This window comes from Nitratireductor lacus, assembly GCF_056431025.1.
Window position 1 is genome coordinate 1 of sequence record NZ_JBWKMB010000001.1, and the last position, 56064, is coordinate 56064.

At 60.7% G+C, this 56064-nt stretch carries 59 protein-coding genes and 1 tRNA gene; 35 read left to right on the forward strand and 25 right to left on the reverse strand.

All coding sequences use genetic code 11. From position 1 onward, the window contains the following. The 7 genes from AC07E3_RS00005 to AC07E3_RS00035 form a co-directional block, all read left to right on the forward strand. Positions 1–245 (forward strand): 2-oxo acid dehydrogenase subunit E2 (locus AC07E3_RS00005; protein WP_478359949.1); only part of this gene is annotated, 245 nt, incomplete at its 5' end. Between the two features lie 31 nt (positions 246–276). Further along, a complete protein-coding gene (locus AC07E3_RS00010) occupies positions 277–915 on the forward strand; it encodes an SGNH/GDSL hydrolase family protein (protein ID WP_336071412.1) in 639 nt (212 codons plus the stop codon). Positions 916–931: 16 nt separating this feature from the next. Further along, positions 932–1483, forward strand: coding sequence for an HdeD family acid-resistance protein (locus AC07E3_RS00015; RefSeq protein ID WP_223004091.1), 552 nt, complete (start codon positions 932–934; stop codon positions 1481–1483). Between the two features lie 70 nt (positions 1484–1553). Beyond that, positions 1554–2999: a dihydrolipoyl dehydrogenase gene (gene lpdA / locus AC07E3_RS00020; RefSeq protein ID WP_478359950.1), complete on the forward strand. Its 1446-nt coding sequence runs from the start codon at positions 1554–1556 to the stop codon at positions 2997–2999. Between the two features lie 75 nt (positions 3000–3074). Next, complete coding sequence (locus tag AC07E3_RS00025; protein WP_336071414.1) at positions 3075–3359, forward strand: GlsB/YeaQ/YmgE family stress response membrane protein; 285 nt, start codon at positions 3075–3077, stop codon at positions 3357–3359. Positions 3360–3366: 7 nt separating this feature from the next. After that, positions 3367–4344, forward strand: coding sequence for a lipoyl synthase (gene lipA, locus AC07E3_RS00030; RefSeq protein WP_007007443.1), 978 nt, complete (start codon positions 3367–3369; stop codon positions 4342–4344). Next, positions 4344–4799, forward strand: a complete 456-nt coding sequence (locus AC07E3_RS00035) for a type II toxin-antitoxin system RatA family toxin (protein ID WP_336071416.1) — start codon at positions 4344–4346, stop codon at positions 4797–4799. The genes lipA and AC07E3_RS00035 overlap by 1 nt, the downstream gene beginning before the upstream one ends. A 2-nt stretch (positions 4800–4801) precedes the next feature. Here AC07E3_RS00035 and AC07E3_RS00040 read toward each other — a convergent pair whose 3' ends face one another. Together AC07E3_RS00040 and AC07E3_RS00045 are read right to left on the reverse strand one after the other, a co-directional pair. Further along, the gene (locus tag AC07E3_RS00040) at positions 4802–5293 is read right to left on the reverse strand and encodes a CinA family protein (protein ID WP_478359951.1); all 492 of its coding nucleotides are present in this window, start codon (positions 5291–5293) and stop codon (positions 4802–4804) included. Next, the gene (locus AC07E3_RS00045) at positions 5290–6531 is read right to left on the reverse strand and encodes a bifunctional 2-C-methyl-D-erythritol 4-phosphate cytidylyltransferase/2-C-methyl-D-erythritol 2,4-cyclodiphosphate synthase (protein ID WP_478359952.1); all 1242 of its coding nucleotides are present in this window, start codon (positions 6529–6531) and stop codon (positions 5290–5292) included. Before AC07E3_RS00045 ends, AC07E3_RS00040 begins: the two co-directional genes overlap by 4 nt. 145 nt (positions 6532–6676) lie before the next feature. On the opposite strand from AC07E3_RS00045, the gene dusB reads away from it, so the two are divergent. The 9 genes from dusB (at position 6677) to hflX (ending at position 18268) form a co-directional block, all read left to right on the forward strand. Next, complete coding sequence (dusB, locus tag AC07E3_RS00050) at positions 6677–7675, forward strand: tRNA dihydrouridine synthase DusB (RefSeq protein WP_478359953.1); 999 nt, start codon at positions 6677–6679, stop codon at positions 7673–7675. After that, positions 7672–8820, forward strand: coding sequence for a two-component system sensor histidine kinase NtrB (locus AC07E3_RS00055; RefSeq protein WP_336071419.1), 1149 nt, complete (start codon positions 7672–7674; stop codon positions 8818–8820). The genes dusB and AC07E3_RS00055 overlap by 4 nt, the downstream gene beginning before the upstream one ends. Further along, positions 8817–10259: a nitrogen regulation protein NR(I) gene (ntrC, locus tag AC07E3_RS00060; RefSeq protein ID WP_478359954.1), complete on the forward strand. Its 1443-nt coding sequence runs from the start codon at positions 8817–8819 to the stop codon at positions 10257–10259. Before AC07E3_RS00055 ends, ntrC begins: the two co-directional genes overlap by 4 nt. A 171-nt stretch (positions 10260–10430) precedes the next feature. After that, positions 10431–12683, forward strand: a complete 2253-nt coding sequence (locus tag AC07E3_RS00065) for a sensor histidine kinase NtrY-like (RefSeq protein WP_336071420.1) — start codon at positions 10431–10433, stop codon at positions 12681–12683. Positions 12684–12686: 3 nt separating this feature from the next. Then, entirely contained in the window at positions 12687–14048 is a 1362-nt protein-coding gene (ntrX, locus tag AC07E3_RS00070; RefSeq protein WP_336071421.1) for a nitrogen assimilation response regulator NtrX, read from the forward strand. A 109-nt stretch (positions 14049–14157) separates the two neighbouring features. Beyond that, entirely contained in the window at positions 14158–15534 is a 1377-nt protein-coding gene (trkA, locus tag AC07E3_RS00075) for a Trk system potassium transporter TrkA (RefSeq protein WP_007007452.1), read from the forward strand. A 96-nt stretch (positions 15535–15630) separates the two neighbouring features. Further along, positions 15631–16497: a D-amino-acid transaminase gene (locus tag AC07E3_RS00080; RefSeq protein WP_007007453.1), complete on the forward strand. Its 867-nt coding sequence runs from the start codon at positions 15631–15633 to the stop codon at positions 16495–16497. 148 nt (positions 16498–16645) lie between these two features. Then, positions 16646–16894 carry an RNA chaperone Hfq gene (hfq, locus tag AC07E3_RS00085; RefSeq protein ID WP_007007454.1) on the forward strand — a complete coding sequence of 83 codons (249 nt, stop codon included), beginning with the start codon at positions 16646–16648 and terminating at the stop codon, positions 16892–16894. Between the two features lie 48 nt (positions 16895–16942). Continuing rightward, positions 16943–18268 (forward strand): GTPase HflX, encoded by a 1326-nt coding sequence (gene hflX / locus AC07E3_RS00090; protein WP_478360126.1) that lies wholly within the window; start codon positions 16943–16945, stop codon positions 18266–18268. Positions 18269–18316: 48 nt separating this feature from the next. On the opposite strand, the gene mazG is transcribed toward hflX, so the two are convergent. The 3 genes from mazG to AC07E3_RS00105 form a co-directional block, all read right to left on the reverse strand. Beyond that, positions 18317–19138 carry a nucleoside triphosphate pyrophosphohydrolase gene (gene mazG, locus AC07E3_RS00095; protein ID WP_065817455.1) on the reverse strand — a complete coding sequence of 274 codons (822 nt, stop codon included), beginning with the start codon at positions 19136–19138 and terminating at the stop codon, positions 18317–18319. Between the two features lie 134 nt (positions 19139–19272). Beyond that, positions 19273–20319 carry a dipeptidase gene (locus AC07E3_RS00100; RefSeq protein WP_478359955.1) on the reverse strand — a complete coding sequence of 349 codons (1047 nt, stop codon included), beginning with the start codon at positions 20317–20319 and terminating at the stop codon, positions 19273–19275. Positions 20320–20436: 117 nt separating this feature from the next. Next, positions 20437–20799, reverse strand: coding sequence for a hypothetical protein (locus AC07E3_RS00105; RefSeq protein WP_478359956.1), 363 nt, complete (start codon positions 20797–20799; stop codon positions 20437–20439). A gap of 386 nt (positions 20800–21185) precedes the next feature. Here AC07E3_RS00105 and AC07E3_RS00110 point away from each other — a divergent pair, with 386 nt between their 5' ends. The 3 genes from AC07E3_RS00110 (at position 21186) to AC07E3_RS00120 (ending at position 22010) form a co-directional block, all read left to right on the forward strand. Continuing rightward, the gene (locus tag AC07E3_RS00110; RefSeq protein WP_478359957.1) at positions 21186–21449 is read left to right on the forward strand and encodes a hypothetical protein; all 264 of its coding nucleotides are present in this window, start codon (positions 21186–21188) and stop codon (positions 21447–21449) included. Further along, positions 21446–21679 (forward strand): hypothetical protein, encoded by a 234-nt coding sequence (locus AC07E3_RS00115; RefSeq protein ID WP_478359958.1) that lies wholly within the window; start codon positions 21446–21448, stop codon positions 21677–21679. Before AC07E3_RS00110 ends, AC07E3_RS00115 begins: the two co-directional genes overlap by 4 nt. A gap of 70 nt (positions 21680–21749) precedes the next feature. Next, positions 21750–22010 carry a DUF1488 family protein gene (locus tag AC07E3_RS00120; RefSeq protein WP_478359959.1) on the forward strand — a complete coding sequence of 87 codons (261 nt, stop codon included), beginning with the start codon at positions 21750–21752 and terminating at the stop codon, positions 22008–22010. Between the two features lie 395 nt (positions 22011–22405). Here the strand turns inward: AC07E3_RS00120 and AC07E3_RS00125 are convergent, their stop codons facing one another. Further along, on the reverse strand, positions 22406–22681 hold the full coding sequence (locus AC07E3_RS00125) for a hypothetical protein (protein ID WP_336071428.1): 276 nt from the start codon (positions 22679–22681) through the stop codon (positions 22406–22408). Between the two features lie 597 nt (positions 22682–23278). Further along, the gene (locus AC07E3_RS00130) at positions 23279–23695 is read right to left on the reverse strand and encodes a hypothetical protein (RefSeq protein ID WP_478359960.1); all 417 of its coding nucleotides are present in this window, start codon (positions 23693–23695) and stop codon (positions 23279–23281) included. 249 nt (positions 23696–23944) lie between these two features. Here AC07E3_RS00130 and AC07E3_RS00135 point away from each other — a divergent pair, with 249 nt between their 5' ends. Further along, complete coding sequence (locus AC07E3_RS00135) at positions 23945–24151, forward strand: cold-shock protein (RefSeq protein ID WP_292895611.1); 207 nt, start codon at positions 23945–23947, stop codon at positions 24149–24151. Between the two features lie 596 nt (positions 24152–24747). Beyond that, a tRNA-Ser gene (locus tag AC07E3_RS00140) sits at positions 24748–24837 on the forward strand. Between the two features lie 167 nt (positions 24838–25004). On the opposite strand, the gene AC07E3_RS00145 is transcribed toward AC07E3_RS00140, so the two are convergent. Both AC07E3_RS00145 and AC07E3_RS00150 read right to left on the reverse strand, forming a co-directional pair. Next, a complete protein-coding gene (locus AC07E3_RS00145) occupies positions 25005–25517 on the reverse strand; it encodes an N-acetyltransferase family protein (protein WP_478359961.1) in 513 nt (170 codons plus the stop codon). 218 nt (positions 25518–25735) lie between these two features. After that, the gene (locus AC07E3_RS00150; RefSeq protein WP_478359962.1) at positions 25736–26593 is read right to left on the reverse strand and encodes a LysR family transcriptional regulator; all 858 of its coding nucleotides are present in this window, start codon (positions 26591–26593) and stop codon (positions 25736–25738) included. A gap of 94 nt (positions 26594–26687) precedes the next feature. On the opposite strand from AC07E3_RS00150, the gene AC07E3_RS00155 reads away from it, so the two are divergent. Further along, a complete protein-coding gene (locus AC07E3_RS00155) occupies positions 26688–27065 on the forward strand; it encodes a tautomerase family protein (RefSeq protein ID WP_336071432.1) in 378 nt (125 codons plus the stop codon). 72 nt (positions 27066–27137) lie between these two features. Here AC07E3_RS00155 and AC07E3_RS00160 read toward each other — a convergent pair whose 3' ends face one another. After that, the gene (locus tag AC07E3_RS00160) at positions 27138–27776 is read right to left on the reverse strand and encodes a class I SAM-dependent methyltransferase (RefSeq protein ID WP_478359963.1); all 639 of its coding nucleotides are present in this window, start codon (positions 27774–27776) and stop codon (positions 27138–27140) included. A gap of 88 nt (positions 27777–27864) precedes the next feature. On the opposite strand from AC07E3_RS00160, the gene AC07E3_RS00165 reads away from it, so the two are divergent. From AC07E3_RS00165 to AC07E3_RS00205, 9 genes are all read left to right on the forward strand, one after another. Beyond that, a complete protein-coding gene (locus AC07E3_RS00165; protein WP_478359964.1) occupies positions 27865–28743 on the forward strand; it encodes a LysR family transcriptional regulator in 879 nt (292 codons plus the stop codon). Between the two features lie 270 nt (positions 28744–29013). Continuing rightward, the gene (locus AC07E3_RS00170) at positions 29014–30252 is read left to right on the forward strand and encodes a septal ring lytic transglycosylase RlpA family protein (RefSeq protein ID WP_336071435.1); all 1239 of its coding nucleotides are present in this window, start codon (positions 29014–29016) and stop codon (positions 30250–30252) included. A 156-nt stretch (positions 30253–30408) separates the two neighbouring features. Beyond that, a complete protein-coding gene (locus AC07E3_RS00175; RefSeq protein WP_478359965.1) occupies positions 30409–31512 on the forward strand; it encodes a D-alanyl-D-alanine carboxypeptidase family protein in 1104 nt (367 codons plus the stop codon). Positions 31513–31845: 333 nt separating this feature from the next. Further along, positions 31846–32511, forward strand: coding sequence for a dTMP kinase (gene tmk, locus AC07E3_RS00180; protein ID WP_478359966.1), 666 nt, complete (start codon positions 31846–31848; stop codon positions 32509–32511). Next, positions 32511–33554 (forward strand): DNA polymerase III subunit delta', encoded by a 1044-nt coding sequence (locus tag AC07E3_RS00185; protein WP_478359967.1) that lies wholly within the window; start codon positions 32511–32513, stop codon positions 33552–33554. Before tmk ends, AC07E3_RS00185 begins: the two co-directional genes overlap by 1 nt. An 83-nt stretch (positions 33555–33637) precedes the next feature. Continuing rightward, positions 33638–35197, forward strand: a complete 1560-nt coding sequence (gene metG / locus AC07E3_RS00190) for a methionine--tRNA ligase (RefSeq protein ID WP_478360127.1) — start codon at positions 33638–33640, stop codon at positions 35195–35197. 5 nt (positions 35198–35202) lie between these two features. Then, positions 35203–35991, forward strand: coding sequence for a TatD family hydrolase (locus tag AC07E3_RS00195; protein WP_478359968.1), 789 nt, complete (start codon positions 35203–35205; stop codon positions 35989–35991). Further along, complete coding sequence (locus AC07E3_RS00200; protein ID WP_336071440.1) at positions 35988–36812, forward strand: MBL fold metallo-hydrolase; 825 nt, start codon at positions 35988–35990, stop codon at positions 36810–36812. Before AC07E3_RS00195 ends, AC07E3_RS00200 begins: the two co-directional genes overlap by 4 nt. Further along, positions 36809–37279 (forward strand): YbaK/EbsC family protein, encoded by a 471-nt coding sequence (locus AC07E3_RS00205; RefSeq protein WP_025029416.1) that lies wholly within the window; start codon positions 36809–36811, stop codon positions 37277–37279. Before AC07E3_RS00200 ends, AC07E3_RS00205 begins: the two co-directional genes overlap by 4 nt. A gap of 287 nt (positions 37280–37566) precedes the next feature. Here AC07E3_RS00205 and AC07E3_RS00210 read toward each other — a convergent pair whose 3' ends face one another. From AC07E3_RS00210 to AC07E3_RS00235, 6 genes are all read right to left on the reverse strand, one after another. After that, complete coding sequence (locus tag AC07E3_RS00210) at positions 37567–38445, reverse strand: aldose 1-epimerase (protein WP_478359969.1); 879 nt, start codon at positions 38443–38445, stop codon at positions 37567–37569. Between the two features lie 97 nt (positions 38446–38542). Further along, positions 38543–39865 (reverse strand): HlyD family type I secretion periplasmic adaptor subunit, encoded by a 1323-nt coding sequence (locus AC07E3_RS00215; RefSeq protein ID WP_478359970.1) that lies wholly within the window; start codon positions 39863–39865, stop codon positions 38543–38545. Beyond that, complete coding sequence (locus AC07E3_RS00220) at positions 39852–41534, reverse strand: peptidase domain-containing ABC transporter (protein ID WP_478359971.1); 1683 nt, start codon at positions 41532–41534, stop codon at positions 39852–39854. Before AC07E3_RS00220 ends, AC07E3_RS00215 begins: the two co-directional genes overlap by 14 nt. Before the next feature lie 115 nt (positions 41535–41649). Continuing rightward, positions 41650–42093: a hypothetical protein gene (locus AC07E3_RS00225; RefSeq protein ID WP_478359972.1), complete on the reverse strand. Its 444-nt coding sequence runs from the start codon at positions 42091–42093 to the stop codon at positions 41650–41652. Then, positions 42050–42472, reverse strand: a complete 423-nt coding sequence (locus tag AC07E3_RS00230) for a toxin-activating lysine-acyltransferase (RefSeq protein ID WP_336071445.1) — start codon at positions 42470–42472, stop codon at positions 42050–42052. The genes AC07E3_RS00225 and AC07E3_RS00230 overlap by 44 nt, the downstream gene beginning before the upstream one ends. Continuing rightward, a complete protein-coding gene (locus AC07E3_RS00235) occupies positions 42469–43611 on the reverse strand; it encodes a hypothetical protein (RefSeq protein ID WP_478359973.1) in 1143 nt (380 codons plus the stop codon). The genes AC07E3_RS00230 and AC07E3_RS00235 overlap by 4 nt, the downstream gene beginning before the upstream one ends. Positions 43612–43926: 315 nt before the next feature. Between AC07E3_RS00235 and speD the strand changes: the two genes are divergently transcribed. Beyond that, positions 43927–44406: an adenosylmethionine decarboxylase gene (gene speD, locus AC07E3_RS00240; protein ID WP_336071447.1), complete on the forward strand. Its 480-nt coding sequence runs from the start codon at positions 43927–43929 to the stop codon at positions 44404–44406. Then, positions 44403–45266, forward strand: a complete 864-nt coding sequence (gene speE / locus AC07E3_RS00245; protein WP_478359974.1) for a polyamine aminopropyltransferase — start codon at positions 44403–44405, stop codon at positions 45264–45266. The genes speD and speE overlap by 4 nt, the downstream gene beginning before the upstream one ends. A 43-nt stretch (positions 45267–45309) precedes the next feature. Here speE and AC07E3_RS00250 read toward each other — a convergent pair whose 3' ends face one another. From AC07E3_RS00250 to AC07E3_RS00285, 8 genes are all read right to left on the reverse strand, one after another. Then, entirely contained in the window at positions 45310–45945 is a 636-nt protein-coding gene (locus tag AC07E3_RS00250) for a glutathione S-transferase family protein (protein ID WP_336071449.1), read from the reverse strand. 138 nt (positions 45946–46083) lie between these two features. Beyond that, complete coding sequence (locus tag AC07E3_RS00255) at positions 46084–47160, reverse strand: BMP family ABC transporter substrate-binding protein (RefSeq protein WP_349366993.1); 1077 nt, start codon at positions 47158–47160, stop codon at positions 46084–46086. Between the two features lie 34 nt (positions 47161–47194). Continuing rightward, a complete protein-coding gene (locus AC07E3_RS00260; protein ID WP_007009877.1) occupies positions 47195–48109 on the reverse strand; it encodes an ABC transporter permease in 915 nt (304 codons plus the stop codon). Then, the gene (locus AC07E3_RS00265) at positions 48102–49199 is read right to left on the reverse strand and encodes an ABC transporter permease (RefSeq protein ID WP_478359975.1); all 1098 of its coding nucleotides are present in this window, start codon (positions 49197–49199) and stop codon (positions 48102–48104) included. Before AC07E3_RS00265 ends, AC07E3_RS00260 begins: the two co-directional genes overlap by 8 nt. Continuing rightward, positions 49199–50785, reverse strand: a complete 1587-nt coding sequence (locus AC07E3_RS00270; RefSeq protein WP_478360128.1) for an ABC transporter ATP-binding protein — start codon at positions 50783–50785, stop codon at positions 49199–49201. The genes AC07E3_RS00265 and AC07E3_RS00270 overlap by 1 nt, the downstream gene beginning before the upstream one ends. A 101-nt stretch (positions 50786–50886) precedes the next feature. Beyond that, positions 50887–51612, reverse strand: a complete 726-nt coding sequence (pcsA, locus tag AC07E3_RS00275; RefSeq protein WP_336071453.1) for a phosphatidylcholine synthase — start codon at positions 51610–51612, stop codon at positions 50887–50889. Positions 51613–51735: 123 nt separating this feature from the next. Then, positions 51736–52350, reverse strand: a complete 615-nt coding sequence (locus AC07E3_RS00280; RefSeq protein WP_478359976.1) for a DUF1326 domain-containing protein — start codon at positions 52348–52350, stop codon at positions 51736–51738. Between the two features lie 16 nt (positions 52351–52366). Continuing rightward, positions 52367–53257 carry a DUF2182 domain-containing protein gene (locus AC07E3_RS00285; protein ID WP_478359977.1) on the reverse strand — a complete coding sequence of 297 codons (891 nt, stop codon included), beginning with the start codon at positions 53255–53257 and terminating at the stop codon, positions 52367–52369. 126 nt (positions 53258–53383) lie between these two features. On the opposite strand from AC07E3_RS00285, the gene AC07E3_RS00290 reads away from it, so the two are divergent. Then, positions 53384–54604: a UbiH/UbiF family hydroxylase gene (locus AC07E3_RS00290; RefSeq protein WP_478359978.1), complete on the forward strand. Its 1221-nt coding sequence runs from the start codon at positions 53384–53386 to the stop codon at positions 54602–54604. Here the strand turns inward: AC07E3_RS00290 and AC07E3_RS00295 are convergent. Beyond that, the gene (locus AC07E3_RS00295; protein WP_336071457.1) at positions 54567–55529 is read right to left on the reverse strand and encodes an AEC family transporter; all 963 of its coding nucleotides are present in this window, start codon (positions 55527–55529) and stop codon (positions 54567–54569) included. The two genes, AC07E3_RS00290 and AC07E3_RS00295, sit on opposite strands and share 38 nt — an antisense overlap. Positions 55530–55692: 163 nt before the next feature. Here AC07E3_RS00295 and hspQ point away from each other — a divergent pair, with 163 nt between their 5' ends. Further along, positions 55693–56025, forward strand: a complete 333-nt coding sequence (hspQ, locus tag AC07E3_RS00300) for a heat shock protein HspQ (protein WP_083212857.1) — start codon at positions 55693–55695, stop codon at positions 56023–56025. Positions 56026–56064 lie beyond the last annotated feature (39 nt).

Here is a 56064-nt window from a genome sequence, read left to right on the forward strand (position 1 = left end):
TTTCCAATCTCGGCATGTTCGGCATCAAGGACTTCGCCGCCGTCATCAACCCGCCGCATGCGACGATCCTCGCGGTTGGCGCGGGCGAGCAGCGGGCTGTGGTGAAGGATGGCGAGGTGAAGGTGGCAACGGTGATGTCGGTGACGCTTTCGACCGACCACCGTGCGGTGGACGGCGCGCTTGGCGCCGAACTCCTCGCCGCCTTCAAGAAGGTCATCGAAAACCCGCTCACCATGCTGATCTAGGCGATATGGACCTGCTTTCCGGGGACAAACGATGAAGACCATCCTGTGCTTTGGCGATTCGCTGACATGGGGGTATGACCCCGCCGGCCCCGGACGGCATTCCTTCGATGATCGGTGGCCGAGCGTGCTTCAGGCGGAACTGGGCGGTGGTGCGCGTGTGATCGCCGAGGGGCTGAACGGCCGCACCACGGTGTTTGACGATTTCGCATCCGGTGCCGACCGCAACGGCGCACGCGTCTTGCCAACGCTTCTGACCAGTCATGCGCCGCTCGATCTGGTCGTCATCATGCTCGGCACGAACGACATGAAACCCTTCATCTGTGGCCGCGCTTTCGGCGCGAAGCAGGGCATGCAGCGTCTGATCGACATCGTGCGCGGGCATGATTATCCGATGGGCGAGCCGGCACCGAAGGTGCTCATCATGTCGCCGCCGGCCGCCTGCGAAACGCCCGAACCGGACTTTGCAGCCCTGTTTGAAAGCGCCCGAGTGGAATCTGCCAGGCTGGCCGGTCTTTATGCTGCGCTGGCGGATGAGACGGGTGCGGGCTTCTTCGATGCGGGAAGCGTGGCTCAGACGAGCCCGCTTGACGGCGTTCATCTGGACGCCGAAAACACAGGCTCCATTGGCCGGGGGCTCGCCCCGGTCGTGAGAGACATGCTTGGACTTTGACAAAGGAGGGATAAGCATGGCCAACACTGTGGAAAATGAAAGCGTACATGCTTCGTGGGGCTGGCTGGCCCTGCTGGGAGCAATTTCACTGGTCGGCGGCATTCTGGCAATTGCCAATCCGTTCGCAGCCACCATGACTGCGGCGATACTGGCAGCCTGGACATTCGTGCTGTTCGGTGTGCTTCAGATCGTGCAGGCCTTTCGCGTTCGCGGCTGGGGCGGGTTTCTCTGGGCCCTGCTGCTGGGACTGCTGACGCTTGCCGTCGGCATTTCGATCATTGCCAAACCGGCTGCCGGGATCATTTCGCTGACCATTCTCGTGGCCATCATGTTTCTGGTGCTCGGTGTGGTGAAGGTCATGTATGCCTTCGCATTCCGGCCGCTTTCCGGCTGGGGGTGGGTGCTCTTCTCGGGCATCGTCTCGCTTCTGCTCGGCGTCATGATCCTTGCGGACATGCCATGGGCCGCGGCAACAATTCTGGGCATTCTTCTCGCCGTCGAACTGCTTTCAAACGGCGTGTTTCTTTTGCTCATCGCTTTTGGCCTGCGCGGGGCGCAGCGGGCCTGAAAAACTCTCGGGGCGCGGCGGTGTGAAAGCCGCGCCCGGACAATGATACGACGACAAGGAGAAACCAGCTGTGGCTGAGAATTACGACGTTATCATCATCGGATCGGGACCCGGCGGCTATGTCACCGCCGTCCGCGCGGCACAGCTTGGTTTAAAAACGGCAATCGTGGAGCGCGAGCATCTGGGCGGCATCTGCCTCAACTGGGGCTGTATCCCGACAAAGGCGCTGCTGCGTTCGGCCGAGATCAAGCATTATGCCGAGAACGGCAAGGATTACGGCCTGACCATCGACGGCAAGATTTCTGCGGATGTGAATGCTGTTGTCGACCGCTCACGCAAGGTCTCCCAGCGGCTGAATGGCGGCGTCGGCTTCCTGATGAAGAAGAACAAGATCGACGTGATCTGGGGCGAGGCGAAGCTTTCCAAGCCGGGCGAGGTGGTCGTTTCCGAGCCCTCCAAAAAGGCGATGCAGCCGCAGCCGCCCATGCCGAAGAACACCAAGGGTGCCGGCACCTATAAGGCGAAGCACATCGTTGTTGCGACGGGTGCGCGTCCGCGCGTTCTGCCGGGCATCGAGCCGGATGGCGATAAGATCTGGACCTATTTCGAGGCGATGGTTCCCAAGACCATGCCAAAGTCACTGGTCGTGATGGGCTCCGGCGCCATCGGCATGGAGTTCGCCTCCTTCTACCGCACCATGGGAGCGGATGTGACGGTTGTAGAGCTGATGCCGCAGATCCTGCCGGTCGAGGATGCGGAAGTCTCCAAATTCGCAAAGCGCCAGTTCGAGAAACAGGGCATCAAGTTCAAGCTTGAGGCCAAGGTTGCCAAGGTTGAGAAGACCAAGGACGGGATCACCGCCCATATCGAGACCAAGGACGGCAAGGTTGAGAAGATTTCGGCCGAGAAACTGATCTCCGCCGTTGGCGTGCAGGGCAATATCGAAAATCTCGGCCTCGAATCGCTTGGCGTGAAGACGGATCGCGGCTGTGTGGCAGTCGACGGATACGGTCGCACCAATGTTGAGGGCATCTACGCAATTGGCGACGTGGCGGGCCCGCCCATGCTGGCGCACAAGGCCGAGCATGAGGGCGTTATCTGCATCGAGAAGATCGCCGGCGTGCCGGGTGTCCATGCGCTCGACAAGGGGCTGATCCCGGGCTGCACCTATTGCCATCCGCAGGTTGCCTCCGTCGGGATGACGGAAGCGAAAGCCAAGGAAGCCGGCCGCGACATCCGTGTTGGTCGCTATCAGTTTGCCGCCAACGGCAAGGCGATTGCGCTCGGCGAAGACCAGGGTTTCGTCAAGACGATCTTCGACAAGAAGACGGGCGAGCTTCTCGGCGCGCACATGATCGGCGCCGAGGTTACCGAGCTCATTCAGGGCTTCGTCGTTGCGATGAATCTTGAGACGACCGAGGAAGAACTGATGCACACGGTCTTCCCGCATCCGACCCTGTCGGAGATGATGAAGGAGAGCGTGCTCGATGCCTATGGGCGTACGCTCAACGCGTAAAATGGGCTGAAGGGCCCTGTTTCCCCCGCGCCAACTGGACTATATGCGGGGGAACATCGAACGAGGAACAGGATGATGGAAGAGAGCTACGGTCTTCTGGGGATGCCCGGCGTCGGCTTTTTCGGCCTGCTCGTGATCGGCTTTCTGGCCGGTTACGTGGCCGAGAAAACGATGAACCGCGATCATGGTTTTCTGACCAACATCCTTGTTGGCATCGCCGGTTCCTTCGTCGGCGGAACGCTTGCCGGTCTGGTCGGCATCTCGTTCTACGGTTTTCTGGGCAATCTGGTGATCGCCATTCTCGGCGCGATCCTGATCCTCTGGGTATTCGGACGCTCGTCTTCCAGCCGGGCGCGATAGGACAAACATGGTCACGATTCTCGATACTGTCACCGCCAAGCCGCGCCCGCGGCACCCTGAAAAGGCGCACCGGCCCGATCAGGAAGTGCTGCGCAAGCCCAAATGGATCCGGGTCAAGGCGCCGACCTCGCAGGGCTATCTGGAAACCCGCGAGATCGTGAAATCCAACAAGCTTGTGACCGTGTGCGAAGAGGCGGGCTGCCCGAACATCGGCGAATGCTGGGACAAGAAGCACGCGACCTTCATGATCCTTGGCGAAATCTGCACGCGCGCCTGTGCCTTCTGTAACGTTGCCACGGGCATTCCCGGTCCGGTGGACATGAACGAGCCTGAAAATGTCGCCAAGGCGGTGCGCGAGATGGGGCTGAAGCATGTCGTGATCACTTCGGTCGACCGCGACGACCTGGCCGATGGCGGCGCGCAGCATTTTGCCGATGTGATCGGCGCGATCCGTGCCGCGTCACCCGAAACGACCATCGAGATCCTGACGCCCGATTTCCTGCGCAAGGATGGCGCGCTGGAAGTGGTGGTTGCGGCAAAACCCGATGTCTTCAATCACAACCTGGAGACGGTTCCGGGCAATTATCTGAAGGTGCGCCCCGGCGCGCGCTATTTCCATTCGCTGCGCCTGCTCCAGCAGGTCAAGGAGCTCGATCCGACCATGTTCACCAAATCCGGGATCATGGTGGGGCTTGGCGAAGAGCGCAACGAAGTGCTTCAGCTCATGGACGATCTGCGCTCGGCCAATGTGGATTTCATGACCATCGGCCAGTATCTGCAGCCGACGCGCAAGCACCATCCGGTGAAGAAATTCGTGACGCCCGAAGAATTCAAGTCCTATGAGACCGTGGCTTACACGAAGGGCTTCCTCATGGTGTCGTCGAGCCCGCTGACGCGCTCCTCGCATCACGCAGGCGAGGACTTCGCAAAGCTGAAGGCGGCGCGCGACGCCCGCCTCGAAGGCGCAGGCGCTGCCGCGAACTGATGCCGAAATTCGAGACCGTGCGCCGCGTGGCGCACACGCCCGAGAACATGTTCGCGCTGGTCGCGGATGTGGAGAAATATCCCGAATTCGTGCCCATGTGCGAGGCGCTCAGCGTGCGCACACGCAGGGAGCGCGACGGCGTAATCCTGCTCGTGGCGGACATGACCGTGGGTTACAAGGCGCTGCGCGAGACCTTTACCAGCCAGGTGACGCTGAAACCGGACGATGCGGCCATCGATGTGCGCTATGTGGATGGGCCGTTCCGCTTCCTGAAGAACGAATGGCGCTTTGAGCCGGCCGGTGAGGCGGAGTGCGATATTCACTTCTTCATCGAGTACGAGTTCAAGAGCCGCATGCTCGGCGCTGTCATGGGCGCGATGTTCGACCGCGCGTTCCGCATGTTTTCCGAAGCCTTCGAGCGCCGGGCGGACGTGGTCTATGGCGTGAGCGCTTGAATTCAACCGTCCTTTAGCGCCGCCAGAACCATGTCGAGCGCGGCCTTGACGGTCGCCGCGCGCACGCCGGCGCGGTCGTGGTCTGCAAAGACGAGGGATTGCGCCAGGGGCGCGCGGCCCTTCAATGCAAGGCCGAACCAGACGAGACCGACAGGCTTTTCCGCTGAGCCGCCATCGGGGCCGGCAATGCCGGTGACGGCAACGGCCACGCCGGCGCGTGAGCGGGCGAGCGCACCGGCCGCCATTTCCAGCGCCGTTTCCTGCGATACAGCACCATGGGCGGCGAGCGTTTCGGACGAGACGCCGAGCATCTCCATCTTGGCTTCATTCGAATAGGTGACGAAACCGCGATCGACGACGGACGACGAACCGGCGATGTCCGTCAGGGCCGCGGCGATCATACCGCCGGTGCAGGATTCGGCCGTGGCCAGCATGATGCCGCGTGTTTCGCAGGCCGAAAGAACGGCGCGGGCCTGTGTCTTGAAATTGCTCATGCCGGTACCTCGCCGGGATAGATCACGCTGGCTGTGGCAATGGCAGCAATGCCTTCCTCGCGGCCGATGAACCCCATCTTTTCGTTTGTCGTCGCCTTGATGGAAATGCGATGCGGCGCGATGCCGAGCATGGTGGATAGCGCAGCGGTCATTGCCTCGCGGTGCGGGCCGACTTTCGGCGCCTCGCAGATGATCGTGACATCGGCATTGGCGATGCGGCCTCCGGCCTCGCGCACGATCCGGGCCGCGTGCTCGAGGAAGATGTGCGAGGCAGCACCCTTCCACTGAGGATCCGATGGCGGGAAATGTGTGCCGATGTCGCCGGCACCGCAGGTGGCAAGCAGAGCGTCGGTGAGCGCGTGAAGGCCGACATCGGCATCCGAATGGCCGGAAAGGCGCTTTGTGTGCGGTATGCTCACGCCGCACAGAATGACGGCGTCGCCATCGGTGAAGGTGTGAACGTCGTAACCGTTTCCGGTGCGCACATCCGGGAAGGCGCTCGGCCGGTTCAGGCGCTCGTCGGCGAGCGCAATGTCGCGCGCCCAGGTAAGCTTGATGTTGTCCACGGCACCGGCAACGAGGCGAACGGGTATCTTTGCCCATTCGGCGATCGAGGCATCGTCGGTAAAATCCTCGCGGCCAAGTTTGTGTGCGCGGTCGTGGGCAGCGGCAATGAGTGCGAAAGGAAAGCCCTGCGGTGTCTGTGCAGCGTGCAGATCGTGGCGCGGCACGGTTTCGGCGATGAAGCCTGCGGGACCGGCGCGCTTGACCGTGTCGGCGACGGGAAGGGCGGGCAGGGCGCCACGGCCCTCTTCCACCGCACCGATGATGCGGTCGATCAGTTCACGGTCGATGAAGGGGCGCACGCCATCGTGGATAAGCACGGTCTGGGGTTCGGGATCGTAGAGCGCAAGCAGGGCGAGCCGGGTGGAGGCCTGTCGGGAATGACCGCCATGGATCGCCCGGACACGCGGATCGCAAAGGCCGGCCGTGGCCTCGGCAAAGAGCGCCTCGTCATCGGGATGGATTGCGACCACGATGCGGCCGATGCGGGGATCGGCAAGGAAGGTCTCGAGCGTATGGCGCAGAACCGGCTTGCCGCCGATCAGGCGATACTGCTTCGGCCCCTCGGTGGATTGCCCCGCCCGCTCGCCGCGCCCGGCGGCGACAATCACGGCAGCGACCTCTCCCATCCGGCGGGGAGCCGGGGTTTCGGCAGGGGCTTCGGATTGAGTCATCTGCTTGTCCATAGGGCAGACGCATAATAAGACACGCCCCGAAAGGCCAGCCGAATTTGCATGAGGCGTATCCCGTGCCAATTCTCTGTTGCAGGCGCTGTCTGAAATGGCTAAATATTAAGCACAATATAAAGGTGCTTCAAATTTGTGCATCTCATCCACTGAGTTTCTCTCGACCCCATTGTCGGTCGGGGATGCCACAATCCGCAACAGGGTGTTTCTGGCGCCCATGTCCGGCGTGACCGATCTAGCCTTTCGTGCGCGCGCCCATGCGCACGGGGCGGGGCTTGTGGTGTCGGAAATGGTGGCGAGCGGCGAACTTGCGCGCGGCAAGGCGGAATCGGCACGCCGCCTGCGCCGGCCGGACGTGGACGTGCACATGGTGCAGCTTGCCGGGCGCGAGGCGCACTGGATGGCCGAAGGCGCGCGCATCGCGGAAGCGCACGGCGCCGACATCATCGACATCAACATGGGCTGCCCGGCCAAGAAGGTGACGGGCGGTTATTCGGGGTCTGCGCTGATGCGCGAGCCCGACCATGCGCTAAGCCTGATCGAGGCTGTCGTGGCGGCGGTGCGGGTGCCCGTAACGGTCAAGATGCGGCTTGGGTGGGACGAGAATGCGCTCAATGCGCCGGAAATCGCCAGCCGCGCGGAGAATGCCGGTGTCGCGATGGTGACGGTGCACGGGCGAACGCGCTGCCAGTTTTACAAGGGCAGGGCGGACTGGCAGGCGATTTCGGCAGTCAAGGCGGCTGTCGGCATTCCGGTCGTGGCCAATGGCGACGTGACCACGGCAGACGATGCCGCCGGCATTCTTGAGGCTTCCGGTGCGGATGCGGTGATGATCGGCCGGGCGCATTACGGCGCGCCGTGGATTGCGGGTGCCGTGGCCTCGAATACCGAGCGCCGGCCGGAAAACCTCGCTGACTACGTGATCGACCATTATGAGGCGATGCTCGTGCTTTACGGCACGGAGCACGGCACGCGGCATGCCCGCAAACATCTCGGCTGGTATATGGAACGCCATATCGACAAGGTCGATGCCGAAACCAGAAAGGCGATTATGACGGGCACCGATCACCGCGAGATCTCGCGCCTTCTGCGCGACCTGTTTCGCAGGCAAGAGGAGCGTCTGGCCGCATGAACCGACCGGGTGAGCGCACACGCATGGACACCGGCCCCGCCAGTCTGCTCCTGAACACGCTGCGGCACCCTGTGGTGATGATCGATCAGGAAGGCTTCATGATCGAGGTCAATGCCGAGGCGGAGGATTTCTTCCGCTCGGGCGCAGCCATTCTTGCGCGCAGCCGGCTGGCCGATTTCGTGCCGTTTGGCAGCCCGCTGATCGCCCTTGTCGAACAGGTCCGCGAGCAGCGCGTGGCCATCAACGAATATCGTGTCGACATCTCTTCGCCGCGGCTCGGAGCGGAGCGCATGGTGGACATTCATGCAGCACCGGTTTCCGAAGTGCCGGGCGCTGTCGCGCTCCTTCTCCAGGAGCGCTCCATGGCCGACAAGATCGACCGGCAGATGGTGCACCGGGGTGCTGCCCGCTCGGTAACGGGGCTTGCGGCCATGCTGGCGCACGAGATCAAGAACCCGCTTTCGGGCATTCGCGGCGCGGCACAGTTGCTCGAACACGCGGTGTCCGACGAGGATCGCGCACTGACGCGGCTCATCACGGAAGAGACGGACCGGATCGTCGCCTTGGTGGATCGCATGGAAGTGTTTTCCGACGAAAGGCCGGTGGAGCGCGATCCGATCAACATCCACCTCGTGCTCGATCACGTGAAGGCGGTTGCCAAAAGCGGTTTCGCGCGCAAGGTGAGCATTGTCGAGGACTACGATCCATCGCTGCCGCCCGTATGGGCCAATCGCGATCAGCTTATCCAGATCTTTCTGAACCTGGTGAAGAACGCCGCCGAGGCGATCGGTGACCGGGACGATGGCGAGATAAGGCTGACGACTGCGTTTCGACCCGGCATCCGCCTGTCCGTACCCGGCTCGCCCGACCGTGTGGCCCTGCCGCTGGAGTTCTGCGTCTACGACAACGGACCGGGCGTTCCGGAAGACCTTCGGCAGATCATCTTCGATCCGTTCGTGACCTCCAAGCAGAACGGGTCCGGCCTCGGCCTGGCGCTGGTGGCCAAGATCGTCGGCGCGCATGGCGGGGTGATCGAATGCGAATCCTCCGGCCAGCGCGGCACCGTGTTTCGCATTCTGATGCCCGCCTGGCGCGAAGCGCGCCGCAAGGATGTCCTTCATGATGAAGAGGATAGGCCCGAATGACCAGCATTCTTGTCGCCGACGATGACGCAGCCATCCGCACCGTTCTGAACCAGGCGCTGTCGCGCGCCGGCCATGACGTGCGGGTGACGTCGAATGTCGAGACGCTCTGGCGCTGGGTTTCGGCGGGCGAGGGGGATCTGGTGATCACCGACGTGGTCATGCCCGACGGCAATGCGTTCGACCTTCTGCCCAGAATCCGCAAGGCGCGGCCGGATTTGCCGGTTGTCGCGATGAGCGCGCAGAACACGTTCATGACCGCCATCCGCGCCTCCGAGGTCGGCGCCTATGAATATCTGCCGAAGCCCTTCGACCTGACGGAACTCGTCAACATCGTCGGGCGCGCACTTTCCGAACCGAAGGCGAGCCAGAAGGAAACCGCCAGCGCCGAAGCGCCGGATGCACTGCCCCTGATCGGGCGCTCTGCCGCGATGCAGGAGATTTACCGCCTTCTTGCGCGCATGATGCAGACAGATCTCACGGTGATGATCAGCGGTGAATCTGGCACCGGCAAGGAGCTTGTGGCGCGCGCGCTCCATGAGTATGGCCGCAGGCGCAAGGGCCCCTTCGTGGCCATCAACATGGCAGCCATCCCGCGCGACCTGATCGAATCCGAGCTCTTCGGACACGAAAAAGGCGCCTTCACCGGGGCGCAGGCGCGTTCCTTCGGCCGCTTCGAGCAGGCGGAGGGCGGGACGCTCTTTCTCGATGAGATCGGCGACATGCCGATGGAAGCGCAAACGCGTCTCCTGCGCGTGCTGCAGCAGGGCGAGTATACGACGGTTGGCGGGCGGACACCGATCCGCACCGATGTGCGCATCGTCGCGGCCACCAACAAAGACCCCAGAACGCTGATCGATCAGGGGCTCTTTCGTGAGGACCTTTTTTATCGGCTCAACGTCGTGCCCCTGCGCCTCCCGCCGCTGCGGGAACGGGCGGAAGACATTCCTGATCTCGTGAGGCACTTCTTTGCGCGGGCGGAACAGGAAGGGCTACAGCCCAAACGGATCGGTTCGGAGGGTCTCAATCGCCTCAAGAACTATCGCTGGCCGGGCAATGTGCGCGAACTGGAGAATCTGGTGCGCCGTCTGGCGGCCCTCTACCCGCAGGATGAAATATCTGCCGAGATCATCGAACAGGAACTGCGCGCCGCCGGCGCATTGCGGGCCAGCCAGTCGGAAGCCCTGTCCGAAGAGACGACTCTCACCCAGGCGGTGGAGCAGCATCTTCAACGCTATTTCGCGCAGTTCGGCGATCAGCTTCCACCGGCCGGGCTCTATCAGCGTGTGCTGGCGGATGTGGAGCAGCCCCTGCTGATTGGGGCGCTTACGGCGACCGGCGGGAATCAGCTCAAGGCGGCGGACCTTCTGGGGCTCAACCGCAACACGCTGCGCAAGAAGATCCGCGACTATGGCATCAACATCTATCGCGGCGCGGGCTGACATACCGGTAAACCGGCCGTTTGACTGAATTCAGATCAACAGGTCCTGGCCATCGATCCCCGTTCTGCCCCAGCAATGCCGCAATGTTCGGAAATGCAACTGTTGCCAGTCGGTTACAGTCGTTGCATATGTGCAACATTGATGCGGCACAGAAGAGTAGAAGCAGGGGTAATGGTCAGCTTGTCCGAGAGTTCGCCGACGCAGCCTTTTGTTGCGGCTTCGCCTGTTCGGCGCGGGCGCTCAGCCACTTTTTACGTCGGCGTCGCTGCCGCCATCGGCGCGCTTGTGACCGCCGCCATTTCTTTTACCGTACTTCTTGGTCTTACCCCGTTCACCCCTGACGAGCGGGCAACCCTTCTGCTGATCGCAGTCAATTTCGCCTTCATCATGCTGCTTTTCGGGCTGATCGTGCTCGAAGGACTGCGCATCTACAAATCCCGCAAGGGACAGAGGGCGGCGTCGCGCCTGCACGTGCGCATCATCGCAATGTTCTCGCTCGTGGCGGCAATTCCGGCGATCCTCGTGGCGGTGATCGCCTCGGTGACCCTGGAACTCGGGCTCGACCGCTGGTTCGAGCTGCGCACCAAGGTGATCGTCTATTCCTCGCTCTCGATCGCCGATGCCTATGTGCAGCAAAATGCGCGCAGTCTGCAGGGGACGACAGAGAGCATGGGGGTTCGACTGGACCAGGCGCGCACCCTCTACAATCTCGACCGGTACGGCTTTCGTGATTTCATGACGCGTCAGGCCATGCTGCGTGGTCTTGCGGACGCCGAACTGGTTCGCGAAGACGGCTCGGTCATCATGAGTGCGCAGATGGTCGAAGACATTCCATTGCCGCGCCCGGGAGCCAAGGCGATGGACCTCGCCAACAGCTCGCAGATCGCCTTCAACGAGATTGGCGGTACCAATCTGGTGACCGCCGTCTACAAGCTTCAGGACATTCCTGATGCCTATCTCTACACCGGTGCGCTGCTTGATCCCGAAGTGCTCAAGGCGCGGCAGATCGTGCGCACCAACACCGACGAATACCGTTCTCTCGAGGGCAACCGGGGCAACACGCAGATCGCCTTTGCGCTGCTTTATCTGGTGGTAACGCTGGCGATTGTTCTGGCGGCCATCTGGACGGGCATCGCCGTGGCTGACCGGCTTGTGCGCCCGATACGGCAGCTCATCGGCGCGGCCGGGGCGGTCTCGACCGGCGATCTCGATGTCACGGTCCCTGTCCGCTCTTCGGACGGGGATGTCGGCCTGCTTGGCGACACGTTCAACAAGATGACACAGCAGCTCAAATCGCAGCGCGATCAGCTCATCGCCGCCAAGGACGTCATCGACGAGCGCCGGCGCTTTACCGAAGCGGTCCTTTCCGGTGTCAGCGCCGGGGTCATCGGTGTGGAGGCTGACGGCTCGGTCGCCATGGTGAACCGGTCTGCGGAGTCCATGCTCGGCATATCCGCCCACGACGCGGTGAACAGGAACCTTTCCGCCGTTCTTCCGCATGTGGGGCGTGTGTTCGAGATGGGGCGCAAGTCCGGCCGCCCCGTCTACCGCGAACAGGCAACTTTTTTTCGAGGCGGGTCGGAACGTACCTTCAACATTCAGATTACGACGGAAGAGGGCGTCAACGAGGACGACGAGCATTCCTATGTGGTTACGGTCGACGACATCACCGATCTGATGCAGGCTCAGCGTTCCATGGCCTGGGCGGACGTGGCGCGGCGTATCGCTCACGAGATCAAAAATCCGCTGACACCGATCCAGTTGTCGGCCGAGCGAATCCGCCGCAGATTCGGAAAGGTTATCGAGCACGATCGGGAAATCTTCGATCAGTGCACGGACACGATCATCCGGCAGGTTGGCGATATCGGCAGGATGGTGGACGAGTTCTCCGCCTTCGCACGGATGCCGAAGCCGGATATTCAGCGCCTCGACCTGCGAGAGCCATTGCGTGAGGCCTCTTTCCTGGTGGAAGTGGCCCGCAATGAAATCAGCTTCGAGCGCCAAATTTCCGAGACGCCGCTGATGGGGCGGTTTGATGCGCGCCTGATGGGGCAGGCTTTCGGCAACATTATCAAGAACGCCGCCGAGGCAATTGACGCCGCCGAGCGCAGCAACGGCCAGCCGGGTGCGATCCGCATCAATGCCGGCATGAACGGCCGTTTCATCCAGATCGAGGTGATCGACAACGGAAAGGGACTGCCGCGTGAAAACCGCCAGCGTCTGCTGGAACCCTATATGACCACGCGGGAAAAGGGCACGGGCCTCGGCCTGGCAATCGTGAAGAAGATCATCGAGGACCATGGCGGGCGCCTCGAACTGCACGATGCACCCGCCGATTTCCATGGCGGCATCGGCGCGATGATCCGCATCATACTTCCCGCCGCCGAAGAGAATGGCGGCGCTCTTGACACGACAAGAAGGTAAATCATGGCTTCCGATATTCTGATCGTAGACGACGAGGAAGACATCCGCGAGCTCGTAGCCGGCATTCTGAGCGATGAGGGCCATGAGACGCGCACCGCTTTCGACAGCGACAGCGCGCTCGCCTCGATCTCTGAGCGCGTTCCGCGCCTGATCCTGCTCGACATCTGGCTACAGGGATCGAAGCTCGACGGACTGGCTCTGCTCGACAAGATCAAGGAACTGCATCCGCACATCCCCGTTGTGATGATTTCCGGCCATGGCACGATCGAGACGGCCGTGTCGGCCATCAAGCGTGGCGCGTACGATTTCATCGAGAAACCCTTCAAGACGGATCGGATGATCCTGATCTGCGAGCGCGCGCTGGAAATCTCCAAGCTCAAGCGCGAGATGAGCGATCTGAAGAAGCGCAGCGGCGCGTCGTTCGATCTCGTTGGGGAATCGGCAACGCTCAACCATTTGCGCCAGACCATCGAACGGGTGGCGCCGTCGAACAGCCGCATCATGCTGACGGGGCCTTCCGGCTCCGGCAAGGAGCTGGTCGCCCGGGCGATCCATGCCGCCTCGCCACGCAGCAACGGCCCGTTCGTGACGCTGAACGCAGCCGCGATCACGCCCGAACGCATGGAAATCGAGCTGTTTGGCACCGAATCCGACGGCGGCGAGCGAAAGGTCGGAGCACTTGAGGAAGCCCATGGCGGCGTGCTCTATCTCGACGAAGTGGCCGACATGCCGCTCGGCACGCAGAGCAAGATCCTGCGTGTTCTGGTGGATCAGCAGTTCGAGCGGGTGGGCGGCACGCGGCGGGTGAAGGTGGATGTGCGCATCATCTCCTCGACGGCGCAGAACATCGATTCCCTGATCGCCGACGGCCGGTTCCGCGAAGACCTGTTTCACCGGCTGGCCGTCGTGCCCGTGGTGGTGCCGCCACTGGCGGACCGCCGTGAGGACATTCCGCTGCTCGTCGATCACTTCATGCAGCAGATCGGCGAGCAGGCCGGCATCAAACCGCGCCCGCTGGGCAACGATGCCATGGCCGTTCTCCAGGCTCACAACTGGCCAGGCAACGTGCGCCAGCTCCGCAACAATATCGAGCGGTTGATGATCCTCACGCGCGGGGACGGGCCGGATACGCCGATCACGGCAGATCTTCTGCCGGCGGAAATCGGCGATGTCATGCCGCGCCTGCCGACACAGTCGGACCAGCACATCATGGCCCTGCCGCTGCGCGAGGCGCGCGAACTTTTCGAGAAGGAATATCTGCTGGCGCAGATCAACCGCTTTGGCGGAAACATTTCGCGTACGGCGGAGTTTGTCGGCATGGAGCGCTCGGCCCTTCACCGAAAGCTGAAATCGCTCGGCGTCTAGTGGCGCGGAGAGCGCATCCGGCTTTCAGGTTTCCATGTCGCTGGAAAAGCGCTAGAGCAGGGGCCTTGCAGACCCGATATCCGGTCTTCGATGAGGCAGGGAACAGGCGATGAAAGTCATTATTTGCGGCGCGGGCCAGGTTGGTTTCGGTATCGCGGAGCGCTTGGCGGCCGAGCAGAACGACGTGTCCGTGATCGATACGTCGCCGGAACTGATTCGCGCTGTCCGCGATACGCTTGACGTGCGCGGATTCGTCGGCCATGGCGCGCATCCCGACGTGCTTGCCTCTGCGGGTGCAAGCGAAGCCGACATGATCATCGCCGTGACCCTGTTCGACGAAGTGAACATGGTCGCCTGCCAGGTGGCGCATTCGCTTTTCAACGTGCCGACCAAGATCGCGCGCATTCGTTCGCAGTCATATCTGCAATCGCACTATATGGACCTGTTCTCGCGCGATCACCTGCCCATCGACGTGATCATTTCGCCGGAGGTCGAGGTCGGCGAGATGGTGATGCGCCGCATCGCGCTGCCGGGTGCGACGGATGTGGTGAGCTTTGCCGATGACAGGGTATCGATGGTCGCGATCGAATGTCTGGAGGAATGCCCCGTCATCAACACGCCGCTGGCGCAGTTGACCGAGCTTTTCCCCGACCTGCCGTCCACGGTTGTGGGCGTCTCGCGCGAGGGCAAGCTCTTCATCCCGCATTCGGGCGATCAGCTCATTGCCGGCGATCTCGCCTATGTGGTGACGACCAAGGACCAGGTGCGGCGCACGCTTGGCCTTTTCGGACATGAGGAGCGCGAGGCAACGCGGATCGTCATCGCCGGCGGCGGCAATATCGGCCTCTATGTTTCGCGCGCCATGGAAAAGAAGCAGAGCCGCACCAAGGTCAAGGTGATCGAGAACACGCGCGAACGTGCGGTGGCGCTGGCCGACAAGCTGCGCCGCACCGTCGTTCTGCATGGCAGCGCGCTCGACCAGAAGCTGCTCCTGGAAGCCGACATCCAGCATGCGGACCTGATGGTGGCGCTGACCAATGACGACCAGGTCAACATATTGTCGAGCGTGATCGCCAAGCGCCTCGGCTGTCGCTCCAACCTCGTTCTGATCAACAATCCGACCTATCACGATTTTGCCAAAACGCTGGGAATCGATGCCCATGTGAACCCGCGCTCGGTGACGATTTCGAAAGTTCTCCAGCATGTCAGGCGCGGCCGCATTCGCGCCGTCCACAACATTCAGCGCGGGGCGGCCGAGGTCATCGAGGCAGAGGCGCTGGAGACCTCGCCGCTTGTGGGGCCGCCGCTGAGCGAGGTGGAGTTCCCCGACGGAATGCGCATCGGCGCGGTCTATCGCGACGGTGCGGTGATCAAGCCGAGCGGGTCTCTGAAGATCAAGCCGAAGGACCGGGTGGTGATCTTTGCGCTCGAAAGTGCCGTGCGCCAGGTCGAGCAGATGTTCCGCGTCAGCCTCGAGTTCTTCTGAGGCGCTTGAAAAACCCGACGCGGGGCGGCAAAACAGATTTCTCTTGTAAGCGGCAATAATTCCAGCCCGCAGATTCCATCAGACGGAGACCCAGACATGCCACGCATTGCTTATGTGAACGGGCGTTATGCGAATCACAGTGACGCGATGGTTCACGTGGAGGACCGTGGCTATCAGCTCGCCGACGGCGTTTATGAGGTGTGCGAGATTTCCCGCGGTTTCATCATCGACATGAAGGGGCATCTGGATCGGCTCGACCGGTCGCTGCGCGAGCTTCGCATGGACTGGCCGGTGGAGCGCGGGGCGCTGGAGTTCATCATGCGCGAGGTCATCCGTCGCAACCATGTTCACAACGGCATGGTCTATCTGCAGGTCACGCGCGGTGTCGCACCGCGCGATCATGCCTTCCCGACCACGCCGGTTCGCTCAGCTCTGGTGGTAACGGCCAAGCGCATGGACCCGAAAGCCGCGGCAAAGAAGGCCGAAAAGGGCATGACGGTCATTACGGTGCCGGAAAACCGGTGGGAGCGGGTCGACATCAAGACGATCGGCCTTCTGCCAAACGTTCTGGCACGCCAGGCGGCGGTCGACGCCGGTGCGCAGGAGGCCTGGTTCGTCGATCCGGACGGAACGGTCAAGGAGGGCGCGTCCACCAATGCCTGGATCGTTACCGCGGATGGCGGCCTGGTAACGCGGCCGGCCGATTTCGGCATTCTGCGCGGGATAACCCGGGCGACCGTCATGAAGGTCGCCGACGATCTCGGTCTCAAGGTCGAGGAGCGCGCATTCTCGGTTGAAGAAGCGCAGAGCGCGCGTGAAGCCTTCGTGACGAGTGCGACCAGTGTGGTCATGCCGGTGGTCAGCATCGACGGCAAACCCGTGGCCAATGGGCATCCGGGGACTGTCGCGCGGTCCCTGCGAGAGGCGTTTTTTGCGATTGCGGAAAAAAGTCCTAGCTGTTAACCAACGCGCATGACGATGCGGCTCGGTACAACGGGCGATGACTGGCATCAATTGATCACGCAGTCTCTGTCGCAGACTTTCTTGACAGGAGCGTGTCATATTTGCGCTACTGGCTGCTCCAAGGCAGCGAATGGGTGAAAGACCAAAAATGGCGGAACGAACTCAAAACCTGCAGGACCTGTTCCTGAATACCGTTCGCAAGAGCAAGAATCCTCTCACGATCTTTCTCATCAACGGTGTCAAGCTGACGGGCATTGTTACTTCATTCGATAATTTCTGCGTGCTCCTGCGCCGCGACGGACATTCGCAGCTCGTCTACAAGCATGCGATCTCGACGATCATGCCGAGCCAGCCCGTTCAGCTTTACGACGCCGAGGAAAGCAATCGGGACTCCTGATTGGCCGACACACGCAAGCCCGCCGACGCAGCGCGCGGTGACGATCGGTTGACTTTCGAGCCCGATCCCACCCGGGCCGCCGTCATATCGCCTGTTCTCACATCCGAACGCCGGGCTGCCGAAAGCAGTGCGGCCTCTTCGCGTGCCGCCGAAGCACGCCATGAAGAGGCGATCGGACTCACCGAAGCCATCGATCTCGATGTGGCTTTTGCAGAGATCGTGAGCGTGAGCACGCCACGCCCGGCAACGCTGCTCGGCACGGGAAAACTCGAGGAAATAGCCGCGCGGGTTGAAGAAGAGGCCGTCGAGGTGGTGATCATCGATCATCCGCTCACGCCGGTTCAGCAGCGCAACCTCGAAAAGGCGCTGAAGGCCAAGGTTCTCGACCGGACGGGCCTGATTCTCGAAATTTTCGGCCGCCGCGCGCGCACCAAGGAAGGGCGGCTTCAGGTCGATCTCGCGCATCTGGAATATCAGCGTGGCCGGCTGGTGCGCAGCTGGACCCACCTGGAGCGGCAGCGCGGTGGCGGCGGCTTCATGGGCGGACCGGGCGAAACCCAGATCGAGGCCGACAGGCGCCAGCTTCAGGAGCGCATCATGCGCCTGAAGAAAGATCTGGAACAGGTCCGCCGCACCCGCGACCTTCACCGGGCCAAGCGCCGCAAGGTTCCGTTCCCGATCGTCGCAATCGTCGGCTACACCAATGCCGGCAAATCGACGCTGTTCAACCGGCTGACGGGCGCTAGCGTGATGGCCGAGGACATGCTCTTTGCCACGCTCGACCCGACCCTTCGCCGGGTGCAGCTCCCACATGGCACAACGATAATTCTTTCCGACACGGTCGGCTTCATTTCCGATCTGCCGACACATCTGGTGGCGGCGTTCCGCGCCACGCTGGAAGAGGTGATCGAGGCTGACCTCATCGTGCACCTGCGCGACATTTCTGACCCCGACACGGCCGCCCAGGCCATTGATGTGGAAGCCATCCTTGGCGACCTGGGCGTCGATGCGGCGGACCGGATGCGGGTTCTGGAGGTCTGGAACAAGATCGACAGCCTGGACCCGGAGCGCCGCCGCGCGCTGCTGGAGGGGACGCGCGCAAGCGACGCGCCGCTGGCGATCTCCGCGATCACGGGCGAGGGGATTTCAGACCTTCTGGCGCTGATCGAAGAACGCATTTCAGGCCAGATCGTCATGACTTCCATCGAGCTTTCGCCCGACCGGATGTCGCTTCTCGACTGGATTTATCGCAACGGCGAAGTCGTCGAGCGCAGCAACAATGACGATGGCAGCATCTCCTTGAAGGTGCGGATGACGGAAACCGCAAGGCAGGACGTGCAGGAGCAGCTTTCTGGAAACAAAACTTCCAGGTAAAGGCTCTATCCATCTGAAAGAAACGGGCTTTGCGGCGCTGAAATCCGTTCAGCCCGCTTCGGTTTTCGCGCGCTGCCAGAGTGTTTCCATTTCTGCCAAATCCGCCTCGTCGAGCGAACGCCCTGCCTTTGTCAGCTCGCGTTCGACGAAATCGAAGCGCCTGCGGAACTTGTCGTTGGTGCGGGCGAGCGCGGCCTCTGCATCATGCCCCAGATGCCGTCCCAGATTGACGACGGCAAACAGAAGGTCGCCATACTCCTCCGCGGCATGAACGTCGTCCCGTTCCTGAAGGGCTTCGCGCAGCTCGCCGATTTCCTCTTCGATCTTGTCGAGAACCGGCCCGGCCTGCCCCCAGTCAAAACCGACGCGGGCAGCGCGCTGCTGGAGCTTGTGTGCGCGCATGAGCGCGGGCAGGGCGCGCGGCACCTCATCCAGATAAGCGACAGGTTCGGCAGGGCTGCCGTTCTGCCGTCGCCGTGCGAGCCGCTCGGCCTTCTCCTGTGCCTTGATCTCGTCCCACATGCCCTTTGCCATGCCCCGGCTGCGGGCTTCTGCATCACCGAACACGTGCGGATGACGCCGGATCATCTTCCGGGTAATCGCCTCCACCACATCACCGAAATCGAACTGGTTTTCTTCTTCCGCCATGCGGGCATGAAACACGACCTGCAGCAGAAGGTCGCCCAGCTCATCGCGGAGATCGTTGAGATCATTGCGCTCGATGGCATCGGCGACTTCGTAGGCTTCCTCAATCGTATAGGGCGCGATGGACGCAAAGTCCTGCTCGACATCCCAGGGACAACCGGTTTCGGGCGTGCGTAGCGCCTTCATGATCTCGAGAAGGCCGACGATATCCCTAGAAGGCTGCATCCTTGTCTTCCTGTGTTGGCCCGGGACTGAACCCGGAGCGCTACCGCATTTCATTGGGCCGCAAAAGCGCTCCATCCTGTTGAATTTACGCAATTCCGGACGGAAAACCCGTGCCCGCTTTTCGCAGAACGGCCCTAACCAATAGTGCGTTCCAGCACGCGCAGCCAGTTTCGCCAGGCGATTTTCTCGATCAGCTCGCGTCCATAACCATGCGCGCGCATCGCTTCAATCAGTTTCGGAAGGCCGGTGACATCTCCGATCTGTCGCGGTATCAGTGCACCGTCGAAATCGGATCCGAGTGCCACCCCGTCTTCGCCGAGCGCTTCGAGCATGGCATCCAGATGTCTCAGCAGAACGTCGAACTCCGTATCCGCATTCGTGTCGCCGTCGGGCCGCAGGAAACTGACCGAGAAATTCAGCCCGGCCAGTCCGCCGGTTTCCCGGATCGCGCGCATCTGCCAGTCCGTCAGATTGCGGGATTGCGGGCAGATGGCGTGAACGTTGGAATGGCTGGCGACGAGCGGCGCATCGCTGATCGCCTGAACGTCACGAAACCCCTTTTCGTTGAGGTGGGAGAGATCGACCAGAATGCGCAGGCGATTGCACTTGCGCACCAGCGCCTTGCCGGCCTCGGTCAATCCATCGCCGATATCGGGGGAAGCTGGGAAGCGGAACGGCACGCCATGGCCGAAAATGTTGGAACGGCTCCAGACGGGCCCGAGTGAACGCAGCCCGGCGGCGTGGAGAACATCGATAAGGTCGAGATCGGCACCGACCGCTTCGGTGCCCTCCACATGAAATACGGCGGCCAGCGCGCCGGACGCCATCGCCGCGCGAATCGCGTCCGCGTCGCGGCAAATCGCAAAACGGCCCTCCGAAGCGCGCTCGAGGCGCTGCAGGAGCGCGGCCATGGCAAGCGTCGAGGCAAGCGCATCGGCCTGTTCGAGTTGCGGAAAGGTGACGTCCTCCGGGCGCTTCCCGTTCACCTTCATGTTTGAAAGCGGCGGGGGGAAGATCGCAAAGAGGCCGCCGGCAAGGCCTCCTTTACGGGCACGGGGAAGGTCGATGTGCCCCTGGTCCATGCCATTCAGAAAAAGCTCTTCGGCGTCCTGCCGCCCATTCTGGTGAAGGCGAAGGAGCGCGTCGTTGTGACCGTCGAAAACGGGGATGATGTCTGCCATGAAGAAGTCGCCTGTTCGCGCGTATGCGCCAAGTGAGTCTGGACGCCATTTCTAGGCAAGCATGCAGCGGGAAGCAAATCGCGCTCCCGACCGCCTGAAAACACTTTGCTGCGGTCCTCAACACAGGTCGCACAGACATGGAACGAACGCGTTGAGTTCCACCAACTTGTTGTCAGCTTGCTTTTTGGCTGCGGCAAAGTTCTGAGGGTCTGAGAATACGTCGAGCGTATCCGATAATCCCCGAATGATACGGTTAAGATATCTGACATTCTGCTCCTGCCAACAGGCCCTTTGCGCAAGCTCTATCAGAACGTCTCTGGCCTCTTCGTAGCTGAAGCCATGCTCCTCACCATTTGCAGCATCTTGCAGGAGACCGCGCTCAAGTCCACCCACGTACTCATGGTCGTCAAGAGCGCTAGCGCTGGCATCCTCCGCCATCACCGGGCGCCCGCCGCCTTGATTGGGCTCATTGATACTCAACCCGCGTCAAGTATCATCTGCGGTCGGTTTGATAGACGGGTTTCGCCCCGCCGGCCCCGCCTGACGGGGCTTTCGCTTCTTTGCCAGCCGGTTTGTTGGGCGCGCTCGCCAACCATTCGGTCAACTCGACCGCAAGTGTTCGCGCTTGGTCTGGCATGCAATGCGAGAGGACGCCTCATTTCGAACTCAATGCAGGTAGACCATTAACCCCAGGTGCTGCTGGTGCCACAGGGTGTTTAGGCTGCCTTCCAGTTACAGAGTCGATCAGCAGCCCGAGATCACGATATGCTGGCGAATGGCTATCTCGCCCAAATCTGAAATCTCTTACACCACGTCAAGCAAGAACGGTTGAGCAGGAAGGCGCTCCTCTCGTGGAGTATGCAGCCATGCTTACACGCACCATCAGGTACTCGGTTCGATTTCACGAAACCTTTCTCCTCCAAGGGTTCGATCAGCCAATGCCAGCCGGTGAATACCGGGTAGAGCGAGACGAAGAGATCATAGAGGGCTTGTCCTGGCTCGCCTGGCGAGGAGTGTCGACTTTCATTCACCTGCCAGCTGTCGGAACAGAAACGATGAAGACGCAGATGATGCAAATCGACCCTGCGGAACTCGAAGATGCTCTGGACAGAGATCGGAAACTTTCATGACGCGCAGACCTGAAAGAGTATCTCAGCCGGACCATCTGGATGTCTGGGAGAATGAAGGCGGAATGATTGCGCCTGAAGCAGCAGCAGCCAGATTTGTTCGCAGGATCGACGCGGACGGATCCTGGACGATCTACAAGATTCTCGGTGATGCTGCCATACGCAGAGAGTTTCTCACTGGCATGGATCGCCAGCAGAGCGCGATCTGGCTTGCAGCCCTGAATTCGCGCTGAGTGCCTGGTTTTTCTCGACGAACGTCCTGATCCGGTACAATCCATTCATGACAATACGAAAGACGAGAAGATGGGACTGGATTTTCCAAACAAAGCCAGAAGCTATGACAAAAGCAGGCGCTGTGTCCGCTTCCTTGGTTACGATGGTCTGTTCGAAGTCCCCTTTTTCCTTCAGGCAGACGCTCTGGTTTCGACGTGCGCCGGGATAGTAGAGGCGGAGTTGCTGAATGCCTTTGATGAGGCGCGCATGACGATCTATGGCGTGGCGCAGAAGGTTTACGCACGAGGTCGCCAGACCGGTTACGTACTCACCGCAAAAGATTTTCGTTAGCAGGCGCATCGGGCCTTCGTGCGCATGCATCAATGCTCGACAGATTTTGTCTTCCAGTTCTTCCACGCAGCAATGCTCAGTGAGCGTGATCTACGCCAAATAGAAATCTGTGCTGATTGCGCAACTATCCCGGCCGGTCTCTTCTGAACCTGGTTGTTAAGCAGCATATGTGACGTGGCGTCAGCGTGTGACAAACCGGACATGGGAATGCCAGCCCGCTGGACGGGGATACCTGTGAAGACATGGTAGACAGTCCATGAGCCATCGATCTCGATTCTACGTCCATACTGCTGGATCGAAGGGGGGTGGCCAGTTTCCTCAGTGGGTAGCATGACAGATATCCCTTTGTTCGAAAGTCTGAAGCGACGGCTGTCGCCACCGCTTCAGCTCCGGTCTCAAGATTCGCCGCTATTGGATTGGGGGACCTTGACCAGTTTAGAAACAATACTGTTGGTGCCATCACTGGCCCAGGTGACAACCACCTGGTCACCTGCGGAGAAGCCATAAACCATGTCCCATGATGGCAGCGAAAACAATCTGCCGCTGCTAAGGGTGATAGTCTGGGCACCACGATCGAAGTGATTGATGGTTCCACCCGTTGTTTCCGCCATCGCGGTGGATGCCAAGACTGAAAAAAGTGAAGCTGATAAGAATGCTGTGAGTGCGCGCATAGTCGTCACTCCATAAACAGATCAAATTGACCTTGGTGAATGGAAACCGTCGTAAAGATGTCGGGTCACGAGTTCCTCTGGATCTCGTCGGCAACTTCCAGTTTCCGGCTGCTTTATGCGCTCATCTGGTGATGTTGGCAAATCACTTACTATATCGTTGGCCGGCAGATTATGCATGCCCAGCGCGGATGTCGCCATCATGTCCGCAGCGGCCTGGAATATCCCGGTGCTCACCACGTGATGCTGGTTAAAACGATATAAGCGAGCCATGCACACACTGAGATCATGCTGAGAATGGCCAGGAACCATGCAGTCTCAGATATGATGAGGTTAACTGTTTTCATGCGATACGGTGCGCCTGTTTCGCGTAAAAGTCGAGCTACAAGATTATTTACTTTCTATCCGGCAAGAAAAGGCCCATACGGCTCCTATCAGACGCTGATCTGGTGCGGAACGTCCTGCAAGATATGTGGTGAGGTTCCCGGGCGAGCGGCTCTGGATTTGACCTGCAAGACTGTGTGGTGACCATGAAGGTACCGGCACCCGCGTAAGTCTCAGGAACGAAGGGAAGCGGGCGCTGGCCCGCTTTTTTGTTGTCTAGCGTAGACCGTCTTTCGTCGCCTCGAGCTCGGCGGCAATTCGTGCCCGCTTCAGACGCTCAGTTTTCTCGCGGCGCTCCCTCTCTTCATTGTGCAGGATCCGGCGTGCGTTGGTATCGGTTTCCTCGGCGCGGCGTTCCGACATTGACCGCCTGTTTGAAAGCGTTCCACCGGACTTCTTTCTGCGCGTGTCGGGAGGTCCGGCAGTGATCGCGCTTTCAGCCGGGGTGGCGGAAGCCCGAAGAGTGGGGCCTTGAGGCTGGCCGCCGGCCGGAAGTCGCTGTCCGTTGGCGTCGAACCGTTCGCGCGCGGCGCCCATCCATCGGTCACGAACCTCCCAGCTTTCGTCGGCCCAACTACGTCCCTTATTATCGGTGTAGAGCCTGCGGGCCAGATCTTCGAGATTGGATGTCATTGAGCAGAATAATCACTGATGGTTGTCGAATGCCAACGAATTCGTACGCAGTTCGGGAGCATTTCGAGCAGGCCTTCAATAAGCCATAGTGTCGGCACATTCTCGCCTGATCGTTATTAGGGCCTGGCTTGGCTTCGTGCGGCGTCAAAGACAATCGACCCGCCATTCTCGTTCCTGAAATCGGTGTTTGCTGCGTCCCTCTAAAGGAGGGGTGTATATCTATGGTCGATAATATAAGGGATCGCCACCATGCCAACGGGCAAAGTGAAATTCTTCAATGGTCAAAAAGGCTTCGGTTTCATTGAGCGCGACGATGGTGAGAGCGACGTGTTCGTTCACATCAGCGCGCTGGATCGGGCTGGCCTTGGAGGCCTGGTTGAAGGTCAATCGCTGACGTTTGATCTCGAACAGGACAATCGTGGACGCGCTTCTGCTGCAAATCTGCAGGTAAACTGATCGCTTCTGCGGTTTGGGGAAGGCCCAGGTGACCTGAGACCCGCTCCTCTTCCGCTTCAGCGCGGACTTTTCAGGGCAGCAGGTCAAGTGGTTTGCGGCGCGGTGAGATTGCTACACCTCGATGGCGCAATGTTGATCTCGAAGGCCGCAGCATGTCGATTGTCGAATGCGCAGAACAGACAGCTGAGGGTGTCAGATACAAAGAGCCGAAATCCGGGAATGCCCGGACGGTGGCACTCTCAGTCGGCGTTGCAGAAAAGCTGAAGACGCATAGGGCGCGACAGGCAGAAGAATTGCTTGGTCTAGGGCTCCGATCCAATGCAAACAGCTTTGTGGTCTCGCAGGTAGACGGCATACCTTTGCAGCCGCGCTCGATCATCATGAGTGGGTGAGATTGATCGAAAAGACTTCTCTGCCGCCTGGATCTCTATTCGCACGTCATGCCGGGAATGCAGGCGGATGCAGCGGAACAGGTTGACGCCGCAATACGAGGCGCGGTAAAGGCGAAGCCGTAAAAGGCATTCGGTAGCAAAATGGTAGCAACGCCCAAATCGAGCGGTGCGCAAAATCCGAAAAAGCTAACGAAATCAATGCCCGGAGGGATGGCCGAGCGGTTGAAGGCACCGGTCTTGAAAACCGGCAGGCGGGTGACCGTCTCGTGGGTTCGAATCCCACTCCCTCCGCCATTTTTTGCTGATTGCGCGCTCACACCAACCGACGCCACGGAAGGCCGATTATACGCTTCGGCCCGATATCTCTTGAAGATCGAGGTGACGGCTCTCGACGCAATTGCTGCCATCCGAACCCATCGCAGCGAATGTCTGCTCTGAGCCCTCAGTTGCCGGTCGCACAGCTACGTTGAGACGAAACGTCTGAACACATCGTTAGGGTATGCTTGGTCTCGGATAGTGAAGTGCGTGGTGCCGACCTTTTCGAATTCCTGGTCAAGGTAAAAGGCGATCGCGGGCGTGTTTTCGGAATCGGTCGTCAGCCAGACCGATCGGGCACCAACGCTGCGTGCGTAGATCAGACCTTGTCCGAGAAGAGCTTTCCCGAGCCCTCTACCCTGGTGTCGAGGCTGAATGTACAGAGTCGCGATCTCCATAGTGGAGCAGCCTGAGACTGGGGCCCCTTTTCCTTGACTGAGACGGATGAAGCCATCGATGCCGTCTTCGTTTTCAGACACGATCACATGCTCGTTCGGGTCTTTCAGCAGGGCAGTCAACTTGGGTGTCGTGAACTCGTTCAGTACAAATTCAGCGAACAACGCGTTCACGCCTTTGCGGATATAGGTTCCAATCCAAACCTCGATTGAAATGACTGCAATAGCTGCAGCATCAGACGGTTGCCCGGTGCGAAACTTCATACTTCAACTTCCAGAATTCCGTGGTTGGTGTCGAAATTAGGAGATGAGGTTAACCGCTGCAATGTCCGCATAGCTACCAGATAGTCACTTTCATACGAGTGACAGGTTTCTACCCCATTGTGGCCACTCGCTCTTGCGTCAATTCTAGGGGGGCTATAGCGCAAACGCAGTTCCCCGTTTCATCGCTCCTTCCGTCAACCGTCGCGTTTCACGCCAATCTACCCTCGCACCGCGCTCCGGAAGGCAGCGGACAGGGCGGCGAGGGCCTCCCGGGACCGGTCGTCCGTAACTCTCGAATGGAGCAGAACCGGCAGGCGCGGCAGATCGGGGAGGCCGAGCCGGGGGCCCACATCAACCGCGCCAAAGGGCAGCATGCGGGGAGAAAGGGCGGCAACGCCCAGACCCGCCACAACAGCGGCCGAGACCGCCGAAACACCGCCTCCAACGAATGTCTCCGTCCAAGCGACGCCCGCCTCGTCAAGAATCCGGCTCGCCATGGCGCGTACGCCGCAGGGCTCTGGCATTGTGGCGATCGGCAGGGGCTCGCTCGCGCGATGCTGCCAGCCCGGCGATGCAAACCAGCCGAACTTTTCTTCAGCGATAACCTCTCCGTCGCCGCGTCCCACATGCAGACGGGCAAGGGCGGCGTCGAGCTCGCGCCGGTCGAAGCTTTGAAGCAGGTCGCCCGAGGATCCTATGCGGATCTCTATCAGCAAATGCGGGTCCTGCGCGTTCATGCGCGCGATGAGGGCGGGAAGTTCCGGCCCGGCAACATGGTCGCTGATGCCTATGGTGAGCCTCTGCCGGGAGGAAGCAAACGCAGCGAGCGCACGGTCATGGGTTTCCATAAGCTCCCGCGCCCGTTCCAGAAAGGCCGCGCCCCGTGCCGAAAGCTGCACAGAACGCGGTGTCCGCTCGATGAGCCGGCAATCGAGCCTGTCTTCCAGCCGCTTCAGCTTGAGGCTGATCGCGCCCTGTGTCGTGCTCATGGCTTCGGCAGCGCGGGTGAAACTGCCAAGCTCGACGATGTGGAGAAAGGCACGGACGGAATCAATGTCGAGGGTGCGTGTTATCATTTAGATATATTATCATTGATATAAGCAACGATACCATACATAAATAGTTCGACGGCGGTTAGTGTCCTGTCCAGACCAGATGGAAAGGATTACCATGCCACGTCTCAACATCTCACTGCGCGCTGGAAAACCGGAAGCCTACAGGCAGGCAATCCTCGACAGCCTTTACCGCGCGATGCGCGACGCACTCACGGTGCCGGAAGACGACCAGTTCATGACCATTACCGAACATGATGCCGCAAATTTCCGCCATGGCGCGGCGTTTGGCGTCGCACGGAGCGAGGACCTGGTTTATATCCAGATCATTGTGTTCGACACGCGCACCCTGGACCAGAAGAAGGCGTTCTTCCGACGGGCCACAGAGCTGCTGGGCGAACACCCGGGCATTCGTCCGGAGGATGTTTTCATCAACATCATCGAGGCAGCGAAAGAGAACTGGTCTGTCGGCCACGGCCTCGCGCAATTCGCCTGATCTGCATGCAAGCGGATACGGTGCGCAGGCCACGGGTTTGCGCCGGGCGGGGCGCCTCCAGGAGGCGGCCGGCTATGCGGTCACTGCCACAATGAAGGGGCGGGCCTGCGAACCTTTGCTGGCGTGACTTTCCAGTTCGACGATGGTGAAGGCCTCATCGCTCATGAGCTGTTTCAGCTCATTGACGGAGAAAACACTCACATGCGGCGCCTTGCCGACGGCACGCATGGCCGGCAGCAGGAGACGCCTGATCAGAAGGTTCATCTCGCCGACGCACGGAGTCTTGGAGATGAATATCCCCTCGGGCTTGAGCAGCCGGCGGATTGTGCGCAGCGTGGCCCGGGGATCGCGCGTGAGATGCAGGTAGTTGAACCCAAGAATGACATCGAAGCGGTCATCTCCCGCCAAAAAATCCTCCGCGACAGCCTGACGGAAAGCCAGGCCGGGGCAGGGGGCTTTCCGCAGCCTGTCGCCGGCGATGGCAATCATCGCTTCGGAGATGTCGGTTGCGCGGTAGGAGCCCGCTGCATGCGCCAGGCGCAGGGCGGTTGTCCCTGTGCCGCAGCCAAGTTCGAGCACGCTGTGGTTTTTCTGGAGGAAGCCGAGCGTGCGCGCCAGCGTGCGCTCGTATCCTTCCGGATCGGCAACAGCCGATGCGGCGTATTTTCTGGCGGTCCTGTCCCAGAAACGGGCGTCCGAAATTGCCGTCATGCGAGGCTCCAGATTGATCGGCCAGAGCCTAGCATATGCATCTGGCGCGACAATTGATTAAATCGGAACGATATATATACGTAAATGCATGAGGGCATTGGACTGGAACCTTCTGCGTGCGTTTCACGCCACGGCGACGCTGGGGTCGCTCTCGGCTGCGGCCCGGCATCTCTCGCTGACCCAGCCGACGCTCTCGCGGCAGATCATCGCCCTTGAAGCGGAACTGGGCGTTGAACTGTTTGAGCGGATTGGACGGAGGCTGTCTTTGAGCCCGACGGGCTCAGCCCTGCTTGAACATATCGAGCGCATGGGCGACGCCGCGGATGCATTTTCCCTGGCTGCAAGCGGCAATGTGCAGGCACTGACCGGGCGGGTCAGCATCTCGGCCACGGATACGTTTTCCTCTTATGTCCTGCCTAAAATTCTTGACCGCATAAGGCTCGAGGCACCGCAACTCAGCGTGATGGTCGTGGCCTCCAACGATCTGAGCGATCTGCACCGGCGGGAGGCCGATATTGCGATCCGCCACGTGGCTCCCGACCGGGAGAGGCTGGTCGGGCAGCGCCTGCGCGATACCGAAGCGCACTTTTACGCTTCTCACGACTGGGTCGAGCGCAATGGCCTGCCGCGCAGCGTGGATGAACTGGCGCATTCCGACCTTATCGGCATAGAGGATGTCGAACGCTACACGGCTTACCTGAACGGCATGGGCATCCCCGTGGGCGTGGCGGACTTCCGATTGCTTTCCAACTCCGGGATCGCCGCCTGGCAGATGGTCCGGCAGGGGCTCGGTGTTGCAGCCATGTTGCGCGAAGTGGCCGAGCGCACCCCCGGGGTGACGCGCCTGCCGCTCGATCTGCCCAAAATCACGGTGCCGATCTGGCTCGTCACCCATCAGGGACTGGAGGCGAGCCCCCGCATAAGACTGGTTCAGAGAATAGTGGGCGAGGAACTGGCCCGTATGTGATTCCGACGGCAGGCACCGGTGCCGTCATTTGCGTTTTTGTCGCTGTCACACTAAACCAGCAACGAGAAATGCCACGGCTTGTTGCAATTTTGGCGATTTGCCCCTTTGCTGCCACAAATGCTTAACAGCTTGCTAAGGTATTTCGGGGCAGGGTGCGGAGGGCATCCTGTGCTGTTCAAGACTGGAACGCCTCGTTTCCGGTAATTTTGATGAGTGGGGATATCTCGCGATCATGAACGAGATTTCGATGCCCGGGGGAGATGCGGGCGCATGAATTTTTCGATTGTCGCGCGCCGCATGACGGTCCGTCGCTTATCGTCCGGTATCGCCATTGCCGCATGCGCAGCGCTGCTTTCGGCATGCAATTCGACGACACCGAAGGTGGCCGTCAGCAAAAGCAAATCCAAAGAGTATTTCGCCGAATCCGAATATGGTGTGAAAGCCAGCCCGCGGGTCGCGGCAAAAACATCGAACCTGCGCCGGGGCGGTGGACGCTATCAGGTCGGAAAGCCTTACCAGATCAAGGGAAAGTGGTATCGCCCCAAGGAAGACCCCGACTATGAAAAGGTCGGTGCGGCATCATGGTACGGCGATGCGTTTCACGGCCGGCTGACGGCCAATGGCGAAATCTACGACATGACGCATCTGACGGCGGCGCATCCGACCATGCCACTGCCGAGCTATGCGCGCGTCACCAATATGGACAATGGCAGCTCGGTTCTGGTGCGCGTGAACGACCGTGGTCCTTTTGCACACAACCGCATCATCGATCTTTCAAAGCGCGCCGCACAGCTTCTCGATTATCAGAGCGCTGGCGTGGCCAAGGTGAAGGTCGAATATGTGGGACCTGCTCCGCTGGAAGGCCGCGACGATGAATATCTGATGGCCTCCTACCGGCCGGGCGGCGCGGCACCTGATCCTTCCGACGGCCTGCCGACCGGTGTGATGGTGGCGATGAACGGCCCGACACCGACCGCCACCCTCCCGGGTGTGAGGGCTGCGGATGCCTTCGTCAGCCAGCCAGGCCTGACATCGCAGCCGGTCGCCGCATCGGCGGCGTTTGAGCTGCCGGCATCCGGTCCGATCGTTCCCGATCGTCCACGTACGCTCCCGCTTGAGGAGATCCCGCACGACGTGGCTGCACTCTCCTATGCCGATCAGCGCGTAACTGCCGCGGCGGGCGCCTTTGAAAGCGTGCTCAAGCCCAGCGATCCCCGCTCGCAGGAGGTTGCGCGCTGGTGGCGCCGGCAAAATGGCCTTTCGCTGCCGGGGCCTGTCGCCGAACCGGACACCTTCGTGAGTGTCGGCACCTGGACAGTGAAAGCGGAAGCCGAGACGCGGGCTCGCGCACTGGCTGCATATGGCGAGCCGCAGATCGAAACCGTATCCGACGAAGCCGGTGTGGTTCACTACGCGTTGACGGTAACGCCGGAGGCTCAATTCCGGATCGACCAGTTGTTGCAGGCTGCCTGGGCAACGGGTGCCGAGGACGCTTTCATCGTTCGTTAGCCGGCGGCAAACTGCGCCGCAACGGTTGATTTTCACGCTCTCATACCGCTAGATTCAGGAAGTTTTCCTGCGCTTGGGGGCGTCGACGTGTTTGCCGCGTTCAAAAAGATACTGTTTTTTGCCTTCGGTCTGACGCTCCTTGCGAGTCAGGCAGCCATGGCTCAGCTGTTTGAAACCCGGGCGAAGCAGGCATTTCTCGTTGAGGCCGAAACGGGCACTGTACTTTTTTCCAAGAATCCCGATGAGCGCATACCGCCGGCATCACTGGCGAAATTGATGACGATGGAGGTCGTCTTCAATGCGATCAAGAGCGGGCGGCTCTCCCTGAGTGACGCGTTCTATGTCAGCGAGCACGCCTGGCGCACCGGCGGTGCCGTGTCTGGAACGTCCACCATGTTCGCGGAGATCAAATCTTCCGTGCCGCTGGAAGCCCTTATTCAGGGCGTGATCGTGCAATCCGCCAATGACGGCTGCATCATCATCGCGGAGGGCATGGCGGGTTCTGAAGAGAACTTCGCCCAGTTGATGACCGAGCGGGCACGCAAAATCGGCCTGACGGATTCCGTGTTTGTCAACGCCACGGGCCTGCCCGCCGAGGGGCAGCACGTCACCATGCGGGACCTGGTCACGCTGGCAATCCATCTGCAGAAGGAATACCCCGAGTTCTACAAATACTATGCGCAGGAAGCCTTCACCTGGAACAAGATCCTGCAGCGCAACCGAAACCCGCTTTTGCGCATGAACATTGGCGCCGAAGGCCTCAAGACCGGATATACAGAGGCTTCCGGCTACGCCATCGTGGGGGCGGTGAACCGCAACGGCCGCCGCCTCTTCGCGGCGATGAGCGGACTGTCGAGCGAGAGCGAACGGGCCGAGGAGGCCCGCAAGCTGCTGGACTGGGGTATTCGCGCTTTCGAGAAGATCGAACTTTTCAAAGCCGGCGAAACGGTTGGCCGGGTTTCGGTTTTTGGTGGTGACAAGGCAGAGCTTGCCGTGCGGGCTGATGGACCGATCGCGATCTTTCGCCCGATCACCAATGCCGATCGGCTGCGTGCACGCATCGTCTATCAGGGGCCGGTCCCGGCTCCCGTGGAGGAGGGCACGCAGGTCGGCACGCTGAAAGTGTGGATCGGCGACACGCTGAGCCAGGAAACGCCTCTCTACGCCGCTGAAAGCGTGAAAGAGGGTGGCCTGCCAGACCGGGCACTGGACGCAATGGGTGAGTTGCTGATCGGCTGGCTGCGAAAATACCGTTCTTGAGACGTACACCTGCATCAAACAGCAGTTTACAGAACACATATCGGCATGGACCTTCGTGAAACGAAGGCCTGGATCGCCGCGCGTCCATTCGGACGCACAAAGGACGATCCAGGTTATTGATGGAGCATCGGAATAATCCGAAAACCGGATTCCACTTTTCGGTCCGATGCTATAGATCGCCGTGCGTCCATCCGGACGCACAAAGGACGATCTAAATTATTGATGGAGCATTGGAATAATCCGAAAACCGGATTCCACTTTTCGGTCCGATGCTCTAAGTAGGATGCGTCCGGCAATGACGCCGCACGAAAGGTGAAAAAGGAACAAAGTCTCTTGTCTCGCGGTTTCTTCATCACATTCGAGGGAGGCGAGGGGGCTGGAAAATCGACTCAGATCACGCAGCTTGCAGCCAGCCTGCGCGATCAGGGACACGATGTGATCATCACGCGCGAGCCTGGTGGCTCTTCGGGAGCCGAAGCCGTCCGGCATGTTCTCCTGTCAGGCGCGGCGGAGCCGTTTGGACCGGCGATGGAGGCGATCCTTTTTGCAGCCGCACGATCTGACCATGTGGAACAGGTGATCCGCCCGGCGATTGAACGGGGAGCGATCGTTCTGTGCGACCGATTTCTGGATTCCTCGCGCGTCTATCAGGGGGTTACAGGCAATCTCGATGACGATTTCATGCGCGAGCTCGAGCGAGTCACCGTGAACGGCATGGTGCCGGATCTGACCGTCATCCTCGATATCGATCCTGAAGAGGGATTGCGCAGGGCCGGCGCACGACGCGGCACCGAAGCGCCGGACCGTTTTGAGAAAGAAGCGCTGGCAACGCATCGCCGCCGCAGAAAGGCATTTCTCGAAATCGCCCGAGCGGAACCGGGACGCTGTGTTGTGGTTGACGCATCCATGCCGGCAGACAGGGTCACCGCAGCCATTCAGCGCGCCGTTGAACGGGCCATGGCCAAGGGACAGACCGGGCGCGAACGGAGGCAGGCCTGATGCTTGAGCGGACGGCGCCCGAGCGCTTCGATACACTGCCGGACATACCCGAGCCTTCGGAAAACCCGATCCTGGTCGGGCATCAGCGGGTGGCCGACATGCTGGCCGGCGCCTACCGGGCCGGGAAACTCCATCACGGCCTCCTTTTTGCCGGCCCGCCCGGTATCGGCAAGGCTACGCTCGCCTTTCATCTCGCCAATCATCTATTCTCCCACCCGCAGGCGGAGAGCGCGCCTGCCCGGTTTTCCGCTCCGGACCCCAAAGGGCAGGCCTTCCGTCTGATCGCGCAGGACGCGCATCCCTCGCTGCTGCACCTGACGCGGCCCTTCGTGGAGCGGGACAAGAAATTCAAGACCGTCATCACGGTGGATGAAATCCGCCGTATCCAGCGGTTTCTCTCCCTGACGCCACACGATGGCGGCTATCGGGTCGTGATTGTCGATCCGGCCGACGACCTGAATGTCAGCGCCGCCAACGCGCTGCTCAAAAGCCTGGAAGAACCACCGCCGCGCACGGTGTTCATTCTGATAGCCCACTCGCCCGGGCGGCTTCTGCCAACCATCCGTTCGCGCTGCCAGATCGTTCGGCTTCAACCACTCGACGCGCCCGACCTCGCGGGCCTGCTACGCCAATTCGGGGCGGCGGAAGCGGGCAGCGACGAAGAGATTGCGGCACGCGCGCAGGGCAGCGTGCGCAATGCGATTCTTCTATCGCAGTTCGGCGGTGCCGAAATCGCCGATGTTTTGCAGAAACTGGTCACCGGCCGCAGTTTTGACGCCGCCGAAGCACTGCGCCTCGGCGAAGCGGTCAGCGGGCGCGACCGGGACGTTCAGTTCTCGATCTTCAACCGCGCGGTTCTGGATATGATCAATCGGCACGCCACGGCGCGGGCCGAAGCAGGTGACACAAGGGGGGCTGCCGCGGCTGCAGACCTCTGGGACGAGATAAACACGGCAATCCGCGATGCGGAGACCTTCAACCTCGACCGCAAGCAGCATGCCGCAGGCATTGCCGCGAAGCTTAATGCCGCATTCAACGCCTGAAGACGCTGGTTGGGCTGGCATGCGCATGCGCGATGCGCTATCTGGGCGTCATCAAGCAATATGTTTCCTGGACGTTCTTCCCAATGGCCCGCGACAAGTTTTACATCACCACGCCCATTTTTTATCCCAATGGCAAGCCGCATATCGGTCATGCCTACACGGTGATCGCGACGGATACGATGGCACGCTTCCAGCGGCTTGACGGCAAGGATGTCTTCTTTCTGTCCGGTACCGACGAGCACGGGCTGAAAATGCAGCAGACCGCCGACAAGGAAGGCATCACGCCGCAGGCGCTCGCAGACCGAAACACCGCCGTGTTCCGCGACATGATCGCCGCGCTGGGCGGCTCGAACGACCAGTTCATCCGCACCACCGAGGAGCGGCACCATCGCGCCTGCCAGGCCATCTGGCAGAGAATGGCCGACAATGGCGACATCTATCTGGACCGTTATTCGGGCTGGTATTCGGTGCGCCAGGAAGCCTATTTCGACGAAAGCGAAACGACGGTTGGCGAGGATGGCGTGCGCCGTGAGCCGCTCGGTTCGCCGGTGGAATGGAACGAGGAGGAAACCTATTTCTTCCGCCTCTCCGCCTATCAGGACAGGCTCCTTGCCCACTACGAGGCCAATCCGGACTTCATCGGTCCGGCAGAACGCCGCAACGAAGTGATGAGCTTCGTGCGCTCGGGCCTCAAAGACCTTTCCATCTCGCGCTCGACATTCAACTGGGGCGTTCCGGTGCCGGGCGACGAAAAGCATGTGATGTATGTGTGGGTCGACGCGCTCACCAACTACATCACCGCTGCCGGCTATCCCGACACGGATGCGCAGAACTGGTCCTACTGGCCCGCCAACGTGCATGTCATCGGCAAGGACATCGTGCGCTTCCACGCGGTCTACTGGCCTGCGTTCCTGATGTCGGCCGGGATCGACCTGCCCAGGCGCGTCTTCGCGCACGGGTTCCTGTTCAACCGCGGAGAGAAGATGTCGAAATCGGTCGGCAATGTGGTCGATCCCTTCGCGCTGATTGAGCATTACGGGCTCGATGCGGTGCGCTACTTCTTCCTGCGCGAAGTGCCCTTCGGGCAGGATGGCAGCTACAGCCATGATGCCATCGTCAACCGCACCAATGCGGATCTGGCCAACGATCTTGGGAACCTTGCACAGCGTTCCCTGTCGATGATCGCCAAGAACTGCGGCGGTCAGGTTCCCGAAAAGGGCACGCTTGATGCGGCCGATCAGGCAATTCTGGCGCGCGCCGGGGAGGCCCTTGAAACGGCCCGCACCGCCATGGAAACGCAGGCTCTGCACCAGGCGCTCGGCGCGATTTTCGGCGTCGTGGCCGAGGCGAACCGCTATTTCGCCGGGCAGGAGCCCTGGGCGCTGAAAAAGACAGACCCGGCGCGCATGCAGACCGTGCTCTATACGACCGCCGAACTGGTGCGCCGTGTGGCCATTCTCTGTCAGCCCTTCATTCCGGGCTCTGCTGAAAAGCTGCTCGACCTGCTGGCCGTGGAAGGGGACGCCCGGTCCTTTGCGCATCTTGGCGAAGAGAATGCGCTCGTTTCCGGCAGCGCGCTACCGGCACCGCAGCCGGTCTTTCCACGCTATGTCGAGCCGAAAACGGAAGGCGAAGGAGCCTGATAGGGATGCTGGTCGACAGCCACTGCCATCTGGATTTTCCCGATTTCGAGGAGGACCGGGCCGGTTTCATCGAGCGCGCGGGCGAAGCCGGCGTCGGGCTTATGGTGACCATCTCGACCCGTGTGCGTCAGTTCGACCGGATTCTGGCAATTGTCGAGGCACATGAGAACGTTTTCTGCTCTGTGGGCACCCATCCGCACAATGCGGATGAAGAACTCGATGTGACATCCGATGAGCTCGTGCGCCTTGCCGGACACCCGAAGGTGGTGGCCATCGGCGAAGCGGGGCTCGATTATTTCTATGACAAGGCGCCGCGCGAGGCACAGGCGCAGGGCTTTCGAACGCATATCCAGGCCGCGCGCCAGACAGGTCTGCCGCTCGTCATCCATGCGCGCAATGCCGATGACGACATGATCGCAATTCTCGAAGAAGAAACAGGGAAGGGGGCCTTCCCCTTCATTCTGCACTGTTTTTCCTCCGGTGCAGCGCTGGCGGAGGCCGGTGTGAAACTCGGCGGCTACGTTTCGTTCTCCGGCATTCTGACCTTCCGCAACTCGCAGGAGCTGCGCGACATCGCGGCAACCGTGCCGCATGACCGGCTTCTGGTCGAGACGGATGCACCATATCTCGCCCCCGTGCCAAAGCGCGGCAAGCGCAACGAACCGGCTTTCGTCGCGCATACGGCGCGTGTTCTCGCAGAAACCATCGGTCTTTCCGATGAAGAGACGGCTGATCTGACGACAGAGAACTTCTTCCGTCTTTTCAGGAAAGTGCCGCGGGATGCGGCGCGGTGAGCGATGTTCTGCGCCTGACGATCCTGGGATGCGGTTCTTCGCCAGGAACGCCGCGCATCACCGGCGACTGGGGAGCCTGCGACCCCGCCAATCCCAAAAACCGGCGGCGACGCTGCGCGGCACTGGTGGAACGCATCTCGGAGAATGGCGGGATAACGCGGGTCGTCATCGATACGGGACCGGATTTCCGTGAGCAGATGATCGCTGCCGGCGTCGACCGGCTGGATGCGGCTGTCTACACGCATCCCCATGCCGACCATATTCACGGTATTGACGATCTGCGCGGCTATGTCCTCAACCAGCGGCAGCTGATGGACATCTACGCGGACAAGCCGACGCTGGAGCGTCTGAGAGAAGCCTTCGGTTATTGCTTCGAAACGCCGCCGGGCAGCAATTATCCGCCGATCCTGAAGGCGCATCCAATCAGCCACGAAGAGGCGTTTTCGATCGACGGCGCTGGCGGGCGAATTCTGTTTCAGCCGCTGCCTCAGATACATGGCGACATTCTTTCACTCGGTTATCGCATTGGCGGTCTGGCCTATTGTCCCGATGTCAGCGCATTTCCGGACGACACACCGGAGCTGATCTCGGGCGCGGACACGCTGATTATCGATGCGCTGCAATACCGGCCGCACCCAAGTCACTTTTCGCTCGGGGAAGCGCTGGAGTGGATCGAGCGTCTGGCACCAAGGCGCGCAGTTCTGACACACATGCACATACCGCTCGACTATGAAACCGTGCTGCGGGAGACGCCGGATCACGTGGAGCCGGCCTTTGACGGCATGGTGCTCGAATTGCCCATTGAGGAGGACACGGAATGAGCAAGAGCATCAAACGCGTACAGGCGGCCGCCGAAGCTGCCGGACTGGCAATCGAGGTCAAGCGGATGGGTGAATCGACCCGAACCGCCGAGGAAGCGGCCAGCCAGTGCGGCTGCAGTGTCGCGCAGATCGTCAAATCGCTGATCTTTCAGGGCGAGCAAAGCCAAAAGCTCTATCTGTTTCTGGTTTCCGGCAGCCGCCAGCTCGACACCGCCAAGGCATCGGCACTGGTCGGCGAAACCCTGAAACGCGCCGATCCGCGGCACATCCGCGACGTCACCGGGTTTGCCATTGGCGGCGTATCGCCACTCGGACAGCCCGACGAGGTCGCACGCTTTGGCGACGAGAGCCTGGCAGGTTTCGATCTTGTCTGGGCTGCGGCCGGCGCGCACGATGCCGTTTTCTCCGCCGAGCCGGGTGCGCTTTTCACGGCGGCAGGTGTGCAGAAGGCCGATATTGCGGTGTAACCGGCACAGGTGCACGCCGCCGGACATCCCAAAGCTCAATGTCGGTAAGTTCCATAATCTATCTTATGCGATCTTCTGATGTGGCGGGGTGGTTCAAGTTTGAAGTGCGGCTTGCGAGCGGTTCGATACGAAAATGCGCGCACGAAGCCCTTTCCCTTCTTGTGCTCTCTCCCCCTGTTCAAACAGGAAATGCGGTGTGGGGAATGTCTGTTCTTGATGCGCGGCGACACACAATCCATTCGAGAACCGGGGCAAGAGCAGACAGAGCGCGCATACCCTGCCCGTCGTTACGCGCTCTCATTCACCGTCAGGCGCATGCTTCCGCCCATCGTCTCGCCCGGCGCGAGCCGCTGTAAGCCTCCGAAATCCGGATGGTGGAAACCGTTGGCCGTGTGGCTCATCGGTTCGAAACACAGAAATGCGAAGTCCGGCGGCGGTGAAAAGAGCATGTAACGCGAGAAAACGGGATCGGTGTCGATGGTTGCGGCAAGACCATGTTCGGGCCAGACCAGACTGGCCCTGCAATCCCATCCTTCGAAACAATTGTTTAGCCCGTGGGCCGGAAGGAGACGGGGTTTTGAGAAATCCACCGTATCGGGCAGCGGTTCGTTTCGGTCGGGAACGTGGTATTCGTCTTCCGTCCACCAGGATTGTGCACGGGCCTGCAGGGTCATCCGGGGTGTCCGGGGGAAATACGGATGCAGACCAAGGCCAAACGGCATGGCGTGGCGCCCCCTGTTTTCCACCGCAATGGAGATTGTAAGCTGGCTGCCATCAAGCGCAAACCGCTGTGTCGCCCTGTAGGTGTAGGGTGATTGCGCGTCGCCCTCGCGCTGCATGTCGATTGCTACGGAATGCGCGGTACGATCGATGACGGCCCAGTCGCTCTTCCAGCCTTCGCCGTGCAGGTAGAAAGGCGGCACGTCATTGGGTTCAAACCTGTATGTGCGGCCTTCATAGTCAAAGGCATTTCCGCCGACCCGATTGGCAAAGGGCACCATCGGAAAGCAGGCCGTATCGGTCGGGCCAAACGCCCCCTCCTCCCCGGCGAATGGCCGCAGGATCGGATGCCCGTTGCGGTGGTATCCGTCAAGAATCACACCGTAACGCGGCGATACGCGAACGCGCAGTTCCGTGTTTTCCAGTAAAACCGTTCCGTCTGTCATCGTTCCCCCAGTCATTCAGGCCGGCCAAAGCAATACAACAAGCCGGCGCATGAAGCCATCTGGCGGCGAATCTTGAGGCACGATCCCGAAGGCCGGATCAACGTTCGCCGAGGCTCTGGCCGAACTGTGCCGTGATTGGCGCCAGAAAGTAGCTGATAAGGCGCCGGTCGCCGGTGATCGCGTCGACATTGCCGGTCATCCCGGGACGCAGCGCAAGACGGCCTGATGGCGATTGCAGCGCATCGCTTTCAGGCTTCAAGCGCACGACAAATCCCCAGCGGCCGCTGGCCCCGACTTCAATCGAATCGGTGGCGATGTCGGTGATTTCGGCCATCATCGAACCAAATCGCTCGGCAGGATAGGCATCGAGCCGGATACGCGCTTTCTGCCCGGCCTTGAGGAACCCGCTGTCCTGATTGGAAAACAGCGCTTCAAATTCAAGCTGGCTGTCCCGCGGCACCACCCGCATGAGATCCTGCCCGGCCTGAACCACGCCGCCGATTGTCGACACCGCAAGTTGCTCGACCGTTCCCGATACCGGAGCTCTCAGCGTCGCTGCCGCGATCCGTTCGTCCAGTGCCCTGCGTTCCTGGCGCAACGCAGCCAGCCGGGCATCGATCTTGTCCCGTCGCTGCATGACCCTGTTCTGGTTCGCGCTGAAGAGCCCTGCCCGCTCGGTTTTCAGTACGGACGCCTCAGCTCTCGTTTTGGCGATCTGGCGCTCGACCACGTGTTTTTCCGCCTGAAGGTCGTCATAAGCCGCACGGACCTTGAGATACGCCTCGCGGGAGGAAATGCCGCGCTCCATGAGCTTCTCCGCCGCCTGAAGCCGTTCCTCCTGCACCGCCAGCGCTGCATCTGCCTGCTCAACCCGTCCAAGAAGGACATCCAGCGCCTTGCGATTGACGTCGATGCGTGCATCCGCACCGGCCAGCCCGTCGGTAAAGTCGTTGAGTTCGGCGGCAAGCAGGCGTGCCTGCGCGGCCTCTTCATCACCATCTTCACCAACGGGCAGAAGATCGCCGGCATCGAATTTTCGTGTCGGCGAGCCGCCATCCCGCATTTCAGCGAGACGCGACAGAAAAGCGGCGAGCCGCACAGTCTCGCGCCTGAGCCGAACCTCTTCCTCAACCAGCGTTGCCTGCTTTGCCACGGCGGCGGTGGCGTCGAGCGTCAGCAGCAGATCGCCCTTCTTCACACCCACCCCGTCACGCACGAGGATGCTGGTTATGGAGCCGGGGTATTCGGCCTGCACCACCTGCACCCGATCAAGCGGGACGATCCGGACAGTGCCGCGGGCGGTCACCTCGACACGCAGGATGCAAGCAGCGATCAGGATGATGGCAAAAACCGCCATGCTGAACAGCACGGTAACATGCAATGTCGGTGAAGAGCCGCCCGGTTCGTCAAGCATCCGCATGAGCAACTCCCGTACCAAAATCGATAATATGATCCCGCTGCGAGAAAACATCCGGTCGATGGGTAATGACGATGACCGTCATCTTTTCCCTGAGCCGCATCAGTTCACTCACCATCCGGCTCTGTGCCGCCTCATCGAGCGCGCTGGTCGGCTCGTCGAGTATGAGGACGGCCGGGTTCTGAAGCACGGCGCGGGCGATGGCGATGCGCTGCTTCTGCCCGCCTGACAGGGCATTCCCCTGCTCTCCGACCGGCGTATCGAGCCCCAGCGGCAGACGATAGACGAGGTCATCCGCTGCCGCCACGACCAGCGCTTCGCGCAGCATCGCATCGGTGGCTTCCGCACACCGGAGCTGAAGATTCTCACGCAGGGTTCCCGAAAAGAGATACGGATCCTGTGGGACATAGATGATCCGTGACCGAACGCTCTCCGGTTCGAATTCCGAAAGGTCCTCGCCACCGAAGCGGATGGTGCCGCCCTGCGGCACTTCCAGACCGGCAGCCAGGCGTCCGAATGTTGACTTTCCCACCCCCGATGGCCCGACCACGAGGGTGCATGAGTGCGGCGGAATGAGGAGGTCGACCCCGTCCAGAACCGGCCGTTGATCGACCGCATAGGCGAAGGAAACGGAGCGAAACTCCAGCCGGGGTTCAAGCCCGGCGGGGAGCCTGTTCTTTTCGCCGAAAGGCTCACGCGTGCTGCTGAGTATATCGCCCAGACGCTGGCGCGAGACGCGAAGGTTCTGCCAATCCTGCCACAGCTTCGAGAAGCCGGCGATTGGCGCGGCAATCTTCTCCGCGATCAACTGAAAGGCAATGAGTTGCCCGAGCGTCAGATCGCCGGCAAAGACCTGCTGCGCCCCGACATAGATCACACCGATGAACACGCCCTTTTCGCACAGCATTGCCAGTTGGCCGCTGACGGCATTCATCGTGTAGACCCGGCGCGAAGCCTGCAGGGTATGCGAGAGTGTCTGCCGCAGGCGCGACAGCATCGCGCTCTCCGCGGTGAGCGCCTTTACCGCAGTCATGCCAGACAGGTTTTCCACCAGCCGCGCCTGATGGCGCGACCCCGTATCGAACTGGGCGCGCAGGCGTTTTCGCAACACGGGTCCGAAACCCAGATAAAGAAGCGCCTGAAGCGGCAGTGCCACGGCCACGACCACGGTCAATGGCCCCGAGATCGACAGAAGAACCGCGACGTAGAGCAGCGTGAAGAACAGATCCAGCGACGCGCCGGTGGTCAGCCCCACAAGGAAGGCGCGGATGGTATCAGTCTCGCCGATCCGGGACAGGGTTTCGCCCACAGGCCACCTTCGAAAGTGCCGCAGTGGCAGGCGGAAGAGATGATCGAACAGCCGCGTGCCCAGCTCCAGTGTCAGGCGGTTGGCGACAGAGATACCCAGAAAGGCCGCGAGCAGGTTGAAGCTGACCTGAAAGAGGCTGGCGCCGACCATGACAACCACCACGACGATCAGAGACGCTTCGCGCTGGAACGGCAATATCCGGTCGATGACAACCTGAAAAACAAACGGCTCAAGCAGCCCGATCATTCGAACGCAGACGGCCAGAAAGGTGAGTTCCGCGTAGAGCGGGACATGCTTGCGCAGCGTCGTTGCGAACCAGGACAGGGGGACGCCCTGATCGGCCGGTGGAAGGCGTTGTGACATTTGGAAACCTGCTGGTCGGGTGTCCGGCAGTCGGGGCCCTGATGCGTTCAGGGCCCCGGCCCCGTTCAGTGCCGACATCGCCGCACCGGGCGATGTCCTCTATCGCTACACAGGATCAGGCGACGGCGTCTTCGATCACGCCGCCGATAATCCCGCCGACGGTGTTTCCGACCACACCGCCAACTTCAGCCCCTGGCGCGCTTCCGAAGAAGCCACCGATGGCACCGCCGATAACCGAGCCGATGGCGGCGCCGATGGTGTGCCCCAGACCCCGGACCGCTTCTCCGCCGCCGCCGAAGCTCACAGGCGTATCAATGCCCGGGTTATCGATCTGAAAATCTTCAAACATTTCCAATATCCCTATTTCAAATGTGCTTTCGAGTATGAAGCCGGATAACCGGCGGTTTGACCGGTGAATAATGTTCACCGGCATGCACCCGATACGAAACGCATCGAGGGCATTCGTCCCGGGCTGTGGGAGACCTGCAAAATGCCTCAAGGCCCGGATGTTCGGCTTACGCGGAACTCTTCCAGTATTTGACGGTTCGAAGAGCGCCATCGGTATTTCTGCGCACGCTGGTTGCACGACGGCCGGGAAAAATATTGCGTCTCAGATCGGCAATGATTTCACGCGCCGTACCATAGGGAGCGATGAAATCATTGAAGAACAGGCGGTCGCCGCATCTCCATTCGTGGAATGCGAGTGCGCGACCGCTCTGCAAGATGGTCCGCTCGGTGTCTTCATCCAGCAGCGCCCAGCTGACGAAGCCCGTGGGTATCCCGTCCGGTGTCAGATAAAACCGCGCCTGGCCAAGATGGAGGGGCGGCAGGATTTCCACGTCGAGATAGCGCTCTACGCAGAAGGCGCGATGGTTCTCGGAGCGTGCGAGAAGCTCCAGGGCATAGCCAATGCCGGAATACAGATCGACGGCCGTCATCGCCTGATCCCCCGTGATGAAGCGGTTGGTTCTGTGCGCCGGAGTTCCATTGCGATCTGCGGACAGTGGCTCTCAAGAGACGCGAGCATATCCGGGAGCCGTTGCCTGCAGGCTATTCGGTGCTCAAGGTGGACTGTCTTGCCCTCCCCGTTGTGCTGCCACAGCACATACCCCAGTGGCACCTGTTGACGGTCGAGCGCGAGGAAAACACTTCGGTTCTGCATGGACTGCAGCAGGCGTGCGTAGCGGTCGCCAATCGAGTGATCGACGGCACCTGCATCCGGATACTGAAGGTCGAGCAGCAAAAGGCCACCGATCTGGCGGTAGAGACTGGCGACGGTCCCATCCGTATCCTGCATTCCGGGCAGAACGTAGCGCTGCGGCAGAATGCGCGGGCGATCGTGATAATCTGCCAGGAGAGCCGGGGCCTTTTCACCGCTTCTGAATAACGCGGCGATTTTCTTTCTGGTCCATTCCTGACCAATCGACTGCGCCAGAAGACGCGCAATCGGGTAGTTCCATGCGTAATCGTAGGTGTCGCTTCCGCACTCCAGAGCGGTTCGTAGCGACTGTAGGTCCGTACCGAGATAGCGGGAATTATCGGTTAACCAGGCAGTTTCCAGATACGGCGATAATGCAGGTCGAGCCTGGCGCACCCAGCCTAACAGAAGCTGCTCGCCAACAAACGCACAGACTTCACGGGATAAAGGCGGCATGGGCGAACGCCCGGAGCTGACAATCTGCAGGGCGTGGGAAAACTCGTGTGCGACCGTGAGAATGTCCGAAGCCGTGCCGCGGTAAGGACAACTCACAAAGGGTAACGTCTTTCGTCCCCGGTCGCCCCGGTCGCCCCGGTCGTACGTGAAAGCACGACCATCCCTGCCCTGCTGCACTTCAAAACTTCTCGGCACCCGTGTCTGCACAAACCGAATCAGCCGCGATGATTCGGGAATACCCGCGGTCAGCGCCTGCGCGGCCATCTCCCACGCGGCCTCACCGCTTATTTCCGGAGGCACGCTGCGACCTGATGCCCCAGCGCCTGTCAGAAAAATCGGAAGCGCATGATCAGTCAGGTTACGCCTGAGAAAGGCATCATCAACACGATTGGTTCTTAACCACTCAGAAAAAATATCAGCCATGAATAAAAGCTATGATCAATATTCGTTTGTAAAATTAAAGTGAACTACTGTTTACAGCAAATTGATGGTGAGATGTTGATATTTTTTGTGAAATAAGGGTGCAGTTTATATTTGTACCGAACGCTGAATATCATAAAAAGGCCCGCATCTTCCTCGTCCGACTCCGCCGTGTGGCGCAGTTTCGTGGCTTTCCCTGCTACGCCTGAACGTTCGCCGCGAGGTGCGTGATTGTGCTTGCGTCCCCGGTTTCGTTGCATATATACGGGCACACTCCTGAATGATCAGGTTGAGCATCTGCTGGTTGGAGAGGACGCCATGTCTCAAGACGCCCTTTTCCAATTGGGGATGGATTCAGTTGTACTGAACACCGCCCAAAAGGAAGAAAGCATCACCGCGCAGCCCGCATCTGCGGTTTGCGACGACAAGGATCACTTTATCGAGAAAGACGGCGTTCTTTGCGCCGGCTCTCATTTCATCGTGGATCTGTTCGAGGCCGAACGCCTGGACGATCTGCCTTATATTCAGAAGACGCTGATCGACTGCGTGAACGCAGCCGGCGCCACTCTTTTGCATATCCATCTGCACCCGTTCGAGCCGAATGGCGGGATAAGCGGCGTTGCCGTTCTGGCCGAAAGCCATATCTCGATTCATTCCTGGCCCGAGCGGCAATATGCAGCGCTGGACATCTTCATGTGCGGCGACGCGCAGCCGGAACGCTGTATCGATGTGCTGAAGGAAGCCTTCGCTCCCGGCCGGATGGATGTGAACGAGCTGCTTCGGGGACGAAACGCGTGAGCGGGCGCAAAACCATCTCGGAAACCCTGCATAACGGCGTCGGCATGGTTTTCGATGCCGAAGAGGTGCTTTACGAGGAGGGAACGGGACATCATCAGCTTACGCTGATCCGTAACCCTGTCTTCGGCAAGGTCTTGGTGCTCGATGGTGCGGTGCAGGTCACCAGCCGCGACGAGTTCATCTATCATGAGATGCTTGCGCACGTGCCGCTTGCGGCACACGAGAACCCCGCCGATGTGCTGATCATCGGCGGCGGCGATTGCGGCCTCGCAGAGGAGGTGCTGAAGCACAGGCGTGTCGGCACCCTCACCCAGGTCGAGATCGATGCGTCTGTCCTTGACTTCTCACGCGAGCATTTTGCCGACTTCAACGCGCCCGTTTTCGACGACCCGCGTTTCAGGGTCGAGATCGCCGACGGAGCGGTTTTTGCTGCGGAAACCGACAGGCGCTTCGATGTAATTCTCGTCGATTCCACGGATCCCACCGGGCCCGGCGCGGTTCTGTTTACGACCGAGTTTTACAGGAACCTGAAACGCATCCTGCGCCCGGGCGGCATCGTGGTTTCTCAGAACGGTGTCCCCTTCCTCCAGCCCGACGAGTTTTCGAAGGCGATGAAGGGGTTGTCCTCGGTGTTCGGGACCGCCACCTGTTACCTCGTTTCCGTCCCCACCTATTTTGGTGGGCACATGACGCTTGGCTGGTCGACCGACAATCCCGCCTCTCTCGCAGTCAGCGAGGAGACGCTCATGGAGCGTATGGCGGGAATTGAAACACGTTACTACACGCCTGCCCACCACAGGGCAGCCTTCGCCCTTCCGCGTTTCATCGAGACGCTGCTGGAGAACGCCGTGAAGTCGTGAGAAATGGGCTCCAGGGCCCATTTCCACTTTTCGGTCCGATACTCTATGCCTCCTGACCGGAAAAGAACGGCACGCTGGAGGCAAGCTCCGCGTCCAGCTGTTGTGCCCTGCGATAGGCGGGCCTCGATTCCACCCGCGCCAGATAGTCCTTGAAGACAGGCTTTTCGGGCAGGGCGCGCAGGATGTTCATGGTGTAATTGATCCCGGATGCGAGCTGTGTATCGGCAGCGGTGAAACGCTCGCCTGCCGCATAGGAATTGTTTGCAAGCCGCAGTTCGACGTAAGCCAGCATGTCGGCGAAAGTGCCGAACGGATATTCGTTGCTCTCATATTTCAGCCCCTGCACATGCGCGCAGATGGCAGGATCAAAAACGGCATCGCAATAGACCAGAGCCGTCAGATAGGCCGCACGGTCCGCTTCGTTGACCGCGGGCGCCAGTCCTGCCTGCGAATACCTGTCGGCAAGATAGATGGTGATGGCGGCGCGTTCGGTCACCACCTGCCCGTCATGGACGATGGCCGGAACCTTCTTGCTGGGCTGGATGGAACGATAGCTCTCCGGCACACCACCGCGTGCGCGAATGTCGATCATCTCCAGTTCATAGGGAACCTGCAACTCCTCCAGGAGCCAGAGGATGCTTGAAGAGCGCGACCAGGGTGCATGATAGAATGTCAACATCGGGTTTTCTCCTACTCTATGCCGCACCCTATCAGGCCCCTCCTGACAGGATACCGTCAGCATATTCCGGGCTCACTCCGCTGGACATGAAAAAGGCGACCGAAGCCGCCTTTTCCGAAAATGTGGATACCGTCGAGATCAGTTCGGCAGCTTGTCGTCGATGCCCTTGATATAGAAGTTCATGCTCAGGACTTCGCCGTCGGGTGCCACCTGGCCTTCCTCGAGCCAAAGCGTGCCATCCTGCTTGTAGACAGGGCCGGTGAAAGGGTTAAAGCCTTCATCCTTGATTTGGGCCTCGATGGCCTCGGCCGCCGCCTTCACATCGTCGGGCATGTTCGTGTAGGGCGCCATGACGACGTGACCGTCCTTCATGCCGCCCCAGACATCCTGCTGTTCCCACGTACCGTCCATCACGGCCTGGACACGCTCGATATAATACGGGCCCCAGTCATCGACGATGGAGGTGAGCTGGGTTTCAGGCGCGAACTTGATCATGTCGGAGGCCTGGCCGAAACCCTTGATGCCGCGATCGGCAGCGACCTGCAGCGGCGCCGTGGAATCGGTGTGCTGCGTGATGATGTCGACGCCCTGATCGAGCAGCGCCTTGGCCGCGTCGGCTTCCTTGCCGGCGTCAAACCAGGTGTTGGCCCAGACGATCTTGACCTGGAAATCCGGATTGACCGACTGCGCGCCGAGCATAAAGGCGTTGATGCCCATCACCACTTCGGGAATCGGGAAGGAGGCGATATAGCCGGCTACGCCCTTCTCCGACATTTTTGCTGCGATCACGCCCTGCACATAGCGGCCTTCGTGGAAGCGCGAATTGTAGGTTGCCACATTGGGGTGATCGCGCTTGAAGCCGGTTGCGTGCTCGAACTTGATGTCGGGGAATTTCGCAGCGACCTTCTGCACCGGATCCATGAAGCCGAACGAGGTGGCGAAGATGATGTCGCATCCCGAACGGGCAAAACGTTCCAGCGCGCGCTCGGCATCCGCCCCTTCCGGAACGCTTTCGAGATAGGCAGTCTCGACCTTGTCGCCGAAATGCTCCTCGACATCGAGCAGGCCCTGATGATGCTGGTAGGAATAGCCGAAATCGCCGATGGGGCCGACATAGATCCAGCAGGCCTTGGTCTTGTCCTGCGCCGCGGCGGGCGCCGCACCGTAGGCGATGGCCGCAGCGCCTGCGGCAAGAGCCATAACGAGTTTCTTCATTGTTGACGTCCTCTCTGTTGACTGAGTGCGGGGCTTATCGGGCTGGCACAAAGGGCCGGCCGAGGCATGCGGGCGTGTTGACCATCGTCAGGCGCCGGTTTCGCGAGATTAGTACAAGAACGGCGATGGTCGCCAGATACGGCAAGGCGGACAGGAACTGCGAGGGCACGGAAACACCGATCACCTGTGCATGCAGCTGGCCGATTGAGACGGCGCCGAAAAGATAGGCTCCGGCCAGAACGCGCCACGGTCGCCACGACGCGAACACCACCAGCGCCAGCGCGATCCAGCCACGGCCGGCCGTCATGTTCTCGATCCACTGCGGCGTATAGACGAGCGAGAGATACGCGCCCGCGAGCCCGGCGCACGCACCGCCGAAAACCACCGCCGCATAGCGTACGGCGATGACCCTGATGCCGAGCGCATGGGCGGAATCGTGATTGTCCCCCACCGACCGCAGCGTGAGACCCGCACGGGTGCTGAAGAGAAAATAGCTGACGCCGATGACCAGCAGGATCGATATGTAGAAGAGCGGGGCCTGAGCGAAGAGAAAACGCCCGACCACGGGCAGATCGGACAGGACCGGAATGACAAGCGGTGTCATTCTAACGCCGGGCAGACCGATGAACGCCTCGCCGATCATGCCGGAAACACCCAGCCCCAGCAGCGTCAGCGCCAGGCCGGTCGCAACCTGGTTGGTCACGAGCGAGAGTGTCAGAAACCCGAAGAGAAGCGCAAAGGCCGCACCGACCAGAACGGCCGCGAACACGCCGAGCCAGGGGGAACCGGTGGTTATGGCGACGCCGAACCCCGTCACGGCGCCCATCACCATCATCCCCTCGACGCCGAGATTGAGAACGCCGGAACGCTCCACCACCAGTTCGCCCATCGCAGCGATCAAAAGCGGTGTTGCCGCCGTGGCAATGGTGATCAGAACGGATTCAAGCATGTTTCGCGGCCTCCCCGCCCCGCAAGGCGCGTCCGGCGAGCCGGACCCTGTAGTGGATCAGCGTGTCGCAGCCGAGCACGAAGAAAAGCAGCATGCCCTGAAACGCACGGGCGGCCTTGTCGGAAAGCCCGAGTGAAATCTGCGCGGCCTCGCCGCCAAGATAGGAGAGTGCGAGCACGAAGCCTGCCGCCACGATGCCGAGCGGATTGAGCCGCCCAAGGAAGGCGACGATGATGGCGGTGAACCCGTAGCCAGGTGAAATGGAGGGCTGGAGCTGACCGATCGCGCCTGCGACCTCGGAGATTCCGGCAAGGCCGGCCAGGCCGCCGGAGATGAGAAAGGCCACCACGACCATGCGCGACGAACTGAAGCCGGCAAACCGCCCTGCCCTTGGACTTTGGCCCAGAACGCGGATTTCAAATCCCTTGCGGGTCTTGCGCAGGATGAACCACAGGATCAGGGCCGCAAGAATGGCAAAGACGATGCCCCAGTTTGCCCTGCCGGCCGATGGCATCAGTTCGGGCAGGATGGCGAAAGCGTGAAAATCGCGGGTTTCGGGAAAGTTCATCCCACCCGGATCACGCCATGGACCGCGTACGATCCAGTCCAGAAAGAGCTGCGCCACATAGACCAGCATGAGACTTGTGAGAATCTCATTGGTGTTGAAACGGGCCTTGAGGAAGGCGGGCACGGCCGCATAGGCAGCGCCGCCCACCATCCCCATGGCGAGCATCAGCGGTAGAACGAGCCAGTTCTGAAAATCGGGAAACACCACGGGCAGCATGCTGCCGGCTATTGCGCCGGCTATGAACTGCCCCTCGGCACCGATGTTCCAGTTGTTTGACAGGAAACAGACCGAGAGACCGACCGCGATAAGGATTAGCGGTGCCGCCTTGATCGCAAGCTCATGCAGCGACCACGTCTCGCGCAGTGGATCTATGAAATAGTAGTAGAGCGCATCGAGCGGGTTCTTGCCAAGAATGGAGAACATGATTGCACCGGCCACCATGGTTAGAACCAGTGCGATCAGCGGCGAGATGGCGCTGAAGAGAACGGAGTGCTGTGGACGCTTGACGAGTTCCAGGCGCATTATGCGGTCTCCGCGTTTTTGGGCCGATCGGACCGTTCGGGCTCGGCACCCCCCATCAGCAGGCCGATTTTCTCAAAACTTGCCTCGCCAATCGGCATCGGCGCCGAAAGGCGCCCGTCATGCATGACTGTCACGGAATCGCAGATTTCAAACAGCTCATCCAGATCCTGACTGATGACCAGAACCGCCGAGCCCGAGCGCGCCAGGTCGATCAGGGCCTGCCGGATGCGCGCGGCGGCCCCCGCATCGACACCCCAGGTGGGCTGGTTCACCACCATCACCGCAGGCTGGCGATCGAGCTCGCGGCCGATGATGAATTTCTGCAGATTGCCGCCCGACAGGGCGGAAGCTTCTGGATCCTCGCCACTTTTTCGAACGTCCATTATCTTGACGATGCGGGAAGCGGCCTTCGCCAGCGCGCCCGAACGCACGGTGCCGAGCGCGCCGACAAGAGCGCCCGCATCGGTGATATGGCGCGACAGGAAGAGATTCTCTGAAAGCCGCATCTGCGGCGCCGCGCCATGACCAAGGCGCTCTTCAGGCACGAAGGCGGCGCCCAGAAGGCGGCGACCGGAAATGCCGGTTCGCCCCGCATCCCTTCCGCGGATGCGAATGGCACCCGCCTGTTCCTGAAGCACCTCGCCAGACAGGGCTTCGAACAGTTCTCCCTGTCCATTGCCCGCCACGCCGGCAATGCCCATGACCTCGCCGGCGCGCACCGAAAGGCTGATCCCTCGAAGCGGCATGGCGAACGGGTTTGCGGCGGGCCGTTTTAGCCCCGTGATCTCCAGCAGCGCCTCGCCACCGGTATCGACGCTGCCGGTGCGCCTGACTGCATCGACGTCATCGCCGACCATCATGCGGGCAAGCGAGGCGGCGGTCTCCTGCCGTGGATCGCAATGCGAAACCACCTTGCCATGGCGCAGAACGGTGGCACGGTCGCAAAGTCGTTTCACCTCTTCCAGACGGTGAGAGATGTAGAGGATCGATTTGCCCTCGTCGCGCAGGGTTTCCAGCGTCTCGAAGAGTTTGTCCGCCTCCTGCGGGGTCAGAACCGACGTCGGCTCGTCGAGAATGATCAGATCCGGTTTTTGCAGCAGGCAACGGATGATCTCGATCCGCTGACGCTCTCCGACCGAAAGGTCGCCCACATGGGCAAAGGGATCGAGCGGCAGGCCATAGGCCTTTGACAAATCGCGTGCGCGTTCGGCCACCTGCAGGATCGGCGTATTGTCGTCCAGCGACAGCATGATGTTTTCGGCCGCGGTCAACGCTTCAAACAGCGAGAAATGCTGGAAAACCATGCCGATGCCAAGACGACGGGCCTCGCCCGGCGACTGGATGGACACCGGCTTTCCCTTCCAGCGAATGTCGCCCGCGGCCGGTTCGAGCGCACCGAACAGCATCTTGACCAGTGTCGATTTGCCGGCACCGTTCTCGCCCAGAAGCGCATGAATCTCGCCCTTGCCAATCGAAAGGTCGATCGCGTCGCACGCCTTCAGGGCGCCAAATATCTTTGTCAGCCCGCGAACTTCCAGAAGTTCGCTGCCCTTGCCTTCGTGTGCTTGATCCACGCCGGCTCCCATTTCGGACATTTTTATTTTGTTCCCAACTCGATCATAGGCAGACGGCTTTGTCGTTAATTAGAGCCGCTTTGCTTGAAAGAGCTTCAAACACGACGGCCCCATTACTCATTACGCCCTTTGCCCAGATTCGGCCAAGCCTGCATGAGGCCCCCGATCACGAAGAGATAGATGCCGGTGGCACCGATGCCGATCCGCACCAGGGGATGCGCATCGAGATGCTGAACAAGACCAACAACGCCAAACCCGCACCAGGCAAAGAAGATGGTCAGATTGAGAGCGCGCAGTCGTTGAACGCGCACCGGATGGAGGAAGAAGACCGGCAGAAAGGTCGTCACGGCCGAAATGAGCACGACGGCGAACGCGACATATTCGCCCGGCTCGACCACGAACAGGGTGAACACCACCATGTTCCAGACCACCGGAAAACCCTTGAAGAAATTCTCCCGTGTCTTCATGCCGGTATCGGCGTAATAGATCGCGCTGGTAACGACGATGATCGCAGCCGACAGGAAGGAAAGCCCCTCGCCCATGAACCCGCTCCGGTAGAGCGCGAACGCGGGAATGAGGACATAGGTAACATAGTCAATGATGTTGTCGAGCATATCGCCCGACCACGTGGGCAGAACCTGCTTTACATCGAGCCTGCGCGCAATCGGCCCGTCGATCCCGTCGACGAACAGCGCGAAGCCAAGCCACCAGAACATCGCGACCCACCGCCCTTCGCTGGCAGCGACCAGCGACAGAAAAGCGAGAAAGGATCCGGATGCCGTCAAGAGGTGAACGGAAAACGCCTTGGCCTGCGGGGCCGTGACTTTTTTGGTCTTCATGCTCTGTGCCCAGATCCTGACCCCAGAGTGTCTTCGCTTTTCGTAAATCGCAAAAACGCTCTATCCTGTTGTTTTTGCGCAATTCCGGACGGAAAACCGGTTCCCATTTTTCCTGAAATTGCCTTAAGGTCCGCGCCAGTCGAGCGGGCATATCTCTGCCGACCGCCCGGCAAAATTCCAGTTGCGCCCAAAGGCGCGCATGCGGCTCTTCTCGGATCGGGCAACGGTAATCTCCGGCGCGATCCAGTATTGCGAATTGGTGATGACCGTGTCGCCCTCGGCATCCTTGCCTGCGATCGGCGTGATGGCGCCGTCGATGATTTTCGGAATCTGGAAAATGCGGGTCTTCCCGTCGGTTTCATAGTGAACCGGCGCCCGCTGAATGCCCAGAAACTGCCCCACGAGAATGGAGAGAAGCCCTGTCGTACCGCCGGCCTTACCGGAAAAGATCTTGCCGATGGCCTTTTCGGCATAAATCGAGGCGCGTTCATCCAGAAAGATGCCCGCTGTCCAGTTGCCGCGGCTCATATAGCCCGGAATTTCCATGACAAGCCCAAGATTGAGGCCGGAAAGGTCCGTCTCGCCATAGTGCCCCTGATCGATCCGAAACCCGGCCCAGGTCTGGCAGTATCCCTCGGTGGGCGAATGGTTGCCCAGCGAAAGCACGCAGGGGCAGAACACGGTGCAATTGCACGACAGCACCAGCTCGCCTTTCAGCGCCCAGTCTTTCTTTCCCATGGCATCGGCCCCTCTTCTAAAATGAGATTACAAGAAGCGTAAGCGCCCACACAAGAAGGAGCGCGCCCGAAACGCGTGTGAAAACGCGGCTATGACCAGATTTCTCGACCAGCGTGAACACGCCGAGAAGCGCCATCCAGAACACATTCATGAGGCCAACGGCCAACATGACCAGCATGAGCGCCCAGCAACAACCGAGGCACCAGAGCCCCTGCTGCAGGCCGAGCCGGTAGATCGCCGCCGGGCGTGTGCTCCAGCGGCCAAACAGCGTGGCAAAGGGATTGCGGCACTTGACGAGGCAGGCCTCTTTCAAGGCGGAGAACTGATAAAATCCGGCAATGGCGAGAACGATCGCGCCGGCATGGCCCGTCCAGGGAGACAGAAACGTTTCGCCATTAAAGCTCCAGAAAGCACCGAGGGCCAGCGCCGCAAAACCGAACGATGCGGCCAGCCAGACGGAGAGATACCCGGCTACGAGTATGACAGGATGCACCACGCTTTCACCCTTGCGGGCGGCGGTATCGGCAATCTCGCAATAGGTGCGGAGCAGCGGTGCAGCCGACGGCAGCATCATGGCAATCGCCATCAGGAACCACATGAAGGCGAGAAGAATGAAGGCGGTCCAGCCGTTGCCGGCGCCTACCGGGGCAAGGCAGAGGGACAAAAACGTCTCGAAGGACGCCGGCAATGCGATGTCGGGAATGTGTTGAAGCAAGGCCACCCCCGGCCCGGCAGCCCTTGGGTCGACGGCGGCGATCCTCATGCCCATGAGTGCGAGAACGGTCCAGGACGCTGCAATGGCCAGACAAAGCGCAAACAGCGAGAGTGGATAAGCCAGACGTGCCATGCGGTGCACGGTGCGGCCGGAACCCGCCAGAGCAGTCAGATCGTCATCCTTGCAACTCACATCCGAACCTCATCCACCAGACTGGGTTCTTTCGCCACGTTGAAGCTTGCGCCGAACCGACCCATCATGACAAAGACAGGAAGCATTGCTGTCGATCAAGACAGAAACAGAGATGGATGGAAAGCCGTGAGCGATCGCAACCGCAGGATACTCGTTGCAGGGACAGGGCCAGCTGGTCTGATCGCCGCGCTGATGCTCGCGCATCACGGCCACGCGGTGACGCTTGTGGGCCCCGTCCCCGAGGGGCGTGACCGGAGGACCGTGGCGCTGATGCGCCCGTCGCTCGACCTGATCGAGCCCCTTGGCATTCTTGACCGGCTGCTGCCGGAAACCGCGCCGCTGCGCGCCATGCGGCTTGTGGACGCGACGGGGCGTCTCATCCGCAGCCCGACGGTGACCTTTCATGCAGGCGAGATCGGCGAAGAGTTTTTTGGGCTGAACATCCCCAACGCACGCCTGACGGAAGAGCTCGCAGAGGCGGCAAAAACCTCGCCGCTGATCGACTGGCACGAAAGCCTTGTAGAGAAATGGGCCTGCGAAAGCGACCGCGTGACCGCAACGCTCAGAAACGGCGACCACCTTGTGGCGCAGCTTGCGGTGGCCGCCGACGGGCGCGGCTCGCCGGCGCGGGAAGCCGCCGGTATTTCTGCCAAGACCCGAGCCCTTCCCCAGGCCGCCCTGGTGCTCAACTTCAAGCATGCGCGTGAGCACGGCTTTGTATCGACCGAGTTTCACACCCAGAGCGGCCCCTGCACACAGGTCCCCCTCCCCGGAATGCATTCGAGCCTTGTCTGGGTTCTGAAACCCGAAGACGCCGAGACGATGAACGCGCTCGGCGACGAAGAGCTCTCGCGCAGGGTCGAGGAACGGCTTTCGTCGATGCTCGGCCGCGTCACGGTGGAACCCGGCCGCCAGATTTATCCGCTCGGCACGCTGATGCCATCGCGTTTCGGACAGAACCGGGTGGCGCTTGTCGGCGAGGCGGCGCATGTTTTCCCGCCCATCTCGGCACAGGGGCTCAATCTGGGCATTCGGGACGTTGAGGACCTCGTGGCCGTGGCCAGTGCTTTTCCCGACGATCCCGGGTCACCTGCCGCCATGAGCCGCTATCATGCTGCGCGGCGCCCGGATATCCTTGCCCGGAGCAACTCGGTCAACCTTCTGAATGCATCGCTTCTTTCGGGCTTTCTTCCCGCACAGATTGCCCGCAGCGCCGGGCTCAGTGTCATCGGAAGCATTCCGCCGCTGCGCGCCCTCTTCATGCGCGAGGGCATGCGACCCGGCAGCGGCTTCTCCGCGCTTCTGCCGTTTAAGGGAAAAGGTCCGGCGGCAGGAGCCCGTTCGTGATGGCATAGAGGAGCGCTGTCACTGTACCCACCGACACGAGCGTGGTGATGAGCACGCTTGCCGAAGCGCGCTCCATCCAGACACCGTATTGCTGGCTGATGACAAACACGTTGGTTGCCGTGGGCAGCGAGGCAAGAAGAACGGCTGAAAACACCCAGCTCTCGGAGAAATTTCCGACCCAGCTCAGCATGACATAGCAGATGGCCGGGTGGAGGATGAGCTTGAGGAAAACGATGGCGCCGACTTCGTGCGGCACACGCCTTAGCGGTCTGAGCGCCAGGCTGACCCCCATGGCGAAGAGCGCACAGGGAGCTGCTGCCGATGCCAGATAGGCGAGCAACCGCTCAACGGGCAATGGCGGAGCAAAATTGATCGCTGCCGCGGCCACGCCCGCCGCTGTTGCCACAATAAACGGATGGAGCACGATCTTGCGCACCACTTCCAGAGCCAGCCGGCCAGGTTTCTGACCGCTCCCGCCGGAGATCGCCATCATCATCGGCGCAACCGCGAAGTGGACCATATTCTCGAAGCAGAAGATCAGCGCCACGGGAACCGCAGCCTCTTCACCGAAGGCGAGCAGCGCCAGGCCCGGCCCCATATAGCCGATATTGCCGTAGCAGGCAGCAAGCCCCTTGATGGTGCTTTCGGCGATCGAGCTTCGGCTGATCAGAAGCGAACCGGCAAACATGACGGCGAAGACGATATAGGTGGAGGCGACCGCGCCAAAAATATAGCCCCACTCAGTCAGACGCTCGATGGGCGTTTTGGCAAGAAGCTGGAAAAAGAGAGCCGGAAGCGCCACATAAATGACGAACGTGTTCATCCAACCGAGCGCGTCGGCCGGGTGTGGCTTCAGCCGTGCCACCGCATAGCCGATGAAGATCAATCCAAAAAACGGCAGAACAAGTCCTGCAACACCGGTCATGGCCCATCCCTGTCTGGGCCACCGCTCGGTTCGCTCACCCGCAGAGGCAGGTTGAAAACGTTTCGCCCATAGATGGCGGCTAGCCCGCGCATGCCCCGCCCGTCAAGCCTGCGGGATTGAATTGTGACGGCGGCTGCGCCACATAGGGGCCAGAGGTAACATTATGCAAACTATTGGAACTGCAAAATTTCGCATTGGCCAGGTCGTCCGCCACCGGGTGTTCGACTTTCGCGGCGTGATTTTCGATGTCGATCCCGAATTCAACAACACGGAAGCCTGGTATCAGGCGATTCCCGAAGAAGTGCGTCCGCGCAAGGACCAGCCATTCTACCACCTCCTCGCCGAGAACGAGGAGACGGAGTATGTGGCCTATGTCTCGGAGCAGAACCTGATGCCCGATGAATCCGGCCTGCCCGTCCGGCACCCGCAGCTCGCGGAATTCTTCGTGGAAACCGGCGACGGTCACTACGAGCCCCGCGAGCGCATGCATCACTGACAGATTTTTTTAAAGCGCATATGAAAACAGGGCCGCAAA

Bases quoted from the DNA above. Each gene is read 5' to 3' on its own strand.
- AC07E3_RS00135 (WP_292895611.1), top strand. From the start codon at position 23,945: ATGCCAACGGGCAAAGTGAAATTCTTCAATGGTCAAAAAGGCTTCGGT.
- ntrX (WP_336071421.1), top strand. From the start codon at position 12,687: ATGGCTTCCGATATTCTGATCGTAGACGACGAGGAAGACATCCGCGAG.
- AC07E3_RS00295 (WP_336071457.1), bottom strand. From the start codon at position 55,529: ATGACCGGTGTTGCAGGACTTGTTCTGCCGTTTTTTGGATTGATCTTC.
- AC07E3_RS00170 (WP_336071435.1), top strand. From the start codon at position 29,014: ATGAATTTTTCGATTGTCGCGCGCCGCATGACGGTCCGTCGCTTATCG.
- AC07E3_RS00220 (WP_478359971.1), bottom strand. From the start codon at position 41,534: ATGTCACAACGCCTTCCACCGGCCGATCAGGGCGTCCCCCTGTCCTGG.
- AC07E3_RS00165 (WP_478359964.1), top strand. From the start codon at position 27,865: ATGAGGGCATTGGACTGGAACCTTCTGCGTGCGTTTCACGCCACGGCG.
- AC07E3_RS00250 (WP_336071449.1), bottom strand. From the start codon at position 45,945: ATGTTGACATTCTATCATGCACCCTGGTCGCGCTCTTCAAGCATCCTC.
- AC07E3_RS00230 (WP_336071445.1), bottom strand. From the start codon at position 42,472: ATGACGGCCGTCGATCTGTATTCCGGCATTGGCTATGCCCTGGAGCTT.
- metG (WP_478360127.1), top strand. From the start codon at position 33,638: ATGGCCCGCGACAAGTTTTACATCACCACGCCCATTTTTTATCCCAAT.
- AC07E3_RS00265 (WP_478359975.1), bottom strand. From the start codon at position 49,199: ATGCGCCTGGAACTCGTCAAGCGTCCACAGCACTCCGTTCTCTTCAGC.
- lipA (WP_007007443.1), top strand. From the start codon at position 3,367: ATGGTCACGATTCTCGATACTGTCACCGCCAAGCCGCGCCCGCGGCAC.
- AC07E3_RS00225 (WP_478359972.1), bottom strand. From the start codon at position 42,093: ATGGCGCTCTTCGAACCGTCAAATACTGGAAGAGTTCCGCGTAAGCCG.
- AC07E3_RS00115 (WP_478359958.1), top strand. From the start codon at position 21,446: ATGACGCGCAGACCTGAAAGAGTATCTCAGCCGGACCATCTGGATGTC.
- AC07E3_RS00010 (WP_336071412.1), top strand. From the start codon at position 277: ATGAAGACCATCCTGTGCTTTGGCGATTCGCTGACATGGGGGTATGAC.
- AC07E3_RS00155 (WP_336071432.1), top strand. From the start codon at position 26,688: ATGCCACGTCTCAACATCTCACTGCGCGCTGGAAAACCGGAAGCCTAC.
- AC07E3_RS00210 (WP_478359969.1), bottom strand. From the start codon at position 38,445: ATGACAGACGGAACGGTTTTACTGGAAAACACGGAACTGCGCGTTCGC.
- AC07E3_RS00235 (WP_478359973.1), bottom strand. From the start codon at position 43,611: ATGGCTGATATTTTTTCTGAGTGGTTAAGAACCAATCGTGTTGATGAT.
- AC07E3_RS00185 (WP_478359967.1), top strand. From the start codon at position 32,511: ATGCTTGAGCGGACGGCGCCCGAGCGCTTCGATACACTGCCGGACATA.
- hspQ (WP_083212857.1), top strand. From the start codon at position 55,693: ATGCAAACTATTGGAACTGCAAAATTTCGCATTGGCCAGGTCGTCCGC.
- AC07E3_RS00255 (WP_349366993.1), bottom strand. From the start codon at position 47,160: ATGAAGAAACTCGTTATGGCTCTTGCCGCAGGCGCTGCGGCCATCGCC.
- AC07E3_RS00205 (WP_025029416.1), top strand. From the start codon at position 36,809: ATGAGCAAGAGCATCAAACGCGTACAGGCGGCCGCCGAAGCTGCCGGA.
- pcsA (WP_336071453.1), bottom strand. From the start codon at position 51,612: ATGAAGACCAAAAAAGTCACGGCCCCGCAGGCCAAGGCGTTTTCCGTT.
- AC07E3_RS00025 (WP_336071414.1), top strand. From the start codon at position 3,075: ATGGAAGAGAGCTACGGTCTTCTGGGGATGCCCGGCGTCGGCTTTTTC.
- AC07E3_RS00280 (WP_478359976.1), bottom strand. From the start codon at position 52,350: ATGGGAAAGAAAGACTGGGCGCTGAAAGGCGAGCTGGTGCTGTCGTGC.
- AC07E3_RS00110 (WP_478359957.1), top strand. From the start codon at position 21,186: ATGCTTACACGCACCATCAGGTACTCGGTTCGATTTCACGAAACCTTT.
- hfq (WP_007007454.1), top strand. From the start codon at position 16,646: ATGGCGGAACGAACTCAAAACCTGCAGGACCTGTTCCTGAATACCGTT.
- trkA (WP_007007452.1), top strand. From the start codon at position 14,158: ATGAAAGTCATTATTTGCGGCGCGGGCCAGGTTGGTTTCGGTATCGCG.
- AC07E3_RS00145 (WP_478359961.1), bottom strand. From the start codon at position 25,517: ATGAAGTTTCGCACCGGGCAACCGTCTGATGCTGCAGCTATTGCAGTC.
- speD (WP_336071447.1), top strand. From the start codon at position 43,927: ATGTCTCAAGACGCCCTTTTCCAATTGGGGATGGATTCAGTTGTACTG.
- AC07E3_RS00130 (WP_478359960.1), bottom strand. From the start codon at position 23,695: ATGACATCCAATCTCGAAGATCTGGCCCGCAGGCTCTACACCGATAAT.
- AC07E3_RS00160 (WP_478359963.1), bottom strand. From the start codon at position 27,776: ATGACGGCAATTTCGGACGCCCGTTTCTGGGACAGGACCGCCAGAAAA.
- AC07E3_RS00100 (WP_478359955.1), bottom strand. From the start codon at position 20,319: ATGGCAGACATCATCCCCGTTTTCGACGGTCACAACGACGCGCTCCTT.
- ntrC (WP_478359954.1), top strand. From the start codon at position 8,817: ATGACCAGCATTCTTGTCGCCGACGATGACGCAGCCATCCGCACCGTT.
- AC07E3_RS00175 (WP_478359965.1), top strand. From the start codon at position 30,409: ATGGCTCAGCTGTTTGAAACCCGGGCGAAGCAGGCATTTCTCGTTGAG.
- AC07E3_RS00055 (WP_336071419.1), top strand. From the start codon at position 7,672: ATGAACCGACCGGGTGAGCGCACACGCATGGACACCGGCCCCGCCAGT.
- AC07E3_RS00260 (WP_007009877.1), bottom strand. From the start codon at position 48,109: ATGCTTGAATCCGTTCTGATCACCATTGCCACGGCGGCAACACCGCTT.
- AC07E3_RS00015 (WP_223004091.1), top strand. From the start codon at position 932: ATGGCCAACACTGTGGAAAATGAAAGCGTACATGCTTCGTGGGGCTGG.
- AC07E3_RS00080 (WP_007007453.1), top strand. From the start codon at position 15,631: ATGCCACGCATTGCTTATGTGAACGGGCGTTATGCGAATCACAGTGAC.
- AC07E3_RS00040 (WP_478359951.1), bottom strand. From the start codon at position 5,293: ATGAGCAATTTCAAGACACAGGCCCGCGCCGTTCTTTCGGCCTGCGAA.
- AC07E3_RS00065 (WP_336071420.1), top strand. From the start codon at position 10,431: ATGGTCAGCTTGTCCGAGAGTTCGCCGACGCAGCCTTTTGTTGCGGCT.
- AC07E3_RS00270 (WP_478360128.1), bottom strand. From the start codon at position 50,785: ATGGGAGCCGGCGTGGATCAAGCACACGAAGGCAAGGGCAGCGAACTT.
- mazG (WP_065817455.1), bottom strand. From the start codon at position 19,138: ATGCAGCCTTCTAGGGATATCGTCGGCCTTCTCGAGATCATGAAGGCG.
- AC07E3_RS00150 (WP_478359962.1), bottom strand. From the start codon at position 26,593: ATGATAACACGCACCCTCGACATTGATTCCGTCCGTGCCTTTCTCCAC.
- AC07E3_RS00120 (WP_478359959.1), top strand. From the start codon at position 21,750: ATGGGACTGGATTTTCCAAACAAAGCCAGAAGCTATGACAAAAGCAGG.
- AC07E3_RS00045 (WP_478359952.1), bottom strand. From the start codon at position 6,531: ATGACTCAATCCGAAGCCCCTGCCGAAACCCCGGCTCCCCGCCGGATG.
- AC07E3_RS00215 (WP_478359970.1), bottom strand. From the start codon at position 39,865: ATGCGGATGCTTGACGAACCGGGCGGCTCTTCACCGACATTGCATGTT.
- AC07E3_RS00195 (WP_478359968.1), top strand. From the start codon at position 35,203: ATGCTGGTCGACAGCCACTGCCATCTGGATTTTCCCGATTTCGAGGAG.
- AC07E3_RS00035 (WP_336071416.1), top strand. From the start codon at position 4,344: ATGCCGAAATTCGAGACCGTGCGCCGCGTGGCGCACACGCCCGAGAAC.
- AC07E3_RS00125 (WP_336071428.1), bottom strand. From the start codon at position 22,681: ATGCGCGCACTCACAGCATTCTTATCAGCTTCACTTTTTTCAGTCTTG.